General features: G+C 66.5%; 60 protein-coding genes and 2 pseudogenes (1 of these 62 running past the window's edge). 29 read left to right on the top strand and 33 right to left on the bottom strand.

What is annotated here, in order from left to right; translation table 11 throughout:
- Positions 1-1255, bottom strand: the 5' portion of a protein-coding gene (locus NM2_RS35955) for a methylmalonyl-CoA mutase family protein (protein ID WP_067678630.1). Its footprint begins 323 nt before the window's first position; 1255 of the gene's 1578 nt are visible here — the first part of the coding sequence; its start codon is at positions 1253-1255; its stop codon lies off the left edge, out of view.
- Between the two features lie 89 nt (positions 1256-1344).
- On the opposite strand from NM2_RS35955, the pseudogene NM2_RS53490 reads away from it, so the two are divergent.
- From NM2_RS53490 to NM2_RS35940, 3 genes and pseudogenes are all read left to right on the top strand, one after another.
- Positions 1345-1470: pseudogene (locus tag NM2_RS53490) on the top strand (SDR family oxidoreductase); the annotation flags it as partial.
- A gap of 183 nt (positions 1471-1653) precedes the next feature.
- Entirely contained in the window at positions 1654-2049 is a 396-nt protein-coding gene (gene pcaC, locus NM2_RS35945) for a 4-carboxymuconolactone decarboxylase (RefSeq protein ID WP_067678624.1), read from the top strand.
- Positions 2050-2337: 288 nt separating this feature from the next.
- Positions 2338-3966: an MFS transporter gene (locus NM2_RS35940; RefSeq protein WP_067678621.1), complete on the top strand. Its 1629-nt coding sequence runs from the start codon at positions 2338-2340 to the stop codon at positions 3964-3966.
- A gap of 66 nt (positions 3967-4032) precedes the next feature.
- On the opposite strand, the gene NM2_RS52080 is transcribed toward NM2_RS35940, so the two are convergent.
- Positions 4033-4893, bottom strand: a complete 861-nt coding sequence (locus NM2_RS52080) for an MSCRAMM family protein (RefSeq protein WP_281182661.1) — start codon at positions 4891-4893, stop codon at positions 4033-4035.
- An 87-nt stretch (positions 4894-4980) separates the two neighbouring features.
- Positions 4981-6390: pseudogene (locus tag NM2_RS52075) on the bottom strand (MFS transporter); the annotation flags it as partial.
- 141 nt (positions 6391-6531) lie between these two features.
- On the opposite strand from NM2_RS52075, the gene NM2_RS35930 reads away from it, so the two are divergent.
- The 4 genes from NM2_RS35930 (at position 6532) to puuE (ending at position 10999) form a co-directional block, all read left to right on the top strand.
- Entirely contained in the window at positions 6532-7014 is a 483-nt protein-coding gene (locus NM2_RS35930) for a MarR family winged helix-turn-helix transcriptional regulator (protein ID WP_067678617.1), read from the top strand.
- 632 nt (positions 7015-7646) lie between these two features.
- Complete coding sequence (locus NM2_RS35925; protein ID WP_067678610.1) at positions 7647-8852, top strand: DUF6986 family protein; 1206 nt, start codon at positions 7647-7649, stop codon at positions 8850-8852.
- Positions 8849-9874 carry an allantoicase gene (alc, locus tag NM2_RS35920; RefSeq protein WP_067678607.1) on the top strand — a complete coding sequence of 342 codons (1026 nt, stop codon included), beginning with the start codon at positions 8849-8851 and terminating at the stop codon, positions 9872-9874. The genes NM2_RS35925 and alc overlap by 4 nt, the downstream gene beginning before the upstream one ends.
- Before the next feature lie 219 nt (positions 9875-10093).
- Positions 10094-10999: an allantoinase PuuE gene (gene puuE / locus NM2_RS35915; RefSeq protein WP_067678604.1), complete on the top strand. Its 906-nt coding sequence runs from the start codon at positions 10094-10096 to the stop codon at positions 10997-10999.
- A gap of 331 nt (positions 11000-11330) precedes the next feature.
- On the opposite strand, the gene NM2_RS35910 is transcribed toward puuE, so the two are convergent.
- The 6 genes from NM2_RS35910 to NM2_RS35885 all read right to left on the bottom strand — a co-directional run bounded on the left by NM2_RS35910 (position 11331) and on the right by NM2_RS35885 (position 17615).
- On the bottom strand, positions 11331-11756 hold the full coding sequence (locus NM2_RS35910; protein ID WP_067678699.1) for a hypothetical protein: 426 nt from the start codon (positions 11754-11756) through the stop codon (positions 11331-11333).
- An 80-nt stretch (positions 11757-11836) separates the two neighbouring features.
- Positions 11837-12571: a 4-hydroxy-tetrahydrodipicolinate reductase gene (dapB, locus tag NM2_RS35905; RefSeq protein WP_067678696.1), complete on the bottom strand. Its 735-nt coding sequence runs from the start codon at positions 12569-12571 to the stop codon at positions 11837-11839.
- 318 nt (positions 12572-12889) lie between these two features.
- Entirely contained in the window at positions 12890-14005 is a 1116-nt protein-coding gene (locus NM2_RS35900; RefSeq protein ID WP_067678601.1) for an alcohol dehydrogenase catalytic domain-containing protein, read from the bottom strand.
- Between the two features lie 55 nt (positions 14006-14060).
- A complete protein-coding gene (locus NM2_RS35895; protein ID WP_084531914.1) occupies positions 14061-14834 on the bottom strand; it encodes a sulfotransferase family protein in 774 nt (257 codons plus the stop codon).
- A 47-nt stretch (positions 14835-14881) separates the two neighbouring features.
- Positions 14882-16309 (bottom strand): pentapeptide repeat-containing protein, encoded by a 1428-nt coding sequence (locus tag NM2_RS35890; protein ID WP_067678595.1) that lies wholly within the window; start codon positions 16307-16309, stop codon positions 14882-14884.
- An 85-nt stretch (positions 16310-16394) separates the two neighbouring features.
- Positions 16395-17615: an MFS transporter gene (locus NM2_RS35885; RefSeq protein WP_067678592.1), complete on the bottom strand. Its 1221-nt coding sequence runs from the start codon at positions 17613-17615 to the stop codon at positions 16395-16397.
- Between the two features lie 92 nt (positions 17616-17707).
- Here NM2_RS35885 and NM2_RS35880 point away from each other — a divergent pair, with 92 nt between their 5' ends.
- Positions 17708-18034, top strand: a complete 327-nt coding sequence (locus NM2_RS35880; RefSeq protein WP_439956960.1) for an ArsR/SmtB family transcription factor — start codon at positions 17708-17710, stop codon at positions 18032-18034.
- Here NM2_RS35880 and NM2_RS35875 read toward each other — a convergent pair whose 3' ends face one another.
- Positions 18035-18586 (bottom strand): TetR/AcrR family transcriptional regulator, encoded by a 552-nt coding sequence (locus NM2_RS35875; RefSeq protein ID WP_067678586.1) that lies wholly within the window; start codon positions 18584-18586, stop codon positions 18035-18037.
- Between the two features lie 125 nt (positions 18587-18711).
- Positions 18712-19863 (bottom strand): RNA-guided endonuclease InsQ/TnpB family protein, encoded by a 1152-nt coding sequence (locus NM2_RS35870; RefSeq protein ID WP_067678583.1) that lies wholly within the window; start codon positions 19861-19863, stop codon positions 18712-18714.
- A 98-nt stretch (positions 19864-19961) separates the two neighbouring features.
- Here NM2_RS35870 and NM2_RS35865 point away from each other — a divergent pair, with 98 nt between their 5' ends.
- On the top strand, positions 19962-20678 hold the full coding sequence (locus tag NM2_RS35865; RefSeq protein WP_067678580.1) for an SDR family NAD(P)-dependent oxidoreductase: 717 nt from the start codon (positions 19962-19964) through the stop codon (positions 20676-20678).
- Positions 20679-20983: 305 nt separating this feature from the next.
- On the top strand, positions 20984-21232 hold the full coding sequence (locus tag NM2_RS35860; RefSeq protein ID WP_067678578.1) for a hypothetical protein: 249 nt from the start codon (positions 20984-20986) through the stop codon (positions 21230-21232).
- Between the two features lie 111 nt (positions 21233-21343).
- On the opposite strand, the gene NM2_RS35855 is transcribed toward NM2_RS35860, so the two are convergent.
- From NM2_RS35855 to NM2_RS35830, 6 genes are all read right to left on the bottom strand, one after another.
- The gene (locus tag NM2_RS35855; RefSeq protein WP_157121548.1) at positions 21344-21706 is read right to left on the bottom strand and encodes a hypothetical protein; all 363 of its coding nucleotides are present in this window, start codon (positions 21704-21706) and stop codon (positions 21344-21346) included.
- Between the two features lie 743 nt (positions 21707-22449).
- Positions 22450-23061, bottom strand: coding sequence for an SMI1/KNR4 family protein (locus NM2_RS35850; RefSeq protein WP_169816298.1), 612 nt, complete (start codon positions 23059-23061; stop codon positions 22450-22452).
- Between the two features lie 47 nt (positions 23062-23108).
- Entirely contained in the window at positions 23109-24296 is a 1188-nt protein-coding gene (locus tag NM2_RS35845; RefSeq protein ID WP_157121546.1) for a hypothetical protein, read from the bottom strand.
- An 83-nt stretch (positions 24297-24379) separates the two neighbouring features.
- A complete protein-coding gene (locus NM2_RS35840; RefSeq protein ID WP_084531913.1) occupies positions 24380-25000 on the bottom strand; it encodes an MspA family porin in 621 nt (206 codons plus the stop codon).
- A gap of 235 nt (positions 25001-25235) precedes the next feature.
- Entirely contained in the window at positions 25236-25439 is a 204-nt protein-coding gene (locus NM2_RS35835; protein WP_067678565.1) for a DUF397 domain-containing protein, read from the bottom strand.
- Entirely contained in the window at positions 25436-26326 is an 891-nt protein-coding gene (locus tag NM2_RS35830) for a DUF5753 domain-containing protein (RefSeq protein WP_084531912.1), read from the bottom strand. Before NM2_RS35830 ends, NM2_RS35835 begins: the two co-directional genes overlap by 4 nt.
- 274 nt (positions 26327-26600) lie before the next feature.
- Here NM2_RS35830 and NM2_RS35825 point away from each other — a divergent pair, with 274 nt between their 5' ends.
- From NM2_RS35825 to NM2_RS35795, 8 genes are all read left to right on the top strand, one after another.
- Positions 26601-26888: a hypothetical protein gene (locus NM2_RS35825; protein WP_157121544.1), complete on the top strand. Its 288-nt coding sequence runs from the start codon at positions 26601-26603 to the stop codon at positions 26886-26888.
- Complete coding sequence (locus NM2_RS35820) at positions 26885-27223, top strand: hypothetical protein (protein ID WP_067678556.1); 339 nt, start codon at positions 26885-26887, stop codon at positions 27221-27223. Before NM2_RS35825 ends, NM2_RS35820 begins: the two co-directional genes overlap by 4 nt.
- A 12-nt stretch (positions 27224-27235) precedes the next feature.
- Positions 27236-27448, top strand: coding sequence for a hypothetical protein (locus tag NM2_RS35815; protein WP_067678554.1), 213 nt, complete (start codon positions 27236-27238; stop codon positions 27446-27448).
- Positions 27449-27750: 302 nt separating this feature from the next.
- Positions 27751-28074 carry a WXG100 family type VII secretion target gene (locus NM2_RS35810; protein ID WP_067678548.1) on the top strand — a complete coding sequence of 108 codons (324 nt, stop codon included), beginning with the start codon at positions 27751-27753 and terminating at the stop codon, positions 28072-28074.
- Positions 28071-28370: a WXG100 family type VII secretion target gene (locus tag NM2_RS35805; protein WP_067678545.1), complete on the top strand. Its 300-nt coding sequence runs from the start codon at positions 28071-28073 to the stop codon at positions 28368-28370. Before NM2_RS35810 ends, NM2_RS35805 begins: the two co-directional genes overlap by 4 nt.
- Positions 28371-29714 (top strand): DUF6883 domain-containing protein, encoded by a 1344-nt coding sequence (locus tag NM2_RS35800; RefSeq protein WP_067678543.1) that lies wholly within the window; start codon positions 28371-28373, stop codon positions 29712-29714. It begins immediately after the preceding gene.
- A gap of 9 nt (positions 29715-29723) precedes the next feature.
- Complete coding sequence (locus NM2_RS48155) at positions 29724-29951, top strand: DUF4926 domain-containing protein (RefSeq protein WP_084531909.1); 228 nt, start codon at positions 29724-29726, stop codon at positions 29949-29951.
- A gap of 32 nt (positions 29952-29983) precedes the next feature.
- Positions 29984-30487: a DUF2247 family protein gene (locus tag NM2_RS35795; RefSeq protein ID WP_157121542.1), complete on the top strand. Its 504-nt coding sequence runs from the start codon at positions 29984-29986 to the stop codon at positions 30485-30487.
- 79 nt (positions 30488-30566) lie between these two features.
- Here the strand turns inward: NM2_RS35795 and NM2_RS35790 are convergent, their stop codons facing one another.
- The 3 genes from NM2_RS35790 to rpsO all read right to left on the bottom strand — a co-directional run bounded on the left by NM2_RS35790 (position 30567) and on the right by rpsO (position 34882).
- Positions 30567-31877 (bottom strand): M16 family metallopeptidase, encoded by a 1311-nt coding sequence (locus NM2_RS35790; RefSeq protein WP_245718368.1) that lies wholly within the window; start codon positions 31875-31877, stop codon positions 30567-30569.
- A gap of 82 nt (positions 31878-31959) precedes the next feature.
- Positions 31960-34230, bottom strand: coding sequence for a polyribonucleotide nucleotidyltransferase (locus NM2_RS35785; RefSeq protein WP_067678537.1), 2271 nt, complete (start codon positions 34228-34230; stop codon positions 31960-31962).
- 382 nt (positions 34231-34612) lie between these two features.
- Positions 34613-34882, bottom strand: a complete 270-nt coding sequence (rpsO, locus tag NM2_RS35780) for a 30S ribosomal protein S15 (protein WP_067678534.1) — start codon at positions 34880-34882, stop codon at positions 34613-34615.
- A gap of 233 nt (positions 34883-35115) precedes the next feature.
- On the opposite strand from rpsO, the gene NM2_RS35775 reads away from it, so the two are divergent.
- Positions 35116-35934, top strand: a complete 819-nt coding sequence (locus tag NM2_RS35775; RefSeq protein WP_067678531.1) for an alpha/beta fold hydrolase — start codon at positions 35116-35118, stop codon at positions 35932-35934.
- Between the two features lie 15 nt (positions 35935-35949).
- Here NM2_RS35775 and NM2_RS35770 read toward each other — a convergent pair whose 3' ends face one another.
- Positions 35950-36918: a bifunctional riboflavin kinase/FAD synthetase gene (locus NM2_RS35770; protein WP_084531907.1), complete on the bottom strand. Its 969-nt coding sequence runs from the start codon at positions 36916-36918 to the stop codon at positions 35950-35952.
- A 288-nt stretch (positions 36919-37206) separates the two neighbouring features.
- Between NM2_RS35770 and NM2_RS35765 the strand changes: the two genes are divergently transcribed.
- The 3 genes from NM2_RS35765 (at position 37207) to NM2_RS35755 (ending at position 38828) form a co-directional block, all read left to right on the top strand.
- On the top strand, positions 37207-37869 hold the full coding sequence (locus tag NM2_RS35765) for a metal-dependent transcriptional regulator (RefSeq protein ID WP_169816299.1): 663 nt from the start codon (positions 37207-37209) through the stop codon (positions 37867-37869).
- Positions 37870-37924: 55 nt separating this feature from the next.
- Positions 37925-38128 carry a hypothetical protein gene (locus tag NM2_RS35760; RefSeq protein ID WP_067678526.1) on the top strand — a complete coding sequence of 68 codons (204 nt, stop codon included), beginning with the start codon at positions 37925-37927 and terminating at the stop codon, positions 38126-38128.
- 301 nt (positions 38129-38429) lie between these two features.
- Entirely contained in the window at positions 38430-38828 is a 399-nt protein-coding gene (locus tag NM2_RS35755) for a nitroreductase family deazaflavin-dependent oxidoreductase (RefSeq protein WP_157121540.1), read from the top strand.
- 120 nt (positions 38829-38948) lie between these two features.
- Here the strand turns inward: NM2_RS35755 and NM2_RS35750 are convergent, their stop codons facing one another.
- Together NM2_RS35750 and NM2_RS35745 are read right to left on the bottom strand one after the other, a co-directional pair.
- Positions 38949-40007, bottom strand: a complete 1059-nt coding sequence (locus tag NM2_RS35750; protein WP_067678518.1) for a tartrate dehydrogenase — start codon at positions 40005-40007, stop codon at positions 38949-38951.
- 52 nt (positions 40008-40059) lie between these two features.
- On the bottom strand, positions 40060-41469 hold the full coding sequence (locus NM2_RS35745) for an NAD-dependent succinate-semialdehyde dehydrogenase (RefSeq protein ID WP_218026055.1): 1410 nt from the start codon (positions 41467-41469) through the stop codon (positions 40060-40062).
- A gap of 178 nt (positions 41470-41647) precedes the next feature.
- Between NM2_RS35745 and NM2_RS35740 the strand changes: the two genes are divergently transcribed.
- Together NM2_RS35740 and NM2_RS35735 are read left to right on the top strand one after the other, a co-directional pair.
- The gene (locus tag NM2_RS35740) at positions 41648-42889 is read left to right on the top strand and encodes an aspartate aminotransferase family protein (protein WP_067678515.1); all 1242 of its coding nucleotides are present in this window, start codon (positions 41648-41650) and stop codon (positions 42887-42889) included.
- Positions 42890-42900: 11 nt separating this feature from the next.
- On the top strand, positions 42901-43398 hold the full coding sequence (locus NM2_RS35735; protein ID WP_067678512.1) for a DUF3830 family protein: 498 nt from the start codon (positions 42901-42903) through the stop codon (positions 43396-43398).
- A 268-nt stretch (positions 43399-43666) separates the two neighbouring features.
- Here NM2_RS35735 and NM2_RS35730 read toward each other — a convergent pair whose 3' ends face one another.
- The gene (locus NM2_RS35730; protein ID WP_218026054.1) at positions 43667-45052 is read right to left on the bottom strand and encodes an amidase; all 1386 of its coding nucleotides are present in this window, start codon (positions 45050-45052) and stop codon (positions 43667-43669) included.
- Between the two features lie 27 nt (positions 45053-45079).
- The gene (locus NM2_RS35725; protein ID WP_157121538.1) at positions 45080-46045 is read right to left on the bottom strand and encodes a D-2-hydroxyacid dehydrogenase; all 966 of its coding nucleotides are present in this window, start codon (positions 46043-46045) and stop codon (positions 45080-45082) included.
- Positions 46046-46131: 86 nt separating this feature from the next.
- Here NM2_RS35725 and NM2_RS35720 point away from each other — a divergent pair, with 86 nt between their 5' ends.
- The 5 genes from NM2_RS35720 to NM2_RS35700 all read left to right on the top strand — a co-directional run bounded on the left by NM2_RS35720 (position 46132) and on the right by NM2_RS35700 (position 49118).
- The gene (locus NM2_RS35720; protein WP_067678503.1) at positions 46132-46872 is read left to right on the top strand and encodes a maleate cis-trans isomerase family protein; all 741 of its coding nucleotides are present in this window, start codon (positions 46132-46134) and stop codon (positions 46870-46872) included.
- 13 nt (positions 46873-46885) lie between these two features.
- The gene (locus NM2_RS35715; protein ID WP_084531904.1) at positions 46886-47659 is read left to right on the top strand and encodes a maleate cis-trans isomerase family protein; all 774 of its coding nucleotides are present in this window, start codon (positions 46886-46888) and stop codon (positions 47657-47659) included.
- Entirely contained in the window at positions 47646-48338 is a 693-nt protein-coding gene (locus NM2_RS35710; protein ID WP_067678499.1) for a GntR family transcriptional regulator, read from the top strand. The genes NM2_RS35715 and NM2_RS35710 overlap by 14 nt, the downstream gene beginning before the upstream one ends.
- Positions 48339-48409: 71 nt before the next feature.
- Positions 48410-48679 carry a type II toxin-antitoxin system Phd/YefM family antitoxin gene (locus NM2_RS35705; RefSeq protein WP_067678495.1) on the top strand — a complete coding sequence of 90 codons (270 nt, stop codon included), beginning with the start codon at positions 48410-48412 and terminating at the stop codon, positions 48677-48679.
- Positions 48669-49118 carry a type II toxin-antitoxin system VapC family toxin gene (locus tag NM2_RS35700; protein WP_067678494.1) on the top strand — a complete coding sequence of 150 codons (450 nt, stop codon included), beginning with the start codon at positions 48669-48671 and terminating at the stop codon, positions 49116-49118. Before NM2_RS35705 ends, NM2_RS35700 begins: the two co-directional genes overlap by 11 nt.
- Before the next feature lie 28 nt (positions 49119-49146).
- Here the strand turns inward: NM2_RS35700 and truB are convergent, their stop codons facing one another.
- From truB to infB, 8 genes are all read right to left on the bottom strand, one after another.
- Complete coding sequence (gene truB, locus NM2_RS35695) at positions 49147-50070, bottom strand: tRNA pseudouridine(55) synthase TruB (protein WP_067678492.1); 924 nt, start codon at positions 50068-50070, stop codon at positions 49147-49149.
- Positions 50070-50735 carry a 4'-phosphopantetheinyl transferase Npt gene (gene npt / locus NM2_RS35690; RefSeq protein WP_067678678.1) on the bottom strand — a complete coding sequence of 222 codons (666 nt, stop codon included), beginning with the start codon at positions 50733-50735 and terminating at the stop codon, positions 50070-50072. Before npt ends, truB begins: the two co-directional genes overlap by 1 nt.
- 331 nt (positions 50736-51066) lie before the next feature.
- Positions 51067-52026 carry a metallophosphoesterase family protein gene (locus NM2_RS35685; protein WP_157121536.1) on the bottom strand — a complete coding sequence of 320 codons (960 nt, stop codon included), beginning with the start codon at positions 52024-52026 and terminating at the stop codon, positions 51067-51069.
- A 92-nt stretch (positions 52027-52118) separates the two neighbouring features.
- Positions 52119-53516: an MATE family efflux transporter gene (locus NM2_RS35680; protein ID WP_245718365.1), complete on the bottom strand. Its 1398-nt coding sequence runs from the start codon at positions 53514-53516 to the stop codon at positions 52119-52121.
- A 254-nt stretch (positions 53517-53770) separates the two neighbouring features.
- Positions 53771-54781 carry a DHH family phosphoesterase gene (locus NM2_RS35675; protein WP_067678672.1) on the bottom strand — a complete coding sequence of 337 codons (1011 nt, stop codon included), beginning with the start codon at positions 54779-54781 and terminating at the stop codon, positions 53771-53773.
- A gap of 70 nt (positions 54782-54851) precedes the next feature.
- Complete coding sequence (gene rbfA / locus NM2_RS35670) at positions 54852-55295, bottom strand: 30S ribosome-binding factor RbfA (RefSeq protein WP_067678488.1); 444 nt, start codon at positions 55293-55295, stop codon at positions 54852-54854.
- A 46-nt stretch (positions 55296-55341) separates the two neighbouring features.
- The gene (locus tag NM2_RS35665) at positions 55342-55632 is read right to left on the bottom strand and encodes a DUF503 domain-containing protein (protein ID WP_040825781.1); all 291 of its coding nucleotides are present in this window, start codon (positions 55630-55632) and stop codon (positions 55342-55344) included.
- Between the two features lie 119 nt (positions 55633-55751).
- A partial coding sequence (gene infB / locus NM2_RS35660; protein ID WP_067678485.1) for a translation initiation factor IF-2 occupies positions 55752-57671 on the bottom strand: 1920 nt, incomplete at its 5' end.

The raw sequence follows: 57671 nt of genomic DNA, 5'->3' as shown, positions 1-57671 counted from the left end.
CCTTGTACGCCTCGTCGGCGATCAGCCCCTGCAGGTAACCGTCCTCGATGCAGCGCACCATCCCGCCGTGCCGGTCCAGATCGGCCATGATCTCGACGATGCGCGCCTCGGTCTCGTCGGTCAGCGCCTCGACGAAGTACGAACCGCCGAGCGGATCCGCGACCCTGGTCACGCCGGTCTCGTACGCCAGGATCTGCTGGGTGCGCAGCGCCATCGTCGCCGATTCCTCGCTGGGCAGCGCGAACGGCTCGTCCCAGGCGGCGGTGAACATCGACTGCACCCCGCCCAGCACCGAGGCCAGCGCCTCGTAGGCGATGCGCACCAGATTGTTCTGCGCCTGCGGCGCGTACAGCGACGCACCGCCGGAGACGCAGCCGAACCGGAACATCGACGCCTTGTCCTTGGTCGCGCCGTACCGTTCGCGCACGATCGTGGCCCAACGACGCCGTCCCGCACGGTATTTCGCTATCTCCTCGAAGAAATCGCCGTGCGTGTAGAAGAAGAAGGAGACCTGCGGCGCGAACTGATCGATGCTCATCCGCCCGCGTGCGACGACGGTGTCGCAGTAGGTGACGCCGTCGGCCAGGGTGAAGGCCATCTCCTGCACGGCGGTCGCGCCCGCATCGCGAAAGTGCGCGCCCGCCACCGAGATCGCGTTGAATCGCGGCACCTGTGCGGCGCAGAATTCGATGGTGTCGGCGATCAGCCGCAGTGACGGCTCGGGCGGCCAGATCCAGGTGCCGCGCGAGGCGTACTCCTTGAGGATGTCGTTCTGGATCGTGCCGGTGAGCTTTTCGCGCGGCACACCCTTCTTCTCCGCCGCCGCGACGTAGAACGCCAGCAGGATCGCGGCGGTGCCGTTGATGGTGAAGCTGGTGGAGATCTTGTCCAACGGGATTCCGTCGAACAGGATCTCGGCGTCGGCGAGGGTGTCCACAGCGACGCCCACGCGGCCGACCTCCTCGCTCACCTCCGGATCGTCGGAGTCGTAACCGCATTGGGTCGGCAGGTCCAGTGCCACCGACAGTCCGGTGCCGCCCTGTTCGAGCAGATACCGGTAGCGCCGGTTGGACTCCTCGGCGGTGCCGAATCCGGAGTACTGCCGGAACGTCCACAGCCGACCTCGATAGCCGGAGGCGAAGTTTCCGCGCGTGAAGGGGTACTCGCCCGGCGCGGGCGGATCGGCTCGCCGATCCTGCGGTCCGTACACCGCTTCGAGCGGGATACCGGACGAGGTCTGCACTTCGTTGTTCATCAGTGAATACGGTACTTGCCAAAAAAGAGAATGCCAATACCATCAGGTGTGAATGCCTGATCACGAAGCTGTTGCGACCGAGGAGCACGATGTCCGACCACCTACCGCTGACCGATCGCACGATGGTGATCTCCGGTGCGAGCCGCGGCATCGGCCTGGCGATCGCCCTCGCCGCCGCCCGGCAGGGTGCCAATGTGGCGCTGCTGACCAAGACCCTGGCCGACGCCGCGGCGGCGATCCTGTCCCGCCCGGCGCGCAAGACCACCGGCAACTGCTTCCTGGATACCGACGCGCTGTCCCACTACGCCGGGCTCGACGATTTCTCCCGCTACGGCGGCGGCCCGAACCCCACCCCGGACCTGTTCCTGGACTGAGGAATCCGGAAAGGATTGCCACACATGCCAATCGACGAAACCCCCGCCGAACGCTACGAAGCCGGACTACAGGTCCGCCGGGAGGTGGTGGGCGAGGAGTACGTCGAGCGCGCCCTCGCCTCGGCCACCGAATTCTCCCGGCCGCTACAGGATCTGGTCACCGAATACTGCTGGGGCGCGGTGTGGACCAGGGAAGGTCTGGATCGCCGCACCCGTTCGATGCTCACCCTGAGCATGCTGACCGCGCTGAACCGGTCCACCGAATTCGCCACGCACGTACGCGCGGCGCTTACCAACGGCGTCACTCCGGAGGAGATCCGCGAGGTGCTGCTGCACGCGACCGTCTACGCCGGGGTGCCGGCCGGGGTGGAGGCGTTCCGCATCGCCGGGCCGATCCTGGTCGAGCACGCTGCGAAGTAACCCGGCAGCAGAACACGGACCTTCCCGGCAAGCTCGGCGCGAAGCAGACCGATATCGCCGATGAGTGGTCGGCCCGGCGAAAAGACTCAGCGGCACAAAACCTTCCGGACCCTGGCGCGGCACCGGGGGTACCTGGCCTTATGACACGGCCGACCATGCGAAATCATGATGGTCGCATAACGAAAATGCTACTTGTGTGACTTGAGAATCTCCTTACCATAAATGGCTAGCGAGACCTCGATCACATTCAGCGCCTCGTGTTCATATCGCCCTGCTTCAGGAGCTTCCATGTCCACCACCGAAACCAGTCCGCCGCCGGACCATCTCGACAGCCCTGCCGAGAACGACACCGGCCGCTTGGACGGGGCCTCCCGCCTGCGGATCTTCACCATCCTGGTCGTGATCGTCCTGTACACCGAGGTCGTCCCGCTGCAGTACACGATGGTCTCGGCGGCCCTGCAGAAGATGACCAAGACGTTCACCAACGTGGGCGGGAACATCAACTGGGCGGTCATCATCCTGGGGCTGGTGGGCGCGGCCGCGACGCCGCTGATCGGCAAGGCCAGCGACGCCTGGGGCAAGAAGAAACTGTTCCTGGCCACCGGACTCTGCTTCTTCGTCGGCTGCGTCATCTGCGCGTTGACCAGCAACTGGACCATCTTCCTGATCGGCCGCGGCCTGGCTGCGCTCTCCATCGCCAGCCAGGTCGTCGCCTACGGCCTGATCCGAGATCTCATCCCGCGCAAGTACATTCCGCTGGGCGTCGGCATGATCGGGGCGGGACTGGGCTTCTCCGGGGCGGTCGCACCGCTGATCGGCGGCTTCCTGGTCGACCACTTCGAGTGGCGCGCGATGTTCTGGTTCCTGGCCGCGTTCACCCTCGTGCTGACCCCCCTGGTCATGTGGATCGTGCCGGAGACGAAACTGCGTGTGCGCGAACGCTTCGACCCGTTCGGCGCGATCTTGCTGTCCGCGGGCGCACTGTTCACGCTGCTCTACCTGGACAACGGTCAGACCTGGGGCTGGGGCCGCCCGTCGGCGCTGGCCTGGCTCATCGTCGGCTTGGCCATGCTGGTGCTGTTCGTCGTGGTGGAGTTCCGGGTCTCCCGGCCGATCATGGATATGAAACTCCTGGTCAACCCGAAGGTCAGCCTCACCCTGCTGATGACCGCGTTCGGCGTCGGCATCACCGCGGTGCAGCCGCTCGCGCTGGGCTATATGACGCAGACCCCGAATGTCGACGGACTACGCGAGAGCGTCACGCAAGGCGTTGTGGCACAGGCGCATCAGATGACCGGGATGACCCTCCCGGCGAATCTGGTACACGTGAGTTTCGATCCGAGCTACACCTACGGCAACGGCTTCAGCATGCTCGGATACGCACTGCACGTGGGCATCTGGGCCGGTCTGCTCGGCATGATAGTCGGCCCGTTCGCCGGTGCGATGGCTCGGCGGTTCGGTGCGCGAATCCCGGCGATTCTCGCGTTCACCATCCTGACGATCTCGGGTGTGGGATTCGTCGTATTCCACTACAGCTGGATCACGTATCTGGTGCTGTATCTCCTGGCGGGCATCGGATTCGGCTGCTTCTACGCCGCGGGCCCCAACCTCATCATCGACGCGGTGCCACAGGAACAGCAGGGCATCAGCGCGGGCATGCTCGGGGTCACCATGAGTATGGGTTCGGCCGTCTGCATGGCGATCACCACCGCTCTGTTGAACAACCATCCGGTCAAGGCGCACATCGATGTGATGGGGCACTCGTCGGTCCAGACGATCCCACAGGTCTTCGCCGACCGCGGGTACACGCTGAGTTTCTGGGTGGTGCTGGCCACCACGATCGTCGCGCTGATCGTCGCCGTGGCGATGCGGCACGGTCGCCAGCCCGCGACCGGCGGCGAGGCGGTGGCCGACTAGGTACGAGAAAACCTCGGCGCCCGAATCATTCTCGGGCACCGAGGTTTTCGTACGGCGTGACCGCGATCAGCGGGCCGAGGTGTGCTCCACCTCGGAGGTCATCGGCACGGCCGGACCGTCGTGACCGAGGTGGGCATCGACACCCTGCACGGCGTCACCGTGCACGTTGACCTGCATGACGACCGGCGCGTAACCGCTCACCACGACGGTGTAGTCGCCGTCGGACAGGTTGGCGAAGGTGTAGCTGCCGTCCGGGCCGGTGGTCATGGTGTCCACCACGTGCCCGGCCGGATCCATCAGCGTCACCTGCGCGTCGTGCAGCGGCCGATCGTCCGAGCGGACCCGGACCACACCGCTCAGGCGCGCACCGGGCCGCAGCAGCACCGCGATCTCGGTGATACCCGCACCGCTCACCAGCACCGGAACGGCCGTCGGGTGGAAGCCGTCGGCGCTCACCGCGACGATGAATTCGCCCTCGGGCAGATCGGACAGGCCGAACCGGCCCAGGATGTCGGTCTCGGCCGAGGCGACCACCTCACCGCGCGGGTCCAGCGCCGCGACACGCGCCTCGGGCACCGGATCATCGCCGGGGACGCGGGTGACGGTTCCGGCCAGCGTGCCCATCCCGGCGAGGGTCACCTCGCAGGCGGTCGGGACCGGGCCGACCGTGACCGTCGAAGCGTCCGGGCGGCGGCCCTCCGCCGAGGCGATCAGCACATAGACGCCCGCGGACGGCGCGGCGAGTTCGTAATACCCGTCCTGGCGGGTGGTCGCGCGGCCCTGCTGACTGCCCGACATCGAGATCAGCGTCAGCGTCGCACCGGGCACCACGGGCCCGCCCGCATCGCGCACCCGGCCGTAAACCGAAGGGCCGGTGATGTTTTCAGCGACGGTGGGCCCCGCGTAGTGATCCGCCGCAACCTGCACGGCAGCGGAGACGACACCGGCGACCGGCAGCGAATCGACTTCCGCGGCAACAAGATCGGCCTCGGCCGCCGTGTGCGCGACAGCGGCCTCAGCCGCGGCGGCCGCACTGCGGCGCACCGGGATGAAGATCGCGAGCACCGCGGCCACGATCGAGACGCCGCAGCCGATCAGCAGGCCGGTACGGAATCCGTTCTCGGTGGGGATGCTGGTCCCGGCGAAGCTCACGCTCATCTGCGCGAGCACCACGCCGATCACGGCCGAGGAAACCGAGGTGCCGATCGACCGCATCAGGGTGTTGAAGCTGTTGGCCGCGGCCGAATCCTTCACCGGCACACCGCCCATGATCAGCGCGGGCATCGCGCCGTAGGCGAATCCGGTGCCCGAGCTGATGACGATCGTCACGATCATCAACGTCCAGGGGTTGCCCATCAGCACCATCGACAGGCCGTAGCCCACGGCCATGATCAGGGCGCCGACGGTCAGGGTCACCTTCGGCCCCTTCAGTGCCGACAGCTTGGCACTGGGCACCGAGAGCAGCATCATCATCAAACCGCCCGGCGCCATGAACAGGCCCATCGCCATCATCGACTGGCCCAGGCCATAGCCGGTGATCTTGGGCAGCTGCATCAATTGCGGGACGATCAGCGACTGCGAGTACATCGCGACGCCGATCCCGATGGACGCGATATTCGTCATCAGCACCTGCGGACGCGCGGTGGTCCGCAGATCGACCAGCGGCGCACTGCTGCGCAGCTCCCACCAACCCCACAGCAGCAGCACCACGACCGCGGCGACGAACAGGATGATGATGCCCGCGCTGCCCCAGCCCCACGAACCGCCCTTGGACACCGCGAGCAGCAGGCACACCAATCCCGCGCCCAATCCGATCGCGCCGAGTACGTCGAAGCGTCCGGTCGAACCGGCAGGCGCGACCGTGGGCAGCACGAAGTAGATCAGCGCCGCGACGACCACACCGGCCACCGCGACGCCCCAGAACAGCACCCGCCAGTTGGCGTATTGCACAACCGCCGCGGACAGCGGCAGACCCAGCGCACCACCGATTCCCAGTGACGAGCTGATCAGCGCGATACCCGAGCCGAGCCGCTCGGGCGGCAGCAGATCGCGCAGCGCGGCGATGCCGACGGGGATGATGCCCACACTCATTCCCTGCAAGCCACGGCCGATGATCATCGGCCACAGCGAGGAGGACAGCGCGCACACCACCGAACCCACGATCAGCGGGACGGTCGACAGCAGCAGGACCTGGCGCTTCCCGTACATGTCACCCAGGCGTCCGGCGACCGGCGTGACGACCGCGGCGACCAGCAGGCTGGCGGTCACCACCCAGGTCGCGTTGGCCGTCGAGGTGTGCAGCAGCTTCGGCATCTGGCCGAGCATCGGGATCACCAGGGTTTGCGTCAATGACGCGACGATGCCGGCGAATGCCAGCACCGCCAGTATGCCGCCGGAGCGGGCGGCAGGTTGTTTTTCGGCCACGTCAATCTCCTAACGAGTCACGCCGTTAATATGTAGTATGCATATCGTGTGCGTAATGCACAATAATTGCTGAGTGCACAAAGATGTGGCGTCCGTCTCGCGGGTATCGTCCGCAGCGGGCACAGCAGAAGGGAGTTCGGCATGGACGGGCCCGTGGACCTGGTCGAATTCGAGAGCATGCTGCTCACGAAGTACACCCTCAACCCGCGCTTCCGCAGCGGGAACGGCCTGCTCGAGCGCAGCGCCTACCTACTGCTGAGCCGCATCGAACTGGCCGGGCCGCAATCCATCCGGCAGTTCGGTGACGCGCTTCGCCTGGACGCCTCGACCCTGAACCGCCAGACCCGCGCGCTGCTGCGAGACCGGCTCGTCGAACGCATCGCCGATCCCGACGGCGGCATCGCGCGCAAGTTCCAGCTCACCGAGGCGGGCCGCCGCCGCCTGCACGCCGCCCGCGCCGTCAACGTCGAGGGCATGACCCGCGTGATGGCCGACTGGACCGATGAGGACATCGCCGCCTTCGCCGGCTACCTGCGCCGCTTCAACATGGATATCGAACGTCTCGACGGCCGCCCCTGGCCCCGCCCCGACTCCCGCGAAACCAGCTCGGCGAATCCGCGCTGATTCCCGGCCCCGGACAGCACAGGCCGAAACGTATACGATTCGGGCAACAATCACGCAACATCACCTCGGTACCGTCACCCCGTCAACCGCCCTACGCGGGGCCGATCGATCGGAGTGTGAGATGACCGGAGCGACACCGTGCTGCTGGCGATGAGAGTACTCCCCGGCGTGACAGCTATGTCCCCGCGTGCGCCCCAACAGCTTTCGGCGCATGGCATCGATCGAGCGAGGTCGGCGGTATCGCGTCACGATCACGGACGCTTCGGTCGATCGGGCGAACATGCATCGATGCTCGACCCACTGCACAAGTGGTGCGCCGGGCGGGCAGCAGCATCGGCGAGCGGCCGCAACCGAATTCAGCCGCCACCATCGATGCAACGGCGGATCCATTCGGCCAATGGGCACAACTACTTTCGACATCGAAGCGATTCGACGCCGCCCCCGCACGGCGAACTCGACGGCATCGACGACCGTCTTCGGGTAGTCGAGGCCGCGTCGCCGCAGCGGGCATCTGGGGCAGCCCGTGCACTCCGATCACATCTCGCACCGCGAACGAGACAGCCCGCCTACTCCACTCATATCCCTCACCACAAACGAGGTACGACCACGTTCGCCACCGAGAGAACCGCGCTATGAGCCCACACAGTGACCTTCACACCATCGGCGAGCGGCTGCGAGTAGTCGAGACGGATCTGCTGCGACGGTACCCCGGCGATCGGCCGGGTCAGCCCGTGCACACCGCTTATGTCTGCGCGGCGGATACGCAGGCGGATCTGCCGGGCGAGTGGGGTGCGACCGCGGTGGAATTGGCCGACCGGCACATAGATCTGCTGACCGGCCTGGCCGGGGTTGAGGTGCTGGCGCGGGCTCGGGAGACGTTGGCGCAGACGCCAATTCAGGATCTGCGACTGGATTTCGAGGACGGGTACGGCACTCGCGGGGATGCGGTGGAGGATGACGATGCGAGGCGGGCCGGGCGGGTGCTCGCGGCGTTGCCCTCAGCGGTTTTCTCACGGGGTGTGCGGATCAAGGGGCTGACTCTCGGGGAGTACGAGCGGGCGGTACGGACGCTCGAGCTCGTCCTGGACGGGGCAGGCGGCGTGCCGGAGGGATTCGTTTTCACCGTGCCGAAACTGCGGGCCGTCGAGCAGGTGGACGTCGCGGTTCAGGTCTGCGAGATGTTGGAGAGGGCATACGGGATCGCCTCGGGCACATTGCGTTTCGAGTTGCAGATCGAGAGTCCGCAAGCGGTGATCGCGGCCGACGGTTCGGCCACGGTCGCCCGGGCGATCCATCGTTCGGCCGGACGCTGCACCGGATTGCATTACGGCACTTACGATTACAGTGCCGCGTGCGGTATCGCTCCGCAGTTCCAGTCGCTGGAGCATCCGGTGGCCGATCATGCCAAGGCGGTCATGCAGGCCGCGGCCGCGCAGACCGGCGTGTGGGTGTGCGACGGCTCGACGCAGGTGCTTCCGATCGGGGATGCCGCCGCGGCGGCGCTCGAGCGGCACTTCCGGCTCGTCACCCGGGCGCTCGAACGCGGCTACTACCAGGGCTGGGATATGCATCCCGGCCATCTGGTCACGCGCTGGGCCGCCACCTATGCCTTCTTCCGCGGCGCACTCCTGGCCGCGGCCCCGCGCATCGACGGCTATCTGCGACGCCGGGGCGGGGCCGTGGTCGACGAACCCGCCACCGCGCAGGCCTTGGCCACGGTGGTGCTGCGCGGCCTGGACTGCGGCGCGTTCGCCCCCGAGGACGTCACCGCACTGTCCCCCGACGCATCGGTCGAGGTGCTCACCCAGTTGCGCGAAAGGAAGGTGCTCGAACTGTGAAACCCACGGAGCCAACGGAATTCACCCTGTTACCGGATCTGGCGGTGCGCACCCTGGGCGGTGCGGTGATCTGGGCGAGCGACGAATCCTTCGCGGAGAAGGAGAATTTGATCCGCCCCGAGGCCTCGACCCATCAGGCCGCCACCTTCGGTCACAAGGGGCAGGTGTACGACGGCTGGGAGACGCGGCGTCGCCGTCGCCCGCACGGTGACGCCCCCGGCCCGGACGATTGCGATACCGCCATCGTGCGACTCGGCGTGCCGGGCGTGGTGCGCGGGGTGATCGTGGACACCGCGTGGTTCACCGGCAACTATCCACCCGAGATATCGGTGGAAGCCATTGCAGTGCAAGGATATCCGCCCGCCGACCAGATCGCCGCGCTCGACGGCTGGACCCCGCTGGTCGCACGCGCTCGAGTCGTCGGCGATACCGCCAACGCGTTCGGAGTCGAATCGGATCGGCGCTTCACCCATGTGCGTCTGCGCATCCACCCGGACGGCGGCGTGGCCCGGCTGCGGGTGCACGGTGAGGCGAAACCCGATCCGCGATGGCTGGATTCGGGACCGTTCGATCTGGCCGCCCTGGAGAACGGCGGCCGGGTCGCGGACTGCTCGAACCGCTTCTATTCCCATCCGCAGAATCTCCTCATGCCCGGCCGCGCCCGCGTCATGGGCGACGGCTGGGAGACCGCCCGCCGCCGCACCTCCGGCAACGACTGGGTGCGCGTCCGCCTGGCCGGAACCGGCATCCTCACCTCGGCCGAGATCGACACCTCCTATTTCCTGTCGAACAGCCCCGGCGCGGCGGCACTGACCGGCATCCGCCCCGACGGCAGCGAGGTCGAACTACTCCCCCGCACCGACCTGCTCCCCGACGCCCGTCACCGCTTCCCCCTCACCCCCGCCGACTCGGTCGAGCAGGTGCGCCTGGATGTCTACCCGGACGGCGGGCTGGCCCGGCTGCGCCTCTACGGCACTCTCACCGACGCCGCCCGCGACGAATTGCGCGGCAACACAGCGTGATCCAGTGCGGCGAGGATCGGCAGCAACGAGGTGCGCGCGGAGCAGCAGCTGCCCGGGCAACCCGGTCGGCCGCAGGCGACCCGGCGCAGGCCGTCTCGCTCGCTCCGACGTCCGCCGCGACGAGTTGCCCGCCCGCACGTAATGATCCAGCGCTGGCGGGATCGGAAGCAGCACAGATTAATCCAGCTCGAACAAGGAGTAGCGATGACTGAGGGTGTGATGGACGGATACCCGCGGGACATGGTCGGCTACGGGCCGACGCCGCCGGATCCGCGGTGGCCGGGCGGGGCGTTCATCGCGGTGCAGTTCGTGCTCAACTATGAGGAGGGCGCGGAGAACTGCGTGTTGGACGGTGACGAGGCGTCCGAGACGTTTCTGTCGGAAATGGTTCCGGCACAAGCTTTTCCGAATCGGCACCTGAGTATGGAGTCGCTCTACGAGTACGGCTCGCGGGCCGGGGTGTGGCGGGTGCTGCGGACCTTCGAACAGCGCGGCATCCCGCTGACCATCTTCGCGGTCGCGCGGGCGCTGGAACGCAATCCCGAAGCGGTGGCGGCCTTTCGGCGGCTCGGGCACGAAATCGCCTGTCACGGCCTGCGCTGGAAGTCCTATCAGCTCGCCGATCCCGAAACCGAACGCGAGCATATGGCCGAGGCCGTTCGCATCATCACCGAACTGTTCGGCGAACCGCCGCGCGGCTGGTACACCGGCCGCGACTCCCCGCAGACCCGCGATCTGGTCGTGGCGCACGGCGGATTCACCTACGACTCCGATTCCTACGCGGACGATCTGCCCTACTGGACTCGGGTACGCGACACCGATCACCTGGTCGTGCCGTACACCTTGGAGACCAACGACATGAAGTTCTCCTCCCCCGCCGGTTTCGCCAACGGCGAGGAGTTCTTCACCTACCTGCGCGACGCCTTCGACGTGCTCTACGCCGAGGGCGCGGCGGGCGCACCCAAGATGCTCTCGGTCGGCCTGCACTGCCGCCTGGTCGGCCGCCCCGGCCGCACCCGCGCCCTGGAACGTTTCCTGGACTACGTCCAGTCGCACGAGAAAGTCTGGCTCGCCCGCCGCATCGATATCGCCGAGCATTGGGCCCGCACCCATCCACCCAGCTGAGTTGGGTTGATTTCACGACGCGGCAGTCGCAACGCTGTCGATCGGCCTGCCGCCCAAGTCGATCGGCGCCTCGGCTGGGTTCGTTCGGCGCGGCAATCGAACTCGTCCCGCGCCGAGCGAACTCCCCCGGCGTCTACCAGCTCCATAACGGCGCTTCACTTCTTCCGCTCAGCACGGTCCGAGCGCCACTCCGCGATCCCAAGCCGAGTACCATCCTCGGGCGATTACGTTACGGCGCTTTACTTCTCCCACCCCAACACGGTGAAGCGCCACCCTCGGCCCCCCACGCCGAGCACCACTCCCCCAGGCCCGCCGATTACGTTACGGTGCTTTACTTCTCCCGTTCAGCACGCTCGAGCGCCACCGCTCGACGCATGATCTCCCGGGCGCGGGATCGGTCCCCGGCGTAGTCGTACGCGCGGGCCGCACGGTAGTTGGTGCGCCAATCATCCGGCGCGGCTTCCCATTCCACCTTGACCTTCTCGAAAAGCGCGTCGGCGGCGTCCTTCTCGATCCGGCCGGACGGGCGGCGCGGCAGATCGGAGACGTCCAGCTCGCGACCTTCCTCGTGAATGCGCCGGGCCAGATGCTGATGTGCCAGCGCCGCACGGATACTCGTCGCCACCACCCAGATGCCGACGAGCCCGAGGATGATCACGCCGACGCCGATCGCGATGCCCGCGACCTTCCCGGATGCGATGAACGCCACCGCGAACCGGCCCATCAGCAGGAAGTAGACCACCAGCGCGACCACCATGAACACGATGGTCGCGACGGTCCGCACCAGACGCCCGTTGTGGTTGCTCTCACTCACGGCCGACTCCGACGCATTCGCGCTCACAGGTCCAGCAGGGGGTCGAGGCCGACGGTCAGTCCGGGCCGCGCGCCGATCTCCCGCACCCCCAGCAGCACGCCCGGCGCGAAGGAGGTCCGGTCGATCGAGTCGTGGCGAATGGTGAGCGTCTCCCCCTGCGTGCCGAAAAGCACCTCCTGATGGGCGACGAGTCCGGCCAGACGCACCGAATGCACCCGCACCCCGTCGACGCTCGCACCGCGCGCACCGTCGAGTTCGGTGGTGGTCGCATCGGGGCTCGGGCCGACACCGGCGCTCTTGCGCGCCTCGGCGATGATGCCCGCCGTGCGGTACGCGGTGCCCGAGGGCGCGTCGGCCTTGTTCGGATGATGCAGTTCGATGACCTCCACCGAGTCGAACCAGCGCGCGGCCTGTTCGGCGAACCGCATCGACAGCACCGCCCCGATCGCGAAGTTAGGCGCGATCAGCACCCCGACCTCGGGCTTGTCCGCCAGCCAGGCACGCACCTGCGCGAGCCGGTCATCGTCGAATCCGGTGGTGCCCACGACCGCGTGAATCCCGTGCTCGACCAGCCATTGCAGATTGGGCATCACCACATCGGGATGGGTGAAATCGACGACCACCTGCGCACCCGCGTCGGTGAACCCGTCGAGCGCGTCCCCCTTGTCGAGCCCGGCGACCAGTTCCAGATCCTGCGCCGCCTCGACCGCCGCGCAGATCGCCTGCCCGACCTTGCCCTGCGCGCCGAGCACACCCACCCGGATCCGGTTCGCGCTCACCCTTGACTCCTCACATGCCGGTCGACAACCTCCGCCGAGCCTACTGCGCAGGACCATCACGGAACCCACGCCCCCGCGCGACGAGTGGTCCCGGGCACACGCACGACCACGCCGGCACGGCCGGTGATCGCCAACAGCACCACCGGGCTCGCCGGCACCGGCCGATGACGCCCCGGCAACCGCAGACACGAATCCCCACTGCCTACAGGAAGGGCCGCCCGAACTCCGCGACAAACGATCGCCGACGCAGATTCGGCGCGCACGATCGCGGTCGCGTTGCGGCCCAGCCGAAGCGACTCAGTCGAAGACGATGACCTGCCGCAGCCCGTGCCCGGCCGCGAGTTCGTCCATGCCGTGATTGATCTGCTCGAGCCGCAGCCGCGAGGAAACCAGCCGCTCGACCGGCAACCGGCCTTCGCGCCACATCCGCACATAGGTCGGAATGTCCCGGGAAGGCACCGCGGATCCGAGGTAGCTGCCCACGATCGAACGACCCTGCGCGACCAGGGCCAACGGTGAAATGCTCGCCCGCGCTTCAGGATTGGGCAATCCGACGGTCACCGTCGTACCACCGGGCGCGGTGGCGGCGACCGCGGTCTCGAAGGCTCGCACATTGCCCGCGGCCTCGACAACGATCTCCGCGACGACCCCCTCCTCGGCGACCTGCGCCGGGGTGTACACCCGATCAGCACCGAGTTCGGTTGCCAGAGTGAGCTTTTCGGGCAGGGTATCGACCGCGATCACCTCATTGCCCGACTCCGCACGCAACGAGGCAGCCACCAGCACCGCGGCCATGCCGACCCCGCCGAGCCCGACCACCATGACTCGCTCACCCGGCCCCGGTTTGGCCGAATTCAACAGTGCCCCACCGCCGGTCAGCACCGCGCAGCCCAGCACCGCCGCGATCTCCGGAGGTACGTCGTCCGCCACGGGCACTACCGAACGACGATCGACCACCGCATGCGTGGCGAATCCGGACACCCCGAGATGATGCTGGATCGTCTCACCGTCACGCCGCAATCGCCGACCGCCACCCAGCAACTCACCGGCATTGTTCGCGACACTGCCTGGTACGCACGGCGTGCGCCCGTTGGTCGCGCAGCCCTCGCACTCCCCGCAGCGCGGCAGGAACGTCATCACCACCCGCTGCCCCACCCGCAGATCGCTCTCGCCCGGACCGATCGCCTCGATCCGCCCGGCCGCTTCGTGCCCGAGCAGCATCGGCACCGGACGCACCCGATTACCATCCACCACGGACAGATCCGAATGGCACAGCCCGGCCGCCTCGATCCGCACCAGCAACTCACCGGGACCGGGTTCGCCCAGGTCCAGCTCGCCGACCACGAGCGGCGTCGATTCGGCGTACGGCGCGGGCGCGCCGATGCGTTCCAGAACTGCACCACGAATCTTCATAATTCGCACGCTACCGCCTCACGCCCGCACAGCGGCGGCGATCCCGGCACGCGACCTACAGGTGGTAGCCGTACGCCTTGGCCGTGGTCCGCAAACCCTCGTCGAACACGAGATACCGCAGGTCGATCGGCATATCCTGCCAGGACCGCAGCTCCCGATCGCCCTGCAGGCCGAGGTTGTGCACCTTGTGGTCGAAGACCGTCATATCGAACCCCGAGGGGTCGAGCCCGGCGAATTCGCCGACGTTGCGGGCCGCGGCCTCCCGATCGGCGATGAAGTCCTCGTAGCGCAACGACAACACCGGCACCGAGCCGGTCTCCAGGAACGACGTCGCGATCCGCTTCCAGTGCTGGAACGACAGCTCGGTGTCCGCACGGGTCCACCACCCGCGACTTTCCCACTCGTCCAGACTGGACAGCACGTCGCGCGGATCGCGGACGATGAAGATGACCCGCAGATCCGGCAGGTATCGCTGCAACCGCGTGGCGAAGTCCAGGTCGAACCGGACCTCCTTGAATCCCCACACCCGCACATCCGGCACCTCGAACAGCCGCGTGCAGAACTCCGAGAACACCTCCCGCCACGCCGCCGGTTCCGGCATGAGGTTCGCCATGAAGCCCTGATATCCCGACACCGCGTATTCCGTCCGACCGGCCTCGCCGTGGTCTCGGCTCTGACCGATCAGACTCTCGACCGCATCGACGACCCTTTCCAGCTGTCCGTGTTGCTCGCCCCAGATGAACGCCTCGGGATGGGAAGAGATCAGCCGCTGCACAAGCGTGCTGCCACAGCGCTGACCAGCGCCGAAAATCAAAAGCGGAGAGGACACGCCGCGATGTTAACTTGCAGATGGAACCTGTGCAGTGCCTGTGCCGCTCAGCTCGCGACCGGTGGCGCGGGGGCCGGCGGCCAGGTTTCCGGGGTGATCCGAGAGGGCTTGTAGGTCGGGTCGACGTCCCAGTCGACGCGCACGCCCACCCAGGCTTTCGGAGTGTCGAAACGCGTGCGCTGTGTCTCGAAACGCGCTCTGCGGAAGGTGATCTCGCCGAAGAAGTCACCGAGGGAGAAATCGGCCTCACGACCGTCGAAGACGGTGTCGTCGAAGGAGATCGCGCCGTGGTACTCGGCGGCGGAGAAGTCAACGCTGAGCGTCGGGCTGCGCCGCCACCGGGAGCGGACGCCGAATCGCGCGCCGTCGAAGGCAACTCGCCCGGCATAGAAGCGGGAACGGCCGAACGATATTCGGGCACTGTCGAATTCGGCGCGCTCGAAACGCACCGCCGTACCGTCGAACGTCGCCCCGCCGAATTCGGTTCGCTCCGTGCGGAATACCGTCTCGGCGAAGGAGGTCCGCTCACCACTGAAGGTCACGTCGCCGAATATCACCGCGGGCCCGCGAAATACGGCTCGGTCGAAGGACACCGGCGAATCGAATACCGCGCCCTCGAAACGAATTCTGGCGCCGGGGATTTCCGCCCCGGCTCGCTCGGCCGGGGCGAACTCCGCATCCCGGAACAGGGTGGTGCCACCGCGAAATACGCAGCTGCGAAATGAGATGTACTGCCCGAGGAACCGCGCGTGTTCGAAGGTGGTCGCCCGCTCGCCGGTGAACACCGCCCGCGCGAAATAGGTTTGCTCGCCCGCGAAGACCGCGTACCGGAAATCCGAATCCTCCAGCACCGCACCGGAGAAGTCGAAATTGCACTGTGACCAGGACACCTCGGCCGATGCGCGCACATGCGCGACGATCACGTCGACGACGGCGCGGCGCACCTCGCGGTCGTTCTGCCGCAGCTGATACCGCAGCTCCCGCTTGACTCCCGCCTCCTCGACGGTTTCGGTGCGCTGCACCAGATGATCGGCTCCCGACTCCGGTTCGTACGGCAGTCGCAGATATCCGCACAGCACATCGACGCACTGCTGTCGCCGGCTCGATGCGCTGAATTCGTCGGCGACTCCGGCCATCGCATAAACCCCCGCGATCCGGACCGCCACATCGGCGTCACCGAGCTGTCGCGCTGCCGCGCCGAACAATTCGACGAACCGCCCGCGTTCACCGTCACGCTGTTTGCGATAGGCGACGACCAGTGCGACCGCACCGCCCACCCCCGCGGCCACCGACAGCGCGATCTTGGTCAAGTCGACCTGATCGGGCGTCTGCGCCTTGGCGCCCAACAGAATCCACAGCACCCACCACGCGAGAGCCGCGATACCCAGCCCGCCCAGCACCGCGAACACCACCGACAACAACAACGCGGACCGCTGCACTCTGCCGGTGAGGCGTTCTTTCCCCCTCCACCGCATAGCGGAATGGTAACCACAAATCGCCGCTCACCGCAGTGCGAGTGCGATCCGTGGTTACCGCTCAGGACATCTCACAATGCGTCGATCACACCCGCGCGATTTCATCCGGACGCGCCGCCTGAACCTGCTCGTCCCGCCGACCACGCATGCCGATCACCGCCGCGCCGACGCAGGCCAGTGCCACCACGACCACGAACCACGGGAAGATCGCATCCATCCCCCACCTGGTGGCGGCCCATCCCGCCAGCACGGTGGGCAGCGCCATCGCCGAATACGCGAGCAGGTAGTACGCCGACATGGTCTCCCCGCGCCGATGCTGCGGCACGACATTGGACAGATGTCGCAGCGACCCGCCGAAACCGAGTCCGAAGGTCGCGCCCAGCACTACCCCGGCCATCAGAACCAGCACCCAATTGTGTGTCGCCAGCGCCGGAATGGTCAGCAGCAGCGCCACGGCCATCCCGAGATCACCGCCGATAGCCGCCCGCCGAGCCGGGATCGCGGTGGCGAACAGCTGTACCAGCGCACCGGCCGTCGCGGTGGCGGCCACCACCGCGCCGCCGAAGATCAGGTTGTGCACACCGGTTTTCGCCGACGCCAGCGACGGATACAGCGACAGCAGCACGCCCAGCACCGACCACGCCGCCATCACGCCCAGCGCGGAGAACCAGAAGTCGGCCCGAATCTCTTGCGGCACTGCCGGTTTCGAGATCCGTACCCGTCCGGGAACGCGCGCGGCGTGCGGCTCCCGCATGGCCAGCACACCCACCCCGATCAGCAGGCACAGGACCGTGATCACCAGATACGGGGTCCGCAGCGGATGCGGAACGTACTGCGCCAGCACGGCCGAACCCAGAATCGCCACGGCCATACCGACATTGAACGACACCCCGCTGAGCTGCCCGCTGCGCGCACCGTGCGCGGGTTTGAGATCCAGCAGCGCGGCGGCGCCGGCGACGACCATGGATCCGACCGCGAGCCCGTGTAATGCGCGCGCCAACACCAGCATTGCCACATTGTCCGCGAAGACGAACACCACAAGTCCGGCGATCATCGTCCCGATTGCCCCGAGCAGCACGGGTTTTCGCCCCACCACATCGGAGATGCGCCCGGACACCAGCACCGCCGCCAAGGCCGCGACCGCATACACGGCGAACACGATGGTGGTGGTGAACGCCGAGAAGTGCCATTGCTTCTGATACAGCCCGTACAGCGGCGCGGGCGCACCCGACACCCCGAGCGCCACTCCGGTGGCCAGCAGTATCAGGGCGTATGCCCAGGATTGGGCCGCCGATTTCGCTGCCATATCTCGCTCCCCATCAGGTAAGTTTGATTACGATCGAACTCAACGGCAGTCGGTGCGGTTTGATTCCCATCAAACCTGAAGTGAGGTGGGTCATAGTGAATACGACAGCGACCGTGGAGTCCTTTCCGGTCGGCTCGGTCCAGGACGTCCTGGCCGCACTCCAGGACCCGGTACGCCTGGAAATGGTGCGTCGCCTGGCGAACGCCGGCGCCGCGCAGCGCTGCGGCGTCCTCTACGACACGATCAACAAATCCACCGCGACCCACCATCTGAAAACCCTGCGCGAGGCCGGTCTCACCGAGCGCATCGTCGACGAGGGCCAGGTCTACGCGCGGCTGCGCCGCGACGAGGTGGACGCCGCACTACCCGGCCTGCTGGACTCGGTCATCGCCGCCGCCAACCGCGCGCACCCCGACTGATCAGCGAGCGCGCAAACCGTCCAGTACGAAGGTGAGCGCCCGCCGCCAGGCCGGCGTCCCGACACTCTCACCCAGCAGCGACAACGCCCAGATCAGATTGACCACGTCGATATCGGTGGCGTCGTCGCGCAGCACCCCGTCCCGTCGCGCGCGATCCAGCACCCCCGACAGCCCCGACATCCCCCGCGAACACGCCTGAACCAGCTGCGCCGCGGCCGGATGATCACCGGTGAACGCCTCGAACAATGCCCGGTCCGCGGTGAACCGGCTCAGCATGTTCTCCACGAATCCGGTCAGCGCGATCCACGAATCCGGTTCGGCCGCAGCCTGTTCGGCGAATCGGTCCAGTTCGGCCACCCGCTGCGGCACCAGTGCGTCGATGAGCGCGTCCCGGTTCGGGAAGTGGTTGTAGAGCGTGCCGATGCTGACCTCCGCGCGGCGCGCGATCTCCTCCAGCGACCCGGACAACCCCTGTTCGGTGAACACCGCCGCGGCCTCCCGCAGCAGCCTGTCGCGGTTGCGGGCCGCATCGCGGCGCATCGGTCTGGACACGGGACCATCATACAAAACTTGAGGGTCCCCTCAGTCTAGTGCTAGCCTCTGAAGTTGAGGGGCGCCTCAATATTCTGGAGACCTGCATTAACGGTTCTCCCGCCCGAAGGCGGGAGATTTCCAGCTCAGACCGCAACCGAACCACCCACCCGAAGGAGGTGATCGGATTGTCTTACATCCTCGACACCGACGTGGCCCCGTTCTGCCACGGCCAGAACCACTCTGGCAGCGTTCCGATCACGACTGGCCGCGAAACCGCAACCCTCGCACCGGAAGTCCCTCTCGCGCAGTTCCAGTCTTTCCTTGGCTCTCGCAAAGCAGGCACTGCACGTCATGGTCGTGTACGCGGGCCGGACCATCACCACCTTCCGCCCGGCCCGCACGGCACGCTCGATCAGTGCCCCCTTGGCCGCACCGATCGCGGCATCAGCAGCCTTGCGCGCCATCGTGGACTTCGCCAAAAACGCCGGCTGAAAATCCTCGATGGCGATCAGATCATGGCGGTCAACAACATGTTTGGCCCACACTCGCGAGTCGTGCACGGTTCGCCGGGCAGCTTTCTTCGCCAGCCGGGCAGCCTGGCGTTTGGCATCGGCATAACCCCGCGAGGGCGGACGGCCCTTGCGGTGGCGCCGGGCCATCCTGCGCTGCACCTTCGCCAATTCGGCGGCGCATCGCCTGCGGTGACCAATATGCGGGAGGTCGAAGGCGGGATCGGAGGTCGTCGCAGTGGTGGCCACACCCCAATCGATCCCGATACCGCCCTCACCGGGTGGCGGGGCCGCGATCTCCCGGCGCGCGACAAAGGAGGCATACCAATACCCCAGACTGTCCCGGTTGACACGCACCGATGTCGGCTCGCACGGCAACTCTCGCGACCACACCACCGGAATCACGATGCCCTTCGGCAGCATCAAGCGGCCCTCGCGGACCGAGAATCCACGCCGGGTGTACTCCAGCGACGGCAGAGACCTCTTGCGGGACTTCACCTTCGGACGACCACACCCTTTCACCGTGAAGGAGTGCTCCAGCGCTCGCGCATAATCGCGCAGTATCTGCTGCTGGGCAACCTGAGAGCCCTCGCGCAGCCACGGCATCGACGCGCGTGCCCGGGTCAGCAGCTTCCCCAACCGCGCGAACGTCGGCTTCCGCCCGGATTTGTGCTGGTGGACCGCTTCATTCCACAACCATCGACAGCGGTCCCACTCGGCCAGCAGCACTTTCTCGGCGGTGCGTCCGGGCCGGAGCCGGTATGTGTACCGCACCACCTCATCCATTCGAACATACTATCGAAAGAAGTTGGCATGCACCACAAGCGACATGTCCGCCCTTTCCTCTCCGCCGTGAACGACGGAGGATCCAAGGCGGATGCCCGATGACGAACACCACACGCACGGCCGTGATCATCGGCGTCGGCCCCGGCCTGGGCATGTCGATGGCCCGCAGATTCGGCCGGGAGGGCTACCGAGTCGCCCTGATCTCCCGCAGCGACGCCCGGCACGGCGGTTATCTGGCCGACCTGTCGGCGTTGGGCATCGAGGCCACCGCGCACGTCGCGGATGTCACCGATCCGGATCGGCTCAGCACGGCCCTGGCGGAGATCGCCGCGGCCGGTGACATCGAATTCGTCTACTACGGACCGACCACCGGCCGACCCGTCCCGATCACCGAAGTCGACGTGCCGACCGCGCGGGCGGCATTCGATCTGGTCTGGTCCGCGGTGCAAGTGGTCAACACTGTGCTGCCGGGGATGCTGGAACGTCGCGCGGGCGGGCTGATCATCTCGGGCGGGCTGTCCAGCGTTCGTCCGATGCCGATGCTGGGCCAGCTGGCTCTCGTCGTTGCCGCACTGCGCAATTACGCACTCACCCTCAATGCCGCCCTGGTCGAACAGGGCGTCTACGCGGGCACACTCACCATCGGCGGTCTGATCGAACGCGGCGACATCCACGCCATGGTCACGGCTGATCCCGCGACTTCCAGTGCGGTTCAAGGACATACGCTCGATCCGGACGAGATCGCCGAGACCGCGTGGGAGATGTACCAGAAGCGGGATCGCGCCGAGACGGTATTCGACATGCTCGGCGGCTGACGCTCCGACGAGGCCCATCGGCGACTGACGCTCCGACGAGGCTTACCGACGCTCGCAGGCGATCCCCGACGTATCAGCCCGGTATCGAGGAGTTTTCACGAGCTTTGCGTGGGTCCGACTGTGTTCCAACACTTTCTGATGGCCCCTGAAGATCAGCTGAGGATCGGGTACGGCGGCACACCGCGTGTCGGTGACATTTTGCCAAGTCGGACAGCATTTCCCGGGCGTTTCGAGCCGCCTGCGGTATCTCTCGGGACTCACTACGCTCGCCAGCGTCCGATCCCATACACAGGAGGTACTCGAAGATGCGAATTTCCAAGCTGCGGTTGGGAATTGCCGCCGTCGTCGGAGCTGTGGCGTTCACCGGCGTCGGCGCGGGCGCGGCCTACGCGTTCCAGCCGCACATGCTCACCGCGCGCGGCGACCTGACATCGGCCCAGGGCGAGTTGCAGCAGGCGGTTCCGGACAAGGCGGGTCACCGGGTCAACGCCGAGCGCCTCGTGCAGCAGGCGATCAACGAGGTGAACGCCGGAATCCGAGCCGGCGCACAATAATTCACCGTCATCTCCGGCTCGTACGTCCGGCCGAGGCGATGACTCCCGCATACAAGGCGGTGGCCCGATCGATCGATCGGGCCACCGCTCTTTCAGCTCAGAACGCGGGGGCTACGCCCAGCCGAACGCCTGCAAGAACTGCCACCACAGATCCGGCGGGTAACCACCGAGCGGATACGAGGGGGCGCGGGGGTCGTCCCGAAAACCTTGCGGCGGGTAATACCCGTGATGCCACTGGTTCGGCGGCGGCGCATCCGGACGCACCTGACAACGATAGTAGGAACACGCCGGCCCCTGCTGATTCGGCTGATTCGGCCGCTGCTGCTGCGGCTGCGTCGGCTGCGGGCCGGGGCGCTGATCCGGGTAAGCGTTCGCGTTCGCGCCGATCCCGACCAGCGGGATGGCGACCAACGCGCCCGTCACCACCGTTTTCGCCGCGATGCGACGAAGACGTCCTTCTCGGAGACTATCCATGTGTAATCCTCTCCTCCCGGACCCGACGGCCCGCGACAACTGGATCCATTTGGTTCTACACCGATCACGCACGGGTATACCGCAATCCGGGCGTGAATGTCGAGTACCTCGGCGATAATTTCGCAAACGTAGCGAAATCCGGACCTTTCGACCTCCTCCACACCATTGTCCGTTTCCCGAGGCAACCGTACGCGCCGCGAGTACCCACGGAATGAAAGTTTATGCGGCGCAATCACCTTATTCGTCGAACCGGATGACCGGAACCGCACGGCCGAGTCTCGACCTGCGAATATGGTTCGTGGTCACCAGTATCGCGCTGACGTCCATGACGACTCTCTCCGCGCACAGTACTACGAGCGGCACTCGGCCACATACTGACCGACGAGCCCGCGATCGCGGCCACCGAACCGGTCGACCGACCATCAAGGGGACGCTGTAATGCCCACGCCTCGAATTGCGGTGGCGGCCCGGCTTTCCCTACCCTCGTCGGACGAAAACCATTCGCGCGCAGGAACTTCGAGAAGTAGGCCTCGATCCTGCCGCTATCGACGGCCGCTGGTTCTGAGCCGAGACGAATCCGTAGTCGGTCTGGAATCACCACCGGGCATCGTGCAACTCTGCTATCGGTCCGCAATCGCGCAATTGCTCAGGGACGACTCGATATCAATCCCCTTGCGCCCCTGAACAACAGCTGTCTTGTGCGGTGACTCAGGACGGGTCACCCTGACGTAGCCCACGGCTGTTCACTGTTCCTCGAGAGCTTCTACTTCCTTCTGGATGAAGGTTTTGAAGTTGTCATACCTGGTGAAATCGCCACTCGAGAAAGTATAAACAGGCATGCTCGACGTATTCGAATCAGGCGCTTCCTGTACCGCGATGAAGTAGGCGTTACCGCTCAGGGATCCACCGACGACGATCAATTGATCGAACGAGGTAATGCCGAGCTGCTGGGGGGTGAATTCAGCAGATTGAATAAACACCTGCATATTCCTGGCCTCGATGGAGTCGCGTGCCACTTGACCAAGCGAGAACAGATCGTCGGAGCCAGAAAATGACTCCCAGCCGTTTGCGTGGCGGAGCCACTGCTTGTATTGCTCGTCGAAGTGGGTGCCGAGACGTGTTTCAGCGGCTTGGATATCGGCTTCGGAGGCCGGGCCGCCCGGACGAGTCAGCATCCAAGAGTCATCAATACCTTGCGCCTTGTCTTTCTCATACAGAGCGCGCTGCGCCACGGTGAGCTGCGCGATCGCGGTCTGACACCAGTTACCGGAGGGCTTGGCCGGAGGGTGCGCTTGAGTGGAGCAGGCTGCGGTGAACGCCGCGATCAGCAGCAGCGATGTCCGGACGAAACTCATCAACCGCCTCCTCTGCCGGTGAAACCTGTTGCGCCAGTTCATCATAATCATGGTCCGTAGAGTGGTGGTACTGCCAGCGGGTAAGGCTTGTCAGCGGGCTCGCAGCCGGTCGCGCCCCAGGTGCCGGGAACGAAGGCAATCGCACGATAGCCTTGCGGATAGGCGCCCGCTTGGCCGCCGATCGATGAATTCAGGCGGCTGTCCAAGGCCGCCCACTTGTATGGTTGGCCCTTACCGGGCAAGGGGCCTGACCACGCCGTGTCGGGGACGTGACCGGCGACCGAGCCGTTGGGAAAACGGACCGGATCGGTCGGATATTTCGCGGGGTTGTTACGCCTCTCTTGATCAGCAGCGCGACGGGCACTGCGCTCGAGCGGTGTGCCTTTCACTGGTATCCGAATCGCTGGATAGCCTTGCTGTCGAATGTAGCTGTTAACTCCGGTGATGTATTCGTCACGCTGAGCAGTGAGAGGTGGCGTGACGGGCTCGCCCTGCTTATAACAGACCGCGACGAGACCCTCACAATCTTTGGTTCGTTTCTTCCCGTCGCATTCGGCTTGCTTATTCCTTTTCAGGAATCGTTCCCGATAATAGTTGTACCACTGGTCCCGAGTGTCATTCCAGACCAGGTCTTCGATGACGTCCTTGCCGCCGGAACAGGTCTTGTTGTAAGAGTTGACCTCATCGATCACACTGCGCACATAGGGATCGTCCGAACCCAGCTCCGCTTCGAGCGGACCGACGATATCGGTGACGACATCGTGGACCTGCTCCGGGCTCAGGATCCGGATTCCGGGGATGCTGCACGCCGGGTGCACGTAGGGTTCGATCAACTCGCGCGGCGTGTGCGGCGATTGTGAGCCCGAGCAGGGCGCATTCGGCGCATGCCCCGGCAATGCGGGAGGAACGTATCCCGGCACCGGGACAATGGCCTTGCAGGGGTCGGGCGCCGGTCGAGGCGGCGGAGGTGTCAGCGCGGCAGCCGGCGGCGAGGCGGGCGTGGTCGATGGCGGCGCCGAGGGCGTCACCGGCTGCGGAGTGGGAACCGTCGGTATCGGCGCACCTGGAACCGCACCCGGGAGGGTCGGTTCCTCGATCTCGGGGAAATTCCCCCAGCACGGCCACCCAGGATGGATCTCCTGCCATTGCGGGCACTGCACATAGGGATTGATCGGCTTGGCCGCGGCATCCGGCGCGTAGTGGGCATCGATCACTACACCGACGCCCACGGCCAACGCAGCGACCGCAACCAGAATGGTCCAACGCCGCCAGGCCGTTCCGAGCCGCAGGCGAGTCCTGATCGGGGACATCGGTTGTCTCACAGATAAATCGGATCGCCGTAGACGGCGAGTGAGTTGTCCGCTGTCGGGGTGGAGATGTTGACCTGCGCGTACGAACGAAGACTGACCGGGCCCATACAACCATCGATCTTGATGTGGACCTGGTCGGAGGTGATCGAGCCGTGACGACCGGCCAAAGGCTTTGTCCCGAACGGAATGTCGGTGATCGTGCCGGGCTTGAGATACACGGTGGGCGAGATGCTCAGGCTACCGCCCACACCCGAGGTCACGCCGATGGTGACACTCGGGCCGATCGCGAGTCCGATTGCGGCACCGCTGCTTACATCGACCTGACAGCCGATCTGGTAACCGAGGCCGATCGTCCCCGAATTCACCGGAGCCTTACCCGCACCCGAGATATCGGCCGCGGCCTTCAGACTGACGAACCCCTCCCGCGTGAACATCGTCGCGGCGAGATTCGGGTATCTGTCGAGGTTTTCATCGGTCTTGGTGATCCGCAGATGCCAGCCGTCGTCGGTCGTTGTCTCCCGAGTTTTGTCTGCCAACGGGTCGGCAGCGGCCGTGCCGGTGCCGAAGACACCGAGCACAGCGCAGGTCAGCACACCGGCCAGAGCCGTCCTCGAACCATGAAATCTCATCGATATCCCCCGAACCACACATGGCCGAACACAAATGAGCGAATGAAACATCCTGCGCTACAGGTGAATCCCCCACGTGATGGCCCCTTCGCACCGAAGGTAGCACGACCGGCCGACACCTTCCACTCGAACCTTCAACCGGATCTCGACCTCCGGGTCCCGAATCCCGCTCACCTCGGGAAAACGGCGACGGCCCCGTCGAAGCGGGGCCGTCGGTGGATCGGGTTCGGTTCGATCAGCGATCGAGTGCTCCAGCATTGATGTTGGCGGCGAACGCATCCCACTCGGTCGGAGCGAATACAAGAGCCGGACCGGTCGGGTTCTTGCTGTCGCGCACGCCGACCACGCCCTCGTCGAGGAACGCCACCTCGACGCAATCCTTGGAGCCCGAGCTGCGGGCGCTCTTGAACCACCGAGCCTTGGACAGATCTACGTTCATGAGGAGTGCTCCTTTACGACCTGAAGGATGAGGGAGCGACTGGCTTTCTCATCCAGCGCCATTCGTTCGATGTGGGTGCGAACCTCACGATACCGCCGAATCTCTTCTGCCTGTTCGAGATACAGATCGCCGAGGAAACCCTGTACGTACACAACCGGTGGCATCGAAAGCTCCGCCGTAGGACGAGGCGGGAAGTCCAAGATCACAAATGAGCCGACGATCAGAGCTTGATACATTCCCGCTGACAGGGGCACCACGCGAATCGAGACGTTACCGAGCGCCGCCATGTCTACGAGATGAAGCAGTTGGGCTTCCATTACCCCAGGGCTACCAACCGTTCTACGCAGAACCGTCTCATCGATGAAGGCGTTGATAACCAACGGCTTATCGTGCCTCTTCACCCGCTCTTGTCGCCTCATTCCGACCTCGAGCATCCGTTCGACCTCGCTGGTGGGCTTGTTGGGAAACTCGGCCCAGATCAACGCGCGCCGGTAGTCCGCCGTGTGCAACAGCCCTGGAAGCATCGTCGTCTGGTACGACGTAATCCGCTCGGCCGCATCCTCCAAGCTCACGAACAGGCCGAACTCCTTCGGGATCGCGTCCTCGGCGAACGCCTGCCACCACCCCTTGGCCTTGGTCTCCTTGACCAGTTCCAGCACGACCTGGGTCTGTTGCGCGTCGGATTCGTAGAGGTCGCACAGGTGCTTGATCAGGACCGGGTTCAGCCGAACCGCCTGTCCCGTTTCGATTTTCCAGAGGGTGGAGCGGGCTATGGCGATGGCCTCGGCCGCGTTCTCGCGGCTGATGCCCTGTTTCACGCGCATGGTCTCCAGGGTGAGACCGAGCATGCGACGCGCGACGTTGCTGTCGGTGGTGGGGGATGCCATGAATGGGGCCTCCTGAAGATCTCGTTTGCGAAAAGGTGCTTCAACTCGAACGGGAATGTGTCGCCAACTGAAACGACGCCGAATTTTCCGCGAACCGCCGTCGTAAAGCATTGCGGCAGGCCATGTGCGGGAGTCTTATGGGGATACGCCCGGCGGCCGGGTCGACCACCGTTACCGCTCCCCTTGTACGGATCTCCAGGAGCGACACCCCGTCCCCGGCCGCCGGACGAACCAATCCCCTGCGTTCACAACCACTTTCGGAGTTGTCGCCACGATGCTAGAGGATCCAGCAACCGATGACAAGCAACCATTCGCCGAAAAACGAGACCTCAATTCAATGGTGAATTATCAAGTAGCACAACAGCTTCTGGAAATTCCAGAACCATCCGCCCGATACCGGAACCTGCCGGCAGATCCTCCTCCGAAACCGTCCGGCAATCGCGCGCCGCAGCTTCCCGAAACGAAAGCTTCGGATATCACTGAGCCGCAACCGTTTCAACGAATTCCGAACGAACTCGACCGAATCATTCGCGAACTGCGCGAGAACGGCGATCCGCGGTGAGCCCCCTGTCGCCCTGGGATGTCACGGCGAACATCATCACCGTGATAGCCGGATCCGCCGTGACGCTGCTGGCCCTGGGCTGCCTCTGGCCTTCCTCGCGGCCCACCCGACGCCCGTCCGGACCGACCACGCGACCGTCCCGATGCCCTCTGCGCCCGATCCAGTGGCCCGCCGAATGGACCTGCGCCGCACCGCTTTCCCCCTTCACCATCCCCCAGGCCCACCGAATCATGCAGCTACACCGCGACCACGACTGTCCCCGCAAACACGCCGCCTTCGCCACTTTGGTGGCCGCAGGCCGCATCACCCCCGACTCCGCCCGCCACCGCCCCTGACCCCGAGAAGCCATGTCCGAAAAATCCCGAACCAACAGTCCCGCAACAGAATCGGATGAATCCGATCAATTCGACGCCCTCGCCGTCCGAGCCGCCCGGGCGGGCTACCGCCTCGTCCAGAACTGGCCCAGCTCGCACCACTGGCATCTCCTGGACCGCGCCGACGACGAACTCCTCCACGCCGCCCCCACTCTCGAAGCCATCGAAACCTGGCTCGACACTTGACATCCGCCGGGTACCACGTTCAGATGGTCACTTCAACGGGATGATGTTGCCCGACGAGGGCGCGCCGCCACCGACCGGCGCGGGGCCGCCCGCATATGCCTTGTTGGCCAACATCCGGTACTCATGGGTGCCCTTACCGGTCTTCACCTCCCCCTCCAGCGTGAACAGATAGAGGTCACCCGATACCGAATAGTCGTTCGCCGCGCACTAACAGTCACGATGTGTTTCCGCTATGGCTGTGAGGTAACTGCCGCATGCGATTACGAGCGGCGTGGCCGCCTGTCTCGTGATAGCGTCCGCATGTGAGCGGAGATGGGGGAAATCCGGAACTGTCGATCGTCCCGGACGATGTGACAGCACTCGGTAAGTATGCCTACGACCTGGCCGAGATCCTGCGCTCGGCGCTGACCAACGCGGGACGCGAAGTAGATGCGCTGACCGGGAAGAACTGGTCGGGAGCGGCGGCAGCCAGCTTCGCCGAGGGGTGGGCCGAAACCCAGGACGGCGGCGGCAAGATCATCGACGCATTGACGACGATGGCGTCTTCGCTCGGTGTCACCGCGAAATCCTATGTCGCACAGGATAATCAGTTCGCGGGCGAGGTCTCCAGCCTGGACCTGCCGTGAACGGCGAATACAGCGTCGATCTGAACCAGCTCGACGATATCGTCACCCGCCTGTCGAGCCTGGCCCAGTTCATCAGAGAGCATCTCGACACGCTGGATCAAAAATCAGCGGCCGTGCACGCCGGGTCATGGTCCGGCGCCGCCGCCTCGGCGCACGAGATCGCACATCGCGAATGGGCTTCCGCGGCAACGGAATTCGTCGACGGAATCACCGAGATGAGCACCGCGGCCCGCTACGCGCACACCCAGTACACCGCCGCCAAGACAGCGAACACGCACATGTTCGGCCGCCGCTGAATGGTCACCGTCAACCCCCAGATCTACTACGACGCAGCCAAGAAACTCACCGACATCGGCACCGACATCGATACCGCCACAACCACATTGGTCAAGGCGCTATGGGAGACCGGTGCGATGTCCGGAACCAGCGACGCGGCCGAGGAATGGGCCAAGAGCTACGACACCCGGGCCTCCTCGACCATCGACAACGCCCGCCGCCTCGCCCAGAGCCTTCCGTACTTCGCGAGCCTGGTCGCGCTGGCGGGCTACAACCACGCGCTCGCCGACTACAACGCCGACATCAAACCCCACAAAGGCGCTGCGCCAACAAAACCCGCCACCGTCACCGCACCGATCCCGCTGTCCTGGGCAAGCGCGCCATCAGCCGGTGGCCCAGGCAATGGCCTGGTGTCCATCGCCGCACTGACCGAGCGAATCCACGTCCACATTCCCGACGGCGACACCGACAAACTCGGCACCGCGGCCAAGGCCTGGAACGCCTTCCTGAATACCCCCGCGATCGATAACGCGGGAAGCAGGATCAGCGACGTCGCCAGCGCACTCCGCCAGAACCAGGCCCACGAAACAGCCGACCTCGACGACCTGGTCATGATGCTGTCCGGATCGGCATACAAGATCTACGCGGGCGCGAAAAACCTCGCCACCGACTGCGACAAACACAAACAAGCCCTCGTCCAACTCCGCAATCAGATCAAAGGGGCCATCGACGACCTCGAAGCCGCCACGGCTCTCACCCTGATCGCCACCATCTTCGCCGACGTCATCACCGCAGGCGTAGGCGTCATCGTCGACGCCGCCACCCTCGCCGCCTACGGCTTCTACTTCGACGAAGCCGCCACCGCCATAACCGGCTTCGTAGAAGCCATAGACCTGGACCGCCTCCTAACCATCTTCTCCAAAGAAGAAGACGCCGCCGCCACCATCAGCCGCGACCTCGACGAAATAGACAGCCTCACACCGCAGGAGATCGAATCGGAGGAAGCGGCAGGCGATTACACCCCCGAAGCCGGAGTACAGGCCGACGCCCAAACGACTGAGAGCGTTGAGAAAAAGCTCGACGCCTACCTCCTGAACCTCGATCACCCCGCGGGCGGCCCCAAGGCAAAGTGGTTCCAACAGGCATTGGGATTCACCCGCGCCAACCAGAGTGAACTCGCGTCACAAATCGTGTTCAATCCAGCGAATGCAACCGAAACGGCCGTCACGCAATTCGGCACGAAATACAATCAGATAATACCCATAACAGGCGCAAACGGGAAAGTCATTGATGTTACATTTGCATGGATTCGAAATAATGACGGCGTGGTCCGATTGGTCACCGCGATTCCGACACCGAAGTAGGAGGCCATCATGTTCCGTGAGAATGATGTTGTGAAGTTGAGACATTCGATCGAACCTGGAGACGAAAATGCGTGGCCAGGGACACCGTTACAGTCTTTGCCGCAAGGATCGCGCGGCACTGTGGTCATGATCTACAACGAGGCGGAGACCGTAGCCTACGAAGTCGAATTCGTGGCGCCACACGGAGCTACCAATGCTCTACTCACGCTTACCGAGGAGGATCTCGAGGCCGGATAGCGCCAGTCAACATCCTGCGCCCCGATCAAGCCATGGTAGAAAAACGACAGTTCACGATGCCGGATTCGTTCATCGAGCAAAATGCGCGGTTGACGCCGCGCGAGCTGCATCGCGGATATGTGGACGGCTGGATAGATGCAGCGACGGTCGTCGAGCTCTGTGTGAGAAATGTTGCGCCGGACAGCGACCCGGCGGGAGTCGTCGAGTCGCTGTTACTCCTGCTCTCGGATGAGTTGGACAAAGTTCCCGACTTGGTGGACCGGCTGGTTGCGGACGACCAGGGGGTGTGGATATTTCTGACACTTGCCTATGTCGGTGCGCATCCGTCCAAATTCGATAGTATTCTTCGCGCAGTCGAGATGCTGTATGCGGACTTCGATTATCCGCCGAAAATGGAATCGTTCGTGCCTTTCATGCCACCGCCCGCGGGGGCAACTCCCGGCGTTGCCGGTATCGAGCAACGATGGGATGAGTACCTACAGCAAGAGCGGGAGCTGTACCTGGATCAACGCAGTTTCCCGACCATCCAGCGGTGACGTCCGGCTGGGACCTACCACCCCGGAAAACGTTGCGGCCGTTGAGCTTCCGGCTGCTGGCGAATTCCGGGGCGGAGGGTCACTTCGCCAGACGCCGCACCGAGACCGGCAGGTCGCGGGTGCGGTGGTACGGGCCCGCTACCGAGACCGCGAAGGGGCGGGACAAGAGGGTGCGGGCTACCGCTGAGACCTCGGCGGTGGTGACCGAGTCTATGCGGGTGAGGGTTTCCGAGACGCTGCGGTGGTTGCCGTAGCTGAGTTCGCTGCGGCCGATGCGGTTCATCCGGGAACCCGAATCCTCCAGTCCCAGAACGAGGCCGCCGCGCAGTGAGCCCTTGGCGCGGGCGCATTCGGCGTCGGTGATCCCTTCCGCGGCAACCTCTTCCAGGACGCCGCGCGCCAAACTCGCCACCTGGCCCAGGTTTTCGGGTTGGCAACCCAGGTAGACCGAGAACGCGCCGGTGTCGGCGAAGGTGTCCACGCTGGAGTACACCGAGTACGCCAGGCCGCGTTCCTCCCGGATGCGCTGGAACAGCCGCGAGGACAGGCCACCGCCGAGCACGGTGTTCAGCACCGACAGCGGCCAGCGCTTCTCACCCTCGTGCCGCCCGAACGCGCGAACGCCGAACACCAGATGAGCCTGTTCACTGTCCCGGTACATCCGCTGCAACTGCGGCGGAGTGTGCGCGCGGAACCGGCCCTCACGCCGCGGCGCGGGCTCGCACGCCGGATCCAGCCGGGCCGCGAACGCCCGGTGCACCAACTCCACCGTGTGCTCGTGCTCGACGTTCCCGGCCACCGCGACGACCATCCGGTCCGGACGGTAGCGACGCTGATGGAACCCGCGCAGCTGGTTCGCGGACATGGACTCGATCGACTCGACCGTGCCGATCACCGGACGCCCCACCGGATGGTCGCCGAACAACGCGGTCAGGAACGAATCGCCGACCATGTCCTCCGGATCGTCGTCGCGCATCGAGATCTCCTCGAGCACCACCTGACGCTCCACGTTCACGTCCTCGGCCCGGCACAGACCGTTCAGCACGACGTCGGACACCATATCCACCGCCAGCGGCAGATCCTCGTCCAGCACGTGCGCGTAGTAGCAGGTCTGCTCCTTGGCGGTGAACGCGTTGAGCTCACCGCCGACCGCGTCCACGGCCTGCGCGATATCCAGCGCCGTCCGGGTCGGAGTCGCCTTGAACAGCAGGTGTTCCAGGAAGTGCGCGGCGCCGGCCACGGTCGGGCCCTCGTCGCGCGAACCCACGCCGACCCACACACCGACCGACGCCGACCGCACACCGGGCACATGTTCGGTGACCACACGCAGCCCGCCCGGCAGCACGGTGCGCCGCACCCCGCTGTCCCCGGGCGGGGCGAGCGTCTTCAGCAGAGACGAACCCCCCTGCCCGCTGTTGACGAGCAAGGGGGTCGAAAGCGCTGCGGCGTTCTTCTTCGTCACACCAGAGTTTTTACTCGGCACCGGCCTCGACCGCAGCACTCTCGTCGGCAGCGGGGGCCTCGGCCGCCTCTTCCTCCTCGACGGGGACGAGGGAGATCTTGCCGCGGTTGTCGATGTCGGCGATCTCCACGCGCAGCTTGTCGCCGACGTTCACCACGTCCTCGACCTTGCCCACGCGCTTGCCGTTGCCCAGCTTGGAGATGTGCACCAGACCGTCGCGGCCCGGCAGCAGCGAGACGAACGCGCCGAAGGCGGTGGTCTTGACGACCGTGCCCAGGAAACGCTCGCCGACCTTCGGCAGCTGCGGGTTCGCGATGGCGTTGATCGCGTCGATCGCGGCCTGCGCCGACGGGCCGTCGGTCGCGCCGACGAACACCGTGCCGTCGTCCTCGATGGAGATGTTCGCGCCGGTGTCCTCGGTGATCTGGTTGATCACCTTGCCCTTGGGTCCGATCACCTCGCCGATCTTGTCGACCGGGATCTTGATCGCGGTGACGCGCGGGGCGTAGGGGCTCATCTCGTCCGGGCTGGCGATGGCCTCGGCCATCACGTCCAGGATGGTCAGGCGCGCGTCGCGAGCCTGGTTCAGCGCACCGGCCAGCACCTTGGACGGGATGCCGTCGAGCTTGGTGTCCAGCTGCAACGCGGTGACGAAGTCCCGGGTGCCCGCGACCTTGAAGTCCATGTCGCCGAAGGCATCCTCCGCGCCGAGGATGTCGGTCAGCGCGACATAGCGGGTCTCGCTCTGACCGGACTCGTTGGTGACCTCGTCGGAGACCAGGCCCATCGCGATGCCCGCGACCGGGGACTTCAGCGGCACACCGGCGTTCAGCAGCGCCAGGGTCGAGGCGCAGACCGAACCCATCGAGGTGGAACCGTTGGAGCCCAACGCTTCCGAGACCTGACGGATGGCGTACGGGAACTCCTCCTGCGAGGGCAGCACCGGCACCAGCGCGCGCTCGGCCAGGGCGCCGTGGCCGATCTCGCGACGCTTCGGCGAGCCGACGCGACCGGTCTCACCGGTGGAGAACGGCGGGAAGTTGTAGTGGTGCATGTAGCGCTTGCTGGTCTCCGGGCCGAGCGAGTCGACCTGCTGGGCCATCTTCACCATGTCGAGGGTGGTGACGCCCAGGATCTGGGTCTCACCGCGCTCGAACAGCGCCGAACCGTGCGCCCGCGGAACCACCGCGACCTCGGCCGACAGCGCGCGGATATCCGCCAGGCCGCGACCGTCGATGCGGAAGCCGTCGGACAGGATGCGCTGGCGCACAAGCTTTTTGGTGACCGAGCGGAACGCCGCGCCGATCTCCTTCTCGCGGCCCTCGAAGTCTCCGGCGAGGCTGGACAGCACGGCCAGCTTGATCTCGTCGGTCTTGTCGTCGCGCTCCTGCTTGCCCGGGATGGACAGCGCCTCGTTCAGCTCACGCTTCGCGGTGCCCTCGACTGCGGCGTACACGTCCTCGCCGTACGGCGGGAAGAGCGGGAACTCCTCGGTGGGCTTGGCAGCCAGCGTCGCCAGGTCCTGCTGCGCGCGGCACAGCCGGGCGATGAACGGCTTTGCCGCCTCGAGCCCTTCTGCCACAACGGTTTCCGTGGGCGCCTGGGCACCCTCCTCGATCAACGCGATGACCTTGTCGGTGGCCTCGGCCTCGACCATCATGATCGCGACGTCACCGTCGACGACCCGGCCCGCGACGACCATGTCGAACACGGCGTCCTCAAGCTGCTCGACGGTCGGGAATGCCACCCACTGGCCCTCGATGAGCGCGACCCGCACGCCACCGACCGGGCCCGAGAACGGCAGCCCGGAGATCTGCGTCGACGCCGAGGCCGCGTTGATGGCGACCACGTCGTACAGATCCTTGGGATCCAGCGACATGACCGTCACGACGACCTGGATCTCGTTGCGCAGACCGTCGACGAACGACGGGCGCAGCGGGCGGTCGATCAGGCGGCAGGTCAGGATCGCGTCCGTGGAGGGACGGCCCTCGCGACGGAAGAACGAGCCGGGGATGCGGCCCGCCGCGTACATGCGCTCTTCGACGTCCACCGTCAGCGGGAAGAAATCGAACTGGTCCTTGGGCTGCTTACCGGCCGTGGTGGCCGAGAGCAACATGGTCTCGTCATCCAGGTAGGCCACGACCGAACCGGCGGCCTGCTTGGCGAGACGTCCGGTCTCGAACCGGACGGTGCGGGTGCCGAACGACCCGTTGTCGATCAGTGCGACCGACTCGAACACACCCGGTTCGACCTCGACGGCCGAGCTCACTGTGTCTGTCATTTTCTCTTCTCAACCTCTCGTCTTCGCCGGATCCAGCGCACCTGAGCGCGATCCGGCTATGTGGTCCCTCAGCCGTTTTCCCCGGCGGAGGGATCGGCCGTACCCAAGGCTTGGGCGCGCCACAGCCCTCCTGGCTGCTACGCGCACATCCGACCGGTTCCCCCTTGGAAGCGGCGACGCGGAGGCGGCCATCGATCGAAGCCCCACGGCGGAATCGCTCCTGCCGAAAGGCCACTACCGAGGACCGACGCCACGCGGACGGATGCATACGGCATGTGGCACCGCCGTGCCGAGAACCCGAAGGTCCGCATACACGACCAGCCGACGGGGAGATTGTAAGCCTCCCCGTCGGCTGCTTTGTCAAGTGCCTCGATGTGTCGCTCTAGCGACGCAGGCCCAGACGCTCGATCAGCGAGCGGTAACGCTCGATGTCCTTGGCCTGCAGGTACTTCGACAGGCGACGACGACGACCGATCAGGGCCAGCAGGCCGTGCCGGGTGTGGTGGTCGTGCTTGTGCACCTTCAGGTGCTCGGTGAGGTCGGAGATCCGCTTGGACAGCAGCGCGATCTGGGCCTCCGGCGAACCGGTGTCCTTCTCGTGCAGGCCGTACTCCTTGAGGATGGCCGACTTCTGCTCGGTGGTCAGAGCCACGAATCACTCCTGATGTTTCAGTCCGCGCTCGAGGAACCGGGAGGAGATCCCGGGCGGGCGCCACCGCGAACCGCAGCGAACCCGACGAGCCAGCATACCGGATCACCTGCGCCGATCCGAATCGGCCAGGCGGTCACCGCCACGCCCGCCCCGGACGCATTACCCCGCGGGTAATCGCGTTCATTCCCTCCGACCGCGAATATCGGTGGCACACCACAGAACAGGAGACGACGATGCCGTACTTCCAGACCACCGACAACACCACCCTCGCGTACGAGGTGTACGGATCGGGGACGCCGATCGTGTTCCTGGCCGGATGGTCGCTCAACACCGATATGTGGGAACACCAGGTGCCGTACTTCGTCGAGCGGGGCTACCGGTGCATCCTGCTCGACCGCCGCGGGCACGGCCGCTCCGACCGGCCGTCCGGCGGCTACGACAACGACACCCGCGCCGACGACGTCGCCGCCCTGCTGGAACACCTCGACATCCGCGACGCGGTGCTGATCGGGCACTCCGGCGGCGGCGCCGAGGCGGTGCACTACCTGGCTCGGCACGGTCAGGACCGGATTCGCCGACTGGTGCTGGTGGCCGCGGCGGCGCCGAAGCTGAGCTGGAGCCAGGACCATCCCGCCGGTATTCCGCAGGCCGCGATCGACGCGTCCATCGCGGCGCTGGCCGCCGACCGGGCCAAGTGGATGACAGATCGGGCCCAGGGCTATTTCGCGACCCACCTGGGTAACGACGTGTCCCCGGCACTCATCGACCAGGAGGTCCGGCGCTGTCTGGCGACCGCACCGTGGGCCGCGACGACTATGCAGCGCGCGATCGGCGAGTCCGATCTGCGTCCGGATCTGGCGGAGATCACCCTTCCGGTCCTGCTGCTGCACGGCCTGGCGGATCAGTCGATCCCGATCGAGCCGACCAGCCGGGTCGCGGTGCAACTGCTGAAGGACGGCGTGCTGAAGGAGTATCCGACCGCCGGGCACGGGCTGTACGTCACGCACGCGGCCGAACTCAATGCCGACATTGCCGAATTCATCTCGGACTGAACAGGTTTCGCCGGACTACCGCCCGGGTTCGGCGAGCAGTTCGCGGGTGCGGTCCACGTCGCGGGCGATCTCGGCGGTGAGCTCGTCGATCGAGGCGAAGGCGCGCATCGGGCGCAGATGCTCCACGAAATCCACCGCGACGTGCTGTCCGTACAGATCCGCGTCGGTGTCCAGGACGAACGCCTCCACGGTGCGGGTGCGGCCGGAGAAGGTCGGGTTGGTGCCGACCGAGATCGCCGCCATCATGCGCTTGCCGGGCTGGGTCGTGCCGACGATCGCGCCGGGGGTCAGCACGGTGAACCATCCGGCGTACACGCCGTCGGCGGGGATGGCCGCGTGCATGGGCGGCGCCACGTTGGCGGTCGGATAACCCAGATCGCGGCCCCGGCCGTCACCGTGCACGATGACGCCCTCGAGGCGATGCGGGCGGCCCAGCGCCTCGGCGGCGGCGGCCATGTCACCGGCGTCGACGCAGGCGCGAATGTAGGTGGAGGAGAAGGTGACTGCGTGTTCGCCGACCAGTTTGACCCCGTCGACCTCGAAGCCGAAACGCCCGCCCAGTTCCTGCATGGTCGCCACGGTGCCCGCGGCCTTCTTGCCGAAGGTGAAATTGTCGCCGACCACGACCTCGCACACGTGCAGCTTCTCCACCAGCAGATCGTGCACGTAACGCGCCGGGGTGAGCTTCATGAACTCGTGGGTGAAGGGCATCACGCAGAACACGTCGACGCCGAGTTCCTCGACCAGGTCCGCGCGACGGGTCAGCGTGGTCAGCTGCGCCGGATGCGAACCCGGACGGACCACCTCCATCGGGTGCGGATCGAAGGTCATCAGGACCGAGGGGACACCGCGCACGGCGGCGGATTTCACGGCACGGCCGATCAACTGGGCATGACCGCGGTGCACGCCGTCGAACACCCCGATGGTCAGGACACATCGGCCCCAGTCAGCGGGCATCTCCTCGAGACTTCGCCATCTCTGCACAGCCTGCAGCCTAGTCACGCCCGCTCGTGACGGGCATTCCGCGGTGTGGATGTTCACAGCCGCGCAGGGCACAGATCCGTCGGGCGTCACGCTCACGTCATCTCGGCGGAGTCGCCCGCTCACCCACCAGCACCGCTGCGGCTCGGTGGTTGCGACCTGCCCGGCTAAGCTCGATATGTGCCCGGAAAACGAGATATCGCCACCCGACGTGAGCTCGTCGACCCCGCAGCGTCGCCGGTATCCCAGGATTCCCCGCACGCCGAGGCCGGGTCCGCCGCCGGGGGAAGTATCGCGCCGGTGCTGTCCTCGGTCGCGCAGGACTATCTCAAGGTGATCTGGACCGCGCAGGAGTGGTCGCAGGAGAAGGTGACGACCAAACTGCTGGCCGAACGTATCGGCGTCTCGGCGTCCACGGTCTCCGAGGCGGTGCGCAAACTCGCCGATCAGGGTCTGGTCGAACATGCCCGCTACGGGGCGATCACGCTGACCGAGGAGGGCCGCCGCGCGGCCATCACGATGGTGCGGCGGCATCGGCTGATCGAGACGTTCCTGGTCAACGAGCTCGGCTACGGCTGGGACGAGGTGCACGACGAGGCCGAGGTGCTCGAGCACGCGGTCTCCGAGACGCTGATGGAACGCATCGACACCAAACTCGGCCACCCGGACCGCGATCCGCACGGCGACCCGATCCCCTCGGTGGACGGCGCGGTGCCCACCCCGCCCGCGCGTCAGCTCAGCGATTTCCAGGCCGGTGAAAACGGCCGCGTGGCAAGGATTTCCGACTTCGATCCGGCCATGCTGCGGTATTTCGACTCGGTCGGGATCGCGCTGGATACGCCGATCGCAGTGGTGGAGCGCCGGGATTTCGCGGGCACCATCGCGGTCCGGATCGGTGATCAGACCGTGGATCTGGGTAGTCCTGCCGCCGAAGCCATCTGGCTCACGTCCTGAACGATCGGTCACCGGCACGGGAAACGAAGAACGTTCCACGGACGACATCTCCGATATGAGTCGTCGAACCGTCGCTGTGCTGCTGGGTGTTGCCGGCGCCTTCGGTGTCGCGGGAACTGCCGTAGCGGCGCCCACGATTCCCGCTCCCCCGCCGACCCTGCACTGCCATACGCCGTGGCAGTTCCCGCACGAGCAGAACGGGCGTTGGACGTGCATCGGCGGGCACGGCCCGGTGGTGCTGCCGGGACAGCACCGCTGAGTCGGCCCCGGGCAATCTCAATATTTGCCGAGGGGATGCGGGTGATCGATGTATCGCGGGAATCATGCTGCGCCATCTGCGAATCGGCGACGGGACTCGCCGCCGCCGGCGCCCGAAAGCGGCTCAGATGCTCATCGAGCAACCGGCGGCGGTCGTATCCGAGATAGTGGCCGGCAGGCCCGTAGGCAGCCACCGAACACCATCAGGTATTCGGTGCTGCGGACGGGATGGATCTGCCATATCTTCATCGGAATCGACAATCCAGCGCGGCCGCCCGCGCCCGCACTCCAGGAGTGAGCACATGCCTACGCCCGACCGTGAGATCAGCATGTTCCCGGAATGGCTGGATCGCATCCAGACCCGGTACGTGAATCCGGTGATACGCCCGCTGGCCCCGTACCTTCCGTGGTTCGCCGTCGTCGAGCATCGGGGACGCAAGTCCGGCCGGACGTATTCGACGCCGGTCAACGCCTTCCGCTTCGACGGCAAACTCTGCGTGGGCCTGGGACACGGCCGCACCGACTGGGTGAAGAACGTGCTCGCCGCCGGTGAGGCCGAGGTGCGAAGCCTCGGCCGCCGGCAGCGAATCGTCAACCCGCGCATCGTCGATCGCGAGGATGCCGGTCCCGGGCTGCCACTCGTCGCCCGGATCGCCGGGGCCCGGGTCAAGCTCTTCCTCGCCGACATCGCGACGGACTGACCGGCCCCGTCAGGGCGAGGCAGCACTCGGGCCGCTGGACGCACCGACAGCGGCATCGCCCGGACACCCGATGAACCGTCGCGATCGCGACGGTTCATCGGCCGAAATCAGTTGCGAGGGTCAGGGAATCAGGCTCATCGCGCGTTCCGCGATCGCTGTGCCGACGTCGGCCGTGGTGCTGGTTCCGCCGAGATCCGGGGTGCGGACCGCGCCCTCGGCCAGCACATCGCAGACCGCGCGGTCGATGGCGGCCGCGGCCGCGCTCTCCCCCAGATGATCGAGCATCATTGCGGCGGCGAGGATCTGGGCGACCGGGTTGGCGATCCCCTGTCCGGCGATATCGGGTGCGCTGCCGTGCACCGCCTCGAACATCGAGGGCGTATCGCGCTGTGGGTTGATATTGCCCGACGGGGCCAGCCCGAGTCCGCCGGTGACGGCCGCGGCCAGGTCGGAGAGGATGTCGCCGAACAGGTTCGACCCGACGATCACGTCCAGGCGATCCGGATGCAGCACGATCTCCGCGGCTAGCGCGTCGACGTGCATCTGCCGGGTCTGCACGGTCGGGAATTCGGCGGCGATCCGCTCGAAGACGCTGTCCCAGTAGGGCATCGAGTGAATCAGGCCATTGGATTTCGTGGCCGAGCACAACCGTCCACCGCGCGCGGCCGCCTGTTCGAAGCCGTATCGGATGATGCGCTCACACCCCGCGCGGGTGAACACCGACTCCTGTAGCACGAATTCCTCCGGGCGGCCCGGATTGTGGATGCCGCCGATCTCGGAGTACTCGCCCTCGGAATTCTCCCGGACGATCAGAATGTCCAGATCCGCCGCGGTGCGCTCGCGCAACGCCGATTCGGTGCCCGGCAGCAGACGCACCGGACGCAGATTCACGTACTGTCCGAAGGCGCGGCGCAGCGGAATCAGCAAGCCCCACAGGGAGATATGGTCCGGCACTCCCGGAAAGCCCACCGCGCCCAGCAGAATCGCGTTGAATCCGGCCAGCCGGACCGGACCGTCCGGCGGCATCATCGATCCCGTGCGCAGGTAGTTCTCGCACGAGTAGTCGAATTCGGTCCACGCGATGCCGGGCAGCACGGCGTCCACGACGCGCACCGCCTCGGCGGTCACGTCGACCCCGATGCCATCGCCGGGGATGGTCGCGATTCGGTAGGTACTCAACGAATCTCCCTCACAGTGTCACTGATGTATTCGGGCGTCCCGGGCGCGACGCTCACACCTTCACGCCGATGTACTTGGTCTCGAGGAACTCGTCGATCCCGGTGAATCCGCCCTCGCGGCCCAGACCCGACTCCTTCACCCCGCCGAACGGGGCCGCTGGGTTGGAGATCACGCCCTGGTTCAGTCCTACCAGACCGGTTTCCAGCGCCTCGCTCACGCGCAGTCCCCGGCGCAGATTCTCGGTGTAGACGTAGCCGATCAGGCCGTAGGGGGTGTCGTTGGCGCGTTCGACCGCCTCGGCCTCGGTGTCGAAGGCCGTCAGAGCCGCTACGGGGCCGAAGATCTCGGTGTGGCACATCGCGGCCTCGTCCGGCACGCCGGTGAGAACCGTTGCGGGATAGAAGTTTCCGGGTCGATCGGCGACATCGCCGCCGAGCAGGACCGTCGCGCCGCGCTGCTTCGCATCGGCCACCAGATCGGTCACCTTCGTCACCGCTTCGGTGTCGATGAGGGGGCCGACCACCGCGTCCGGCTCGGTGCCGCGGCCCATCGGCAGCGCGGCCATCCGCTCGGTGAGACGACGCGCGAAATCGTCGATGACGTTGCGCTGCACCAGGATTCGATTCGCCGCAGTACAGGTCTGACCGATGTTGCGCATCTTCGCCGCGAGCAATCCCTCCACGGCCTCGTCCAGATCGGCGTCCTCGAACACCACGAACGGCGCATTGCCGCCGAGTTCCATCGAGGTGCGCATGACCGTGCGGGCGCACTGTTCGAGCAGGATCTTGCCGACGGCGGTGGATCCGGTGAAGGAGAGTTTGCGCGAACGCGCGTCCAGGATCAGCGGCGTCATCAGCGCGGCCGGATCCGAGGTGGTCACGACGTTCACCACGCCCGCGGGCAGTCCGGCGCGGACCAGGACGTCGGCCAGGGCCAGCATGGACAGCGGGGTCTGCTCGGCGGGCTTGACCACGCAGGTGCAGCCCGCGGCCAGGGCCGGGCCGATCTTACGGGTGCCCATGGCGAGCGGGAAGTTCCACGGCGTGATGAGCAGGCTCGGCCCGACCGGCTGACGGGTGACCAGGAACCGCGAACCGCCGCCGGGCGCGGGCATGTAGCCGCCGTCCAGGCGCACGGCCTCCTCCGCGAACCAGCGGAAGAACTCTGCGGCATAAGAGATTTCGCCGCGCGCCTCGCTGAGGGGCTTGCCCATTTCCAGCGTCATGATCAGGGCGAGACGATCGGTCTCCTCGAGCAGCAGGCGGTAGGCGCGCATGAGCAGATCACTGCGTTCGCGCGGCGGGGTGGCCGCCCAGCCGGCCTGCGCGTTCGCCGCGGCGGCGAGGGCGTCCAGGCCGTCGTCGGGCGAGGCGTCGGACACCCCGCACAGCACCTGCCCGGTCGCCGGATCCTCGACCGGCAGCCGGGCGGCGGTTTCGCGCCATCCGCCACCGATGAACAGTCCCGTGGGGACGCTCTCGATCGCCAGGCGTTCGGTCTCGTTCACATCCTCGCTGGTGTGCGTCACTGTCCGCTCCTCAATCCCCGCAGACCGTTGCTGCGGGCCTGCCCGACATGATATGCATATTGTCAACAATCCTACAACAGACAATCCCCCCGACTTTCCGAGGCGGCTACCCATGTCCGAGCTCTCCCCCGTCCTCAAACAAGCCACTCCCGTCACGGTCGACCATGGTGAAGGGTGTTATCTGTACGGCACCGACGGCCGACGGTATCTGGACTTCACGGCCGGTATCGGAGTCACCAGTACCGGCCACTGCCATCCGCGGGTCGTCGAGGCCGCCCGCGCGCAGGTCGGCAGCCTCATCCACGGCCAGTACACGACCGTCATGCATCGTCCGCTGCTCGAACTCACCGAGAAGCTCGGCACGGTGCTGCCCGAGGGACTGAATTCACTGTTCTTCGCCAACTCGGGCAGCGAGGCGATCGAGGCCGCGCTGCGCCTGGTCCGGCAGGCCACCGGGCGGCCGAATGTCATCGTGTTCCACGGCGGTTTCCACGGCCGCACTGTCGCCGCGGCGACCATGACGACCTCGGGCACCCGGTTCTCGGCCGGCTTCAGCCCGCTGATGGGCGGGGTGCACGTCGCGCCGTTCCCCACCGCCTACCGCTACGGCTGGACCGAGGAGCAGGCGACGGATTTCGCACTGCGCGAACTGGATTACCTGTTCGCGACGCTGAGCTCTCCGGCGGAGACCGCGGCGTTCATCGTGGAGCCGGTGCTCGGCGAGGGCGGCTACATCCCGGGGAACACCGCGTTCTTCCAGGGCTTGCGGGAGCGCGCCGACCGGCACGGCATCCTGCTGGTGTTCGACGAGATCCAGACCGGATTCGGCCGCACCGGAAAGTTCTTCGGGCACCAGCACTTCGACGTCCGGCCCGACGTGATCACCATCGCCAAGGGCCTGGCCAGCGGCTTCCCGATCTCGGGTATCGCCGCCTCGGAGGAGTTGATGGCCAAGGCGTTGCCCGGTTCGCAGGGCGGCACATACGGCGGTAACGCGGTCGCCTGCGCCGCGGCCGTCGCGACGCTCGAGGTCATCGAATCCGAGGGCCTGGTGGAGAATGCCGCGGTGCGCGGGCGTCAGCTGGTCGAGGGGGTCCGCAAATCCGCCACCGCCGCGGTCGGCGACGTCCGCGGTCTGGGTCTGCTGGTCGGCTCCGAATTCACCACGGCCACAGGCGAACCCGACACCGCCACCGCGAGCGCGGCGCAGCGCCTGGCCGCGGAGAAGGGTCTGCTGCTGCTGACCTGCGGCGCGTACAGCAATGTCGTGCGGATGATTCCGCCGCTGGTGGTGTCCGAGAGCCAGGTCGACGACGCACTGGCCCTGTGGTCCGACGTCCTCGACGAGATCTAGAAGGGAGCCCCATGGCCCGCTACATCGACATCACCCTGACCAAGGCTGGAATCTCCTGTCGCGCAAGGCTTCTCGACGACGAAGCCCCTCGCACCTGCGCCGCGGTATGGGACGCCCTCCCCCAGGAGGGCGACGCGTTCCACGCCAAATACGCTCGCAACGAGGTCTACACCCTCGTCCCCCGCATCACCGCCGCGCCCCACCGCGAGAACCCCACCATCACACCGATACCCGGCGACGTCTGCCTGTTCGACTTCGAACCCTGGGAAATCGGCAACCCCGCCTACGGCTACGAACCCGGCTCCGAAGCCCACCACGCCCAGGGCGCAACGGATCTCGCCCTCTTCTACGGCCGCAACAACCTGCTGATCAACGGCGACATGGGCTGGGTCCCCGGCAGCGTCTTCGCCACCATCGAAGAGGGCCTGCCCGCCCTGGCCACCGCCTGCAACAACCTCTGGCTGCGCGGCGTCGAGGGCGAAACCCTCGCCTTCACCCGCGCCGAGTAGCGAGGACATCCCTCGGTACGCCGAAGCCCGGACCGCCGAGAACATCGGCGGTCCGGGCTCTTCGGCATTCCGCACCGAGCACGAAGCGCTTCGAGGCCCAGCAGAACCGTTGACCAGGCAAACCCATTGGGCGACAACAGGTTCCGGTAGAGAGACAACGGCTCCCGGTCGAGGCGACAACGGGTCCCGGTCGAGGTAGCAATCGCACGGCCGCCACGAACAGTCGACGCACCCACCGAATGTTCATATTCGGTGGGTGCGTTGTCTGTCAGGAGGCGAGGACGGTTTCCGCGAAGCGGGCTACGGCCAAAACCAGGTCGTCGGAGTGGCGGGGGCCGACGATCTGGAGGCCTACCGGCAGGCCCTCGGCGGTCGTGCCCGCGGGGATGGAGATGGCGGGTTGCTGGGTCATGTTGAAGGGGTAGGTGAAGCCCGTCCACTGGGGCCAGCTGCGCAGGCCGCTGCCCGGGGGGACGTCGTGACCGGCCTCGAAAGCGGGGATGGGCATGGTGGGGGTGATCAGGACGTCGTGGGCGGTGTGGAAGGCGCCCATCACGATGCCGACCTCGGCGGCGATGGCGCGAGCGTCCAGATAATCGACCGCCGAGTAGGTGTTGCCCTGGTCCCAGACCTCGCCGAGGCCCGGATCGACGCGCTCGCGGGTGCCCTCGGGGAATTTCGAGAGCATCGTCGCCGCGCCCGCGGCCCAGAGCAGCTCGAAAGCCTCCAGCGGATCGGCGAATCCGGGATCCGCGGTCACTACGCGCAGGCCCGCCTCGTCCAGGCGGCGCACCGCCGCCTCCACGATCGAGGCGACCTCCGGATCGACGTCGACATAGCCCAGCGTGTCCGAATAGGCGACCGTGCAACCGCGCACATCGCGGGCGAGCTGGCTGCGGAACGTCGTCAGAGTCGGCGCGAGCGCGGTGGGGTCGCGCGGATCGGTCAGCGACAGGATGTCCATCAGCAGGGCCGCGTCCTCGACGGTGCGGGTCATCGGACCCCCGTGCGCGAGCGGGCCGAACGGGCTCGCCGGATACAGCGGGATGCGTCCGTGCGTCGGCTTGAATCCGACGATGCCGCAGAAGGAGGCCGGAATCCGCACGCTGCCGCCGCCGTCGGTGCCGACCGAGATCGGGCCCATCCCGCCCGCGACAGCCGCGGCGCTACCGCCCGACGAGCCGCCCGAGGTCTTGGACAGATCCACCGGATTGCGGGTGATGCCCGTCAGCGGGCTGTCGGTGACCGCCTTCCAGGCCAGCTCGGGCGTCGTCGTCTTGCCCACGAACACCAGGCCGTCCTCGCGCAGCCGCGCGGTCACCGGGCTGTCCACCGGCCACGGCACGTCGGCTTGGATCGAGGTGGAACCGCGCAGGGTCGGCCAGCCCTCGGTCAGGAAGATGTCCTTGATCGAGATCGGCACCCCGTCCAACAGCCCCTGCACATGCCCGGCATGCCAGCGCGCCTCGGACTCCTTGGCCTGCACCATCGTCCGGTCCGGATCGACCAGACAGTACGCGTTGACCGAATCGTTGTGAGCGGCGATCGCATCCAGGACCGCGCGGGTCGCTTCCACCGGCGACAACGCACCCGCCGAGTATGCCGTGACCAGCTCGACCGCCGTCATGGCGGCGGGCTCGGTAGGCAAATCGATATCGGGGTGGGCCATAGGTGACTCCCTTCAGGCGGGCACGTAACCCAGCCTCTTGTCGACCACGTTGTCCAGCGGTCGGCCATCGATCCACTTCCGGAAGTTGTCGGCGAACGCCGCTACGATCTCGCGACGCCATCCGACGAAATCACCGGAATTGTGTGGCGTGAGGTGAACATTCGGCAGATCCCACAGCTCATGGCCTGGCGGCAGCGGCTCGGGATCGACGACATCGAGCGCCGCACCGGCCAGAGCACCGGCCCGCAGTGCCGCGACGAGATCGTCTGTCACTACTGATTCCCCACGACCGACGTTGATGAAACGGGCATGTGGTTTGAAAGCCGTAAAAGCTCGAGCATCGAACATGTTCCGGGTCTGCGCGGTCAGCGGTGTGACCGCCACCACATAATCCGCCGCGGGAAGTTCGGCGTGCAGATCGGTGCCGATGGTGCCGAAATCGGGATCGTCGGTGCGCGGGCGACGCCCCAGCCCACGCACCCGCATACCTGCCGCACGCAGCAGCCGCGCGATGGCCCGGCCGATCGATCCGGTGCCCACGATCAGCACCGACGCACCCGCGATCCGTTCGGATTCGCGATGGCGCCAGCGATGATCGCGCTGCAGGCGCTGCGATTCCGGCAGGTCCTTGGCGAAGGAGAGGATCTGCGCGAGAACGTATTCGGCGATGGAAGTGTCGAATACGCCGCGGGTGTTGGTGACGGTGACATCGCTGGCGACGAGTTCGTCGAACAGTACCGAATCGACACCGGTCGCGCCCACGTGCAACCATGACAGTCGGTCCGCCGCGGGCCAAGCACCCGGCAACGCCGTGGTCAGGAAGTCGTAGACGAACAGTACGTCGGCACCGCGCAACGCCTCGGCGAACCCATCCGCAGCCGTGTAGCGAACCTCGGCTCGCTCTTGCACCGGACGCATCAGCTGCGCATCGGGCCGAGTGCCATCGTGCAAAACGGTGACTATGGGGCCCTCTTTCACATTGACAGACTAAAAACACATCGTATGATTGTCAACAATCCGATCGTGTGCGGAGGACTACCAGGCTGGACGCGAGAGGGGCCCTCGTGGAACTGAATTTGCCCGAATTCGACGGGCCCGTGGCCCAACGGGGCATCGGCATTATCGCGCCGTTCGATCTCGCGCTGGAGCGGGAACTGTGGCGCTGGGCGCCGCTCGAGGTGAGCCTGCACCTCGCGCGCACCCCGTACGAACCGGTGCCGGTTTCGGTCGAGATGGCCGAATTGGTGTCCGACTCGACACACCTCACCGCGGCAACCCGCAACGTGCTGCACGTGGATCCCGAGGTGATCGCCTATCTGTGCACCTCGGGCAGTTTCATCAAGGGGCTGGAGTACGAGCGGTCCCTGGTCGAGACCATCTGCCGCGCCGGGGCCGCCGATGCGGTGACCACGTCGGGGGCGCTGGTCGAGGCGATCGAGAAACTCGAGATCGGCCGCCTGTCGGTGATCACCCCCTACGACGAGGTTCTCACCCACAAACTGCACGACTTCCTCGACGAGGCCGGGTGCGAGGTCATCCGCTCGGATCACCTCGGCCTGGGCGGCGGCATCTGGAAGGTCAGCTACCGCACCATCGCCGAACGCATCATCAACGCCGACGATCCGCAGGCGCAGGCGATCTTCGTCAGCTGTACCAACCTGCCCACCTACGACCTGATCGAACCGCTCGAACAGGCGCTGGGCAAACCCGTGCTCACCGCGAACCAGCTCACCATGTGGGCCTGCCTGGGCCGGATGAAACTGCCGATGATGGGGCCCGGCAAATGGCTCCAGAACGTGTTCTGACCAAAGGAGACTCATGACACCCACGATCGGTTTCATCTATCCGGACCACGCCGCCGAGGACGACTACCCCCGCGCCGCGGCGGTGCTCGGCGTAGATCTGCGCGTCGCACACATCTACGGCACCGACCTGCACGCGGTGCCCGAACTGCTCGATCTGGGCAGTCCGGCCCGGCTGCGCGAGGGCGCGGCACTGCTGGCCGGGTACGAGCCGACGGCCGTGGTGTGGGCGTGCACCTCGGGTAGCTTCGTGTACGGACCCGACGGAGCGCGCGAACAGGTCCGCGGACTCGCCGAGGTCGCCCGAGTGCCCGCGTCGAGCACCAGCTTCGCCTTCGTCAACGCGGCGCGGGCGATCGGAGTGACGCGAGTCGCGGTGTGCGCGAGCTACCCAGACGACGTGGCCCGGCTGTTCGTGGATTTCCTTGCCGCCGAAGGGATTCAGGTCCTGTCGATGTCCAGTGCGGGAATCGACACCGCCGCGGAGGTCGGCACGCTGTCCCCCGATCAGGTACTCGAACTGGCGGTGGCCAACGACCATCCCGAAGCCGAGGCGCTGCTGATTCCCGACACCGCCATGCACACCCTGGAGGTGCTGCCGAAGCTGGAAGCGGCCCTGGGCAAACCGGTACTCACGGCCAATCAGGTGACCATCTGGGAGGGGCTGCGCCTGGCCGGATATGCTCCCGACGCCGCAGCGCCGCCCGGCGCCGCCGCACCGGCCTCGGTCATCGAACCGTCGGGGCTGGGAAAGCTATTGTCGGAGAGGCTGATTCATGTCGGTGATTGAATTCGAACCGGTCAATCGGCAGTCCACCGCCGAGATGATCGCCGACCGACTCCGCGACGCCATCATGCACGGCATCCTCGGGCCCGGCGCACAGCTGGTGGAGGCCGATCTCGCCGCGCAATTCGACGTCTCGCGCGGGCCGGTCCGAGAAGCCATGCAGCGCTTGGTTTCCGAGGGCCTGCTGCACAGCATCCGGCACCGGGGCATCTTCGTCATCGAGCTGACCCCCGACGACGTGGTCGACGTCTACCGGGCCCGCACCGCCATCGAGGGCGGTGCGCTGGAACTGATCCTGGACGGCCGCCGAGTCATCGCCTACGAGGCCCTGGGCCCCAGCGTCACCGAGATGCTGACCTGCGCCGAACGCGGTGACGCCGCCGGTGTCTCCGCCGCCGACCAGGCATTCCACGAGGCGCTGGTGGAAAGCGCCGCCAGCACCCGCCTCACCCGCGCCGCGCGCACCCTGCTCATCGAGACCCGCATGTGCCTGGGCGCCCTGCAATCGGCCTACCCGGACATCCGCGAGCAGGCCCGCGAACACGTCGACCTGCGCGAGGCCATCGGCAACGGCTCACCCGCCCGCGCCCGCACCCTCCTGATCGACCACATGCACGACGCCATCGACCGCCTCCGGCCCCTGCACCCACCCGAGGCGGAGGTCCAGCCGGACGTGAGCTGAGCGACGGTCGTTCCGACAGTCATGCAGCAATAGGTAGCACATGGTGCCACACGCGCACTAAGATAAAGCCTGTGAGCCCGCAGCCAGAGATTACTCAGCGAGATCTCCGCAATAGATCCAAAGAGATCATGGACGCCGTCCAACACGGTCAGTCGTTCACCGTCACGCGAGACGGACATCAGATCGGCGAACTGATCCCGCTGCGTCGCCGACGCCGCTTCGTTGATCGAGCAGAGTTTGTCGCCATGTCACGCACCGCCCCGGCTATGGACGTCGATGCCTTCCGGGCTGACCAGGAAGCCGCCCTCGACCACGAAGCGAGCAGCCCTTATGACCGCTGACTCGGTTGAGGCCGGACTGCTGGACACGAACATTCTCATCCTGCGTCAGTTCATCGATCCGGCCGAACTACCAATGCGGATGGCCATCAGCGCAATAACTCTCGCCGAGTTGTCGGCGGGCCCGCACGAGGTACGCACGAACGCCGAACAAGACATCTACAACGAGCACGAGGAACGCGCCCGTCGCCTTGATGTCCTGCAGCGAGCCGAGAACGAATTCGATCCGATCCCGTTCGATGCGCACGCAGCTCGGGTATACGGGCGAATTGCGGCCTCCGTGATCGCGATAGGCCGCAAACCCCGACGGCGGTTGGCAGATCTGATGATCGCCGCCACTGCAATCGTAGAAGAACTGCCCCTGTTCACAGCCAACCCCGACGATTACCTCGGACTGGACAAACTGCTCACGGTTGTATCTGTGACACGACCACCGATCTGAGACCTAGGGGCCGCGATGGTCTTGTGGCTCAGTCGATCAGGCCGCGGGGGCGGACCACCAGGACGGGTGAGGAGCGTTTGCCCTTCTCTTCCAGCAGGGCAATGGCTCGGCCGTCGTCGGTGAGGGCGGCATGGACGCCGGGTTGGCCGATCGGGTCGAGCCAGCGCCCGTCGCGCAGGAATTCGGTCTGCTCGGGGGTGATGGTGCGATGTGGGAAGGCAAGGCGCGCGGCGGAATCGATGTCGAGGTTCAGGGTTGGGTCCTCGGCCAGGGATTCCAGGGTGCGGGCGTGGTCCAGGGTGAACGGGCCCACTCGGGTGCGCCGCAGGGCGGTGAGATGGCCACCGACGCCGAGGCTTTCGCCCAGATCGCGGGCCAGGGCGCGGATGTAGGTGCCCGAGGAGCATTCGACCTCGACGTCCAGATCCACGAATGTGGTTGTGCCGGTGTCGATATCACGTCGGGCGAGTAGATCGAAGCGGGAGACGGCGACCGGGCGCGCGGCGAGTTGAACGTCTTCCCCCGCACGGGCGCGAGCGTAGGCGCGTTCACCGTCGACCTTGATCGCGCTGACCGTCGCCGGGACCTGCTCGATATCGCCGGTCAATCGCGCTGTGCCGGAAGCGATATCGGCGTCGGCGAGGTGTGCGGCCGGTGTGGTGGCGAGGATCTCGCCCTCGGCGTCGTCGGTGACGGTGGACCGGCCCAGCCGGATCGTCGCGGAATACGCCTTGGTGGTGAGGCTGAGCAGGCCGAGCATCTTCGTCGCACGCTCCACACCCAGCACCAGCACGCCGGTTGCCATCGGATCCAGAGTTCCCGCGTGGCCGATCTTGCGGGTGCGCAGGATCTTTCGGCAGCGGGCCACCACATCGTGACTGGTCATACCGCCGGCTTTATCCACGATCAGCAGACCGCCGAGCGCATCCACCAGCGCGGGTTCGCGGCCCATCAGCCGACCGCGATGGCGGTCAGGATCAGCCCCTCGGTGATCAGCCAGCGCCCGTCGAAGGACGACAGCGGTGCGCCGCCGTCGGTGGTCTGCCCCGGGACCAGCAGTTCGCTGCGGAAACCACCCGAGGCGCCGTCGTCATCGATGGTGAAGGTGATGTGCGCGTCCTCGAATCCCAACCAGCGCAACGTCAATGGGAACCACGCCTTGTAGGTAGCCTCCTTGGCGCAGAACAGCAGCCGGTCCAGGTGCAGACCCGTCGCCGGGAGCGCGCCGTCGAGCCAGGTGCGTTCCGCTGGCAGGCTGACCGAATCCAGCACGCCCTCGGGCAGCGGACCGTGCGGCTCGGCGTCGATCCCGACCGACCGCCAGCGCAACCGGTGCGCCAGCGCGGCGGCCCGATATCCATCGCAATGGGTGAGACTGCCGACGACACCGCGCGGGAAGATCGGCATACCCCGCTCCCCCTTGCCGATCGCCACCTGCGGCTCACCCAGCTGCGCCAGCGCCTGCCGCGCACAATACCGAGCGCCGATGAAATCCCGCCGCCGCTTCTCCACCGATTTGGCGATCAGATGCTCCTCACCCGGATGCACCCGCAAATCCTCGGGATACCGCACCAATTCCGACGTGGCCACACCGCTGGGCAGAATTCTGCCGAGAATGCGTGCGGGCCCGCTGCTTTCGGTGCGGTCACTGGTCCCATCGGACACGCTGCCTGCCGCATGCATCTCGCTCGCCGACTCCTCGATGACCGCCTCCTGAATCGCTGCCTACCTGCTCCACGAGCCTAGCCGAGGACCTGCCGACGCCATCCGGGCAGCCGTCGGGGAGGGCGATCGACCGGTTCGACGCCGTACCTGATCGCCGAAGGCAGTCTGCGACGGTCCGGACACCGACGCGGTCGGGGCCATCGGCGGACCTGAAAGCTCACAGCGCCGAGCGTCGTATTCTCTCGGCCGTCGCCCGTATCGAGCCGTGGCGGCTCGGCCCGACTCAGGCGAGGCCGCGGCGGCGCTCGGCCATCTGACGCATCTTCTCCGCGGCCTCGGCCATTTCCGGGGTGACCTTGAAGTGGCCGCCCCACTCGTTCAGGTCGTCCGGGCCGTAGTTCGGGGCGGGCAGGATCTGGCGCAGGAGGTTGTCGGGGAGACCGCGACGTTTCCATTCGCGCGGGTAACCGAGCGAGACCTCCTCGAAGCGAACGCCGTCGTAGAACGTGGTGCGCGGAATGTGCAGGTGGCCGTAGACCGAGCAGACGACGTTGTAGCGGGTGTGCCAGTCGGCGGTGAGTTGGGTGCCGCACCACAGCGCGAACTCCGGATAGAACAGCATCCGGGTGGGTTCGCGGTTCAGCGGGAAGTGGTTGATCAGCACGACCGGCGTACCGGGCTCGAGATCGTCGAGACGGCGGCGGGTGTACTTCACCCGGGCCTCACACCAGGCGTCCCGGGTGATGTACGGGTCCGGAGAGAGCAGGAATTCGTCGGTGGCGACGACATTGCGGTCGCGGGCGATACGCAGCGCATCGGTCGCGGTGTACGCGCCCTCGGGCATCCACGAGTAGTCGTACAGCACGAACATCGGCGCGAGAGTCACCGGACCGCCGAACTCCTGCGAACCCTCGCCCTCCCACACCGGGAACGGGTCCTCGGGCGTGATCACGTCCAGGTCGCGGCACAGCGCCACCAGATAGTCGTAGCGCGCCGCGCCGCGCATCTGCACCGGATCCTTGGCCGTGGTCCACAGTTCGTGATTCCCGGGCACCCAGATCACCTTGGCGAAGCGCTCCCGCAGGATGCGCAGCGCCCAGCGGATGTCGTCACTGCGCTCCCCGACGTCCCCGGCGACGATCAGCCAGTCCTCGGGCGAGTCGGGGCGGATCGCCTCGACCACGGGCTTGTTGCCCTGATGCCCGACATGGATATCGCTCACCGCCATCAGCTTCGGAACCACCCGGCACAACCTCTCTGCTCGCCCGCGTCCCCTGCGTAACCGCGGCTATCTTCTCCACATTCCCATGCATCCGGGCCCGCGGGCCAACCGTGCTACGACGGCAGTTCCGCCCCCACCCGCGCCCAGCGGCCCGAAACCGCCCGGATACCGACCGCGACCAGGCGTGCGACGATGAACCCGCTCAGGCCCGCCCAGATTCCGGCGATCCCCCAGTGGAAGACCAGCGACAGCCAGATCATCGGCAGGAAACCGAGCAGGCCCGCCAGCATCGTGGTGTTGCGCAGATAGGCCGCGTCGCCCGCGCCGAGCAGCACACCGTCCAGGGCGAAGACCACCCCTGCCACCGAAATCAGCGGAACGAAGAACCACCAGATGACGTGGACCCGGTCCAGGACCTGCCCGTCGCGAGTGAACAACTCCGGCACCAGGACGCTGCCCGCCGCGAAGATCACCGCGAGCACGACCGCGAACAGCGTCGACCAGGCCGTGATCCGCCGCGCGAGCCGCTGCGCACCGGCCGCATGGCCCGCGCCCAGCGCAGCGCCCACCAGCGTCTGCGCCGCGATCGCCAGCGAGTCCAGCGTCAGGCTGAGGAAATTCCACAGCTGCAACACCAGCTGATGCGCCGCCACCGAGGCCGCGCCGAATCGGGACGCCACCGCGCCCGCGGAGACGAAACATGCCTGAAAGGCGAAGCTGCGCATGATGAGATCGCGGCCGAGCCGCAGTTGATCGCGCATCACCTCCGGCTGGGGAGCCAGCGGAACCTGTTGCCGCACGAGCGAACTCAGGAACAACCCGCCCGAAACCAGCTGCCCGGCCAGATTCGCCGTCGCGGATCCGGCCAGTCCCATCCGGGGCGCGCCCAGCAGCCCGTGCACCAGCGTCGGGCACAGGATGGCCGAAATCACCAGTCCCGCGATCACATACACCAGCGGACGGCGTATCCGCTGGACACCGCGCATCCAGCCGTTCCCGGCGTTGGCCAGCAGGATCATCGGCACGCCGCAGCAGGCGATGCGCACCCAGCGCACGGCCTCGTCCGCGATATCGGCCCGCCCCGCGACCGCATGGGTGATCGGCGCCGCGAACACCTCCAGCACGACGATGATCGCCACACCGATACCGATCGCCAGCCAACTGGCCTGCACACCTTCCCCCACGGCCCCGCGGGTGTCCCCCGCCCCGTGCCGCCGAGCCGCCCGCGCGGTGGTGCCGTAACTCAGGAACGTCAGCTGTGTGCTCACCAGCCCGAGAATCAGCCCGCCGACCGCGAGCCCCGCCAACGCCAGCGCGCCCAACCGCCCGACCACCGCCATATCGAACAGCAGATAGATCGGTTCGGCCACCAGCACGCCCAAGGTCGGAATCGCGATCCGCAGAATCCGCCCCGGACCGGCCGCCGGAAGTTCGGGCCGCTCGGCGTCCTCCCTCGCCACCTGCTCACGCACCGCGTCACCGGACATCGCGCCCACCCCTCCCGCAGTCATCCGCATCACCGGACAGTGCACCGCCGATCGAGCTCACGACATCCCTTCCCGATCGCTCGTCACATCGGACACCACGATCGCACAGGGGTCCGACAAGTCGCCTACCGGGCACGATCCCGGCGAAGATGCTGGTACGGACGCCGCTCGCGCCGAACGCGCGTCACTGCGACGTCGAAACGGACAGATATGCATCGTCAACCGCGGTGAACAGCCGAGGGCCGGTGTGATACAACCCCTCGCTGGTAACCATTCGGCTAACCGGCGGTCTCGAGGGCCGACAACAGGGAGGCGACCAGGTGCTCCGGCGTTCCGGTGGTCGTGTAGCCCGCCGCGTAGCGGTGGCCGCCGCCGCCCAGGACGGCCGCGACCCGAGCCACGTCCACGCCGTCGTCCGCGCCGATGCCCGAAGCGCGGGAACGCAGGGAGACCGTCCAGAGTTCGCAGGTGGTGCGAGATTCCTTGAACACCACCGCGATCGCGGCCTCGGCCGTGGTGCGGATGACGTCGATGACGCTCTCGACCTCCTCCGAACGCACCCCGTCCATATCGTCGCGGCGCACGAAGACGTAGACCAGTCCCGCGCCACTGGCGGCCGACGGTTCTAGCCGCGCGGTGTCCAGCACCCGCGAGAGCATGCCGAGCCAGCCGAACGGATGGGTGTCCATCAGCGTCCGGGTGATGCCCGCGCCATCGATACCGGTAGACAGCAATCTTTCGGCAAGTCTGTGCGTGCCGGGGCCCGCCCATTTGAACGATCCGGTGTCGGTCACCAGACCCGCGAACAGGCAGAAGGCGATGTCGTAATCGATCGGCTCGCCCCAGGCATCGAGGACCCGAGCCACCAGCGCGGTGGTCGACTCCGCGGTCGGGTCCACCACGTTCACCGAGCCGAAACAAGTGTTCGAGCGATGATGGTCGAGCACCAGAGTCGTTGCCGCACCGCCGATCCGGTCCGCCAGCGCCCCGAGCCGGCCAGCGCTGCCGCAATCCACGGCGACCAGCACGTCCACCTCGGCGGGCACCTGGTCCGGCGGCACCAGGTGTTCGGTGCCGGGCAGCGATCGCATCGAGACCGGTAAGTCGGCCGGTGCGGCGAAGGCAACCCGCACCGGGGTCCCGCGCCGGTGCAGCACCTGCGCGAGAGCCAACCCGCTGCCGATGGTATCGGCGTCGGGCTGAACGTGACACAGCACGGTCACCGACCGCGCCGTATCCAGAACCTGCACGGCCGCAGCGAGATCGGCCGCCGGCGTTACTGCTGTCATGGTCTCGACCACGTTTCCTCTGGCGGCCGAACCGATGACCGGCCCGACCGCGGTGACCACGAGAACGCGGTCAGTCTTCCTCGTCCGATTCGGTCTTGTAGGGGTCGGCGTCGCCCGCGTGGGTCGCATTCGCGGCCACCTGGGCAACCCGCTCGTCGACCGCACGGGCCCGAGCGAGCAACTCCTCCATCTCCCGCGCCGCATCCGGCACGGTGTCCAGGACGAATGCCAGCGAGGGGGTGAACTTGATCCCCGTCGCGGCGCCGACCTTGGACCGCAGTACGCCCTTGGCCTTGTCCAGACCCGCGGCCGCGCCCGCGTAATCCGGCTCGGACTGCAGATTCTCGCCCAGCACGGTGTAGTAAACGGTCGCCTCGCGCAGATCACCGGTCACCTTGGCGTCGGTGATCGTCACGAAACTCAGTCGCGGATCTTTGATCTCGTATTCGATCGCCGTACCCACGATCGAGACGATCCGCTTCGCGAGTCGGCGTGCCCTGGCTTGATCCACCATGGCGTCCTCCTGAAGTATCCACTAGCGGCGGACACGATGCCGCCGGTCAGTCCTCTGGCCCGAAGATTCTGCGGCGTACTGCCAGCAACTCTAACTCCGGACGAGCCGCAACGTGGCGCTCGCATTTGTCCAGCACCTGCGTGAGATGACCCATCTCGGAGCTGACCAGCGCGACGCCCAGCAGGGTACGACGATGTTTGTCGTGCTCTCCGCCCTCGGCCGCGCTGACGCCGAAACGCTGCAACTCGGCCACGACCGGACGGATCACGGAACGCTTCTGCTTGAGCGAATGAACGTCGCCGAGCAGTATGTCGAACTCGAGCGCTCCGATGAACAAGGGCTCACCTCTTTGTTTTCAGCGGTACCGACCCGCCCACCGCCGCCGCCCCGCCGCTTGCGGCCGGGTGACCCGGCCGCAAGCGAAGCGCGACGACGATGTGACAGGTACGATTCCGCTCAGTCCCGCGGCTTCTCCCGAAGCTCGAAGGCCTCGATGATGTCGCCTTCCTTGATGTCGTTGTAGCCCAGGGTGATACCACATTCGAAGCCCTCGCGAGCCTCCATGACATCGTCCTTCTCCCGGCGCAACGACTGCAGCGTCGTCTCGGCGACTACCACGCTGTCGCGGATCAGGCGCACCTTGGCGTTGCGCTTGACCGACCCCGCGGTGACCATACAACCGGCGATATTGCCGATCTTCGAGGAGCGGAAGATCGCCCGGATCTCCGCGCGCCCCAGCTCGACCTCTTCGTAGATCGGCTTGAGCATGCCCTTGAGGGCCTTCTCGATCTCGTCGATGGCCTGGTAGATCACCGAGTAGTACCGGATGTCCACGCCCTCGCGGTTGGCCAGCTCGGTAGCTTTACCCTCCGCGCGCACGTTGAATCCGATGATGATCGCGTTGGACGCCGAGGCCAGGTTGACGTTGGTCTCGGTGACGCCACCGACACCGCGGTCGATGACCCGCAGCCGCACCTCGTCGCTGATCTCGATGCCCAGCAGGGCCTCCTCGAGCGCCTCGACGGTACCCGAGTTGTCGCCCTTGAGGATCAGGTTCAGCTCCGAGGTCTCCTTCAGAGCGGCATCCAGATCTTCCAGGCTGATCCGCTTGCGGCTGCGCGCGGCCAGCGCGTTGCGCTTGCGCGCATTGCGGCGGTCGGCGATCTGCCGCGCGATGCGGTCCTCCTCGACGACGAGCAGGTTGTCACCCGCGCCGGGCACCGACGTGAAGCCGATGACCTGGACCGGGCGCGACGGCAGGGCCGCGTCCACGTCCTCGCCGTGCTCGTCGACCATGCGGCGCACACGCCCGTAGGCATCGCCCGCGACGATCGAGTCGCCGACCCGCAGGGTGCCGCGCTGGATGAGCACGGTCGCCACCGGGCCACGGCCGCGGTCCAGGTGCGCCTCGATGGCGACACCCTGCGCGTCCATGTCGGGGTTGGCCCGCAGATCCAGCGCCGCGTCCGCGGTCAGCACGACCGCTTCCAGCAGACCCTGGATGTTGATGTTCTCCCGGGCGGAGATGTCGACGAACATGGTGTCGCCACCGAATTCCTCGGCCACCAGGTTGTACTCGGTCAGCTGCTGGCGGATCTTCTGGGGGTTCGCCCCCTCCTTGTCGATCTTGTTGACCGCCACCACGATCGGCACGTCCGCGGCCTGCGCGTGGTTGATCGCCTCCACCGTCTGCGGCATCACGCCGTCGTCGGCGGCGACCACCAGCACCGCGATGTCCGTGGACTTCGCACCACGGGCACGCATGGCGGTGAACGCCTCGTGACCCGGGGTGTCGATGAAGGTGATCAGGCGTTCCTCGTCGTTGACGTTCGTCAGGACCTGGTAGGCGCCGATGTGCTGGGTGATGCCGCCGGCCTCGCCCTCGCGGACGTTGGTCTTGCGGATGGTGTCCAGCAGTCGGGTCTTACCGTGGTCGACGTGGCCCATGACGGTGACCACCGGCGGACGGACCTGCAGGTCGTCCTCGCCGCCCTCGTCCTCGCCGTAGGTGAGGTCGAAGCTCTCCAGCAGCTCGCGGTCCTCGTCCTCCGGGGAGACCACGTGCACGACGTAGTTCATCTCGCCGCCGAGCAGCTCGAGCGTCTCGTCGTTCACCGACTGGGTCGCGGTGACCATCTCACCGAGGTTGAACAGCGCCTGCACCAGCGAGGCCGGGTTGGCGTTGATCTTCTCGGCGAAGTCCGACAGCGAAGCGCCGCGGGCGAGCCGGATGATCTCGCCGTTGCCGCGCGGCAGCCGCACGCCGCCGACGGCGGGCGCCTGCATCGAGTCGTATTCCTGGCGCTTCTGCCGCTTGGACTTGCGGCCGCGACGCGGCGCGCCACCGGGACGCCCGAAGGCGCCCGCGGCACCGCC

This window comes from Nocardia miyunensis NBRC 108239, assembly GCF_001613065.1.
Taxonomy (GTDB): domain Bacteria; phylum Actinomycetota; class Actinomycetes; order Mycobacteriales; family Mycobacteriaceae; genus Nocardia; species Nocardia miyunensis.
Note: the sequence above shows the minus strand (reverse complement) of the source record. Positions and strands in the feature narration are given on the sequence as shown.

Coding starts and splice junctions, on each gene's coding strand:
- NM2_RS35680 (WP_245718365.1), bottom strand. CDS start 53,516: ATGACTGCGGGAGGGGTGGGCGCGATGTCCGGTGACGCGGTGCGTGAG.
- NM2_RS35865 (WP_067678580.1), top strand. CDS start 19,962: ATGACGAACACCACACGCACGGCCGTGATCATCGGCGTCGGCCCCGGC.
- NM2_RS35740 (WP_067678515.1), top strand. CDS start 41,648: ATGTCCGAGCTCTCCCCCGTCCTCAAACAAGCCACTCCCGTCACGGTC.
- NM2_RS35910 (WP_067678699.1), bottom strand. CDS start 11,756: ATGGTGGTCGCGCTGGTGGTCTACTTCCTGCTGATGGGCCGGTTCGCG.
- NM2_RS35940 (WP_067678621.1), top strand. CDS start 2,338: ATGTCCACCACCGAAACCAGTCCGCCGCCGGACCATCTCGACAGCCCT.
- NM2_RS35760 (WP_067678526.1), top strand. CDS start 37,925: ATGAGTCGTCGAACCGTCGCTGTGCTGCTGGGTGTTGCCGGCGCCTTC.
- NM2_RS35715 (WP_084531904.1), top strand. CDS start 46,886: ATGACACCCACGATCGGTTTCATCTATCCGGACCACGCCGCCGAGGAC.
- NM2_RS35775 (WP_067678531.1), top strand. CDS start 35,116: ATGCCGTACTTCCAGACCACCGACAACACCACCCTCGCGTACGAGGTG.
- NM2_RS35885 (WP_067678592.1), bottom strand. CDS start 17,615: ATGGCAGCGAAATCGGCGGCCCAATCCTGGGCATACGCCCTGATACTG.
- NM2_RS35735 (WP_067678512.1), top strand. CDS start 42,901: ATGGCCCGCTACATCGACATCACCCTGACCAAGGCTGGAATCTCCTGT.
- NM2_RS35710 (WP_067678499.1), top strand. CDS start 47,646: ATGTCGGTGATTGAATTCGAACCGGTCAATCGGCAGTCCACCGCCGAG.
- NM2_RS35835 (WP_067678565.1), bottom strand. CDS start 25,439: ATGAACGTAGATCTGTCCAAGGCTCGGTGGTTCAAGAGCGCCCGCAGC.
- NM2_RS35800 (WP_067678543.1), top strand. CDS start 28,371: ATGGTCACCGTCAACCCCCAGATCTACTACGACGCAGCCAAGAAACTC.
- truB (WP_067678492.1), bottom strand. CDS start 50,070: ATGGGCCGCGAACCCGCGCTGGTGGATGCGCTCGGCGGTCTGCTGATC.
- NM2_RS35755 (WP_157121540.1), top strand. CDS start 38,430: ATGCCTACGCCCGACCGTGAGATCAGCATGTTCCCGGAATGGCTGGAT.
- NM2_RS35795 (WP_157121542.1), top strand. CDS start 29,984: ATGGTAGAAAAACGACAGTTCACGATGCCGGATTCGTTCATCGAGCAA.
- puuE (WP_067678604.1), top strand. CDS start 10,094: ATGGACGGATACCCGCGGGACATGGTCGGCTACGGGCCGACGCCGCCG.
- NM2_RS35870 (WP_067678583.1), bottom strand. CDS start 19,863: ATGGATGAGGTGGTGCGGTACACATACCGGCTCCGGCCCGGACGCACC.
- rbfA (WP_067678488.1), bottom strand. CDS start 55,295: ATGGTGGATCAAGCCAGGGCACGCCGACTCGCGAAGCGGATCGTCTCG.
- NM2_RS35850 (WP_169816298.1), bottom strand. CDS start 23,061: ATGAGTTTCGTCCGGACATCGCTGCTGCTGATCGCGGCGTTCACCGCA.
- NM2_RS35825 (WP_157121544.1), top strand. CDS start 26,601: ATGCTAGAGGATCCAGCAACCGATGACAAGCAACCATTCGCCGAAAAA.
- NM2_RS35925 (WP_067678610.1), top strand. CDS start 7,647: ATGAGCCCACACAGTGACCTTCACACCATCGGCGAGCGGCTGCGAGTA.
- NM2_RS35900 (WP_067678601.1), bottom strand. CDS start 14,005: ATGAAGATTCGTGGTGCAGTTCTGGAACGCATCGGCGCGCCCGCGCCG.
- NM2_RS48155 (WP_084531909.1), top strand. CDS start 29,724: ATGTTCCGTGAGAATGATGTTGTGAAGTTGAGACATTCGATCGAACCT.
- NM2_RS35700 (WP_067678494.1), top strand. CDS start 48,669: ATGACCGCTGACTCGGTTGAGGCCGGACTGCTGGACACGAACATTCTC.
- NM2_RS35675 (WP_067678672.1), bottom strand. CDS start 54,781: ATGACAGCAGTAACGCCGGCGGCCGATCTCGCTGCGGCCGTGCAGGTT.
- pcaC (WP_067678624.1), top strand. CDS start 1,654: ATGCCAATCGACGAAACCCCCGCCGAACGCTACGAAGCCGGACTACAG.
- NM2_RS35855 (WP_157121548.1), bottom strand. CDS start 21,706: ATGGATAGTCTCCGAGAAGGACGTCTTCGTCGCATCGCGGCGAAAACG.
- NM2_RS35890 (WP_067678595.1), bottom strand. CDS start 16,309: ATGCGGTGGAGGGGGAAAGAACGCCTCACCGGCAGAGTGCAGCGGTCC.
- NM2_RS35815 (WP_067678554.1), top strand. CDS start 27,236: ATGTCCGAAAAATCCCGAACCAACAGTCCCGCAACAGAATCGGATGAA.
- NM2_RS35860 (WP_067678578.1), top strand. CDS start 20,984: ATGCGAATTTCCAAGCTGCGGTTGGGAATTGCCGCCGTCGTCGGAGCT.
- NM2_RS35930 (WP_067678617.1), top strand. CDS start 6,532: ATGGACGGGCCCGTGGACCTGGTCGAATTCGAGAGCATGCTGCTCACG.
- NM2_RS35830 (WP_084531912.1), bottom strand. CDS start 26,326: ATGGCATCCCCCACCACCGACAGCAACGTCGCGCGTCGCATGCTCGGT.
- NM2_RS35785 (WP_067678537.1), bottom strand. CDS start 34,230: ATGACAGACACAGTGAGCTCGGCCGTCGAGGTCGAACCGGGTGTGTTC.
- NM2_RS35840 (WP_084531913.1), bottom strand. CDS start 25,000: ATGAGATTTCATGGTTCGAGGACGGCTCTGGCCGGTGTGCTGACCTGC.